The organism is Geminicoccus harenae, assembly GCF_019800005.1.
Classification (GTDB): Bacteria; Pseudomonadota; Alphaproteobacteria; order Geminicoccales; family Geminicoccaceae; genus Geminicoccus; species Geminicoccus harenae.
The window spans coordinates 1-54,847 of sequence record NZ_JABGCL010000023.1 but is presented as its reverse complement, the minus strand read 5'-3'; the positions used below and the strand labels follow the sequence as shown (position 1 = coordinate 54,847).

Here is a 54,847-nt window from a genome sequence, read left to right as displayed (position 1 = left end):
GAAACGCATGATGGTGGAACAGCGGCCGTACCGCTCAGTCTATGCCTATCCCTGGGATCTGGTCGATGACGGGGCAGGGACCTTCGGTGCCCGGATCGAGGCGGCCGGGGCCGGGGCGGTCAGCCTGGCCGCCGCCTACCATGCCGGCAAGTTCCTCCGGCCGCACGGCAGGAACGGCAAGGTCTATTTCCCCGAGGACGGCACCGTCTATTTCCGCCACGACCCGAAGCACTACCAGCGCGTCCAGCCCCTGCCGAACAGCATGCTGGCCGAGCACGACCCGTTCGCGATCCTGGCGGACGGCCTGCCGGGGCTGGACCGCTATGGCTGGGTGGTCTGCTTCCACAACACGCCGCTCGGCCGCCTCCACCCGGACCTGGTCGCACGCAACTGCTTCGACGACCCCTACTGGTACTCCCTGAACCCGGCCCATCCGGAAGCGCGCGAATATGTGGTGGCGCTGTGCCGCGACCTCGCCGGCAATTACGACCTGGCGGGGCTGCGCCTGGAAACGCCCGGCTGGCTGCCGTTCGACCATGGCTACCATCACGAGTTCGCGCTGGTCCGTATGGACGCCTGGACCAAGCTCCTGCTGGGCCTGGACTTCTCCGAGGCGACGGTGAGCGCTGCGGCGGTGGACGGGATCGACGTGCTCCATGTCCGCGCCCGGGTGAAGGCGGCGATCGAGGCCTTCCTGGCCGGCGAGATCGCCTTCACCGATGCGCAGGCGGCCGACTGGATCGCCTCCGACCTGCTGGCGGACCCCGACCTGGCGGCGTTCCTGCGCTGGCGCTGCAAGGTGGTGGCCGACGTGGTGCGCGAGATCCGCGACGTGGTGCCGGCATCGACGGAAGTCCGGGTGATCCCGTCCGTCCAGCGGCCTTCGGCGAAGGGCTGGATCGAGGGTTCCGACCTGCGCCTCCTGGCCCAGGCCTGCGACGGGCTGGAGGTCTGCGCGTACGAGCGCTCGGCAACCGACGTCCTGGCTGACATCCACCAGGTCCGCCGCCAGGCCGGCCCGGATGCCCGGATCTCGGCGATCATGCGCCCGAGCTTCCCCGACCTCGCCAGCGGTGCGGACACGGTCGCGGCCGCGCGCATCCTGGCCCGGCACGGGGTGGACGGGCTCGCCTACTACAATGACGGCCATATGCGCGAAAGCTACGTCTACCTGGCCCGCAGCGGGTTCCAGGCGTTCGACGAGGTGGCCGAGGACGTACGCGCGGAAGGTGCGCGGTGAGCCGGTTCGACGGCAGGACTGCCCTGGTGACCGGCGGCGGCCGGGGCATCGGCCGCGCCACCTGCCTGCGTCTGGCGAGCGAGGGCGCGGCGGTGGCCGTGGCCGACCGCGACCGGGAGCCCGCCGACAGCGTGGTGCGCGAGATCGAGGCGGTCGGGGGCAGGGCGGTGGCGCTGCAGGCCGACGTGACGCTGCCCGACCAGGTGCAGGCCATGGTCCGGGACGCGGAGCAGGCGCTGGGGCCGCTCGATGTCCTGGTCAACAACGCGGCCGCCACGTCGGCCACGACGGTCGAGGCGACCATGCCGGATGACTGGGACCTGGAGCTGGGCGTCACGCTGCGGGCCGCCTATCTCGCGATGAAGGCGGTCCTGCCGGGCATGGCCGAGCGGGGCAAGGGGGCGATCGTGGCGATCGGCTCGGTGAATGGCCGCGTCTATGTCGGCAATCCCGCCTACAGCGCGGCCAAGGCCGGGCTGGTCATGTGGGTCAAGGCGATGGCGGTGGAGTACGGCCCCCGCGGGATCCGCACCAACCTGGTGAGCCCGGGTTCGATTCGTACCGAGAACCGTTCCTGGACCGAGCGTCTGGCCCGCGACCCGGAGATCTTCGACAAGCTGGCGCGCTGGTATCCGGTGGGCCGGGTAGGGACGCCCGACGACATCGCCGCCGCGGTCGCCTACCTCGCCAGCGACGAGGCCGGCTTCGTCAACGGTGCGGAGCTGGTGGTCGACGGTGGCCTCACGGCCGGGATGGGGCCGTTCGTCAAGGAGATCAACGGCTAGAAGCGCCCGGCAGACCGCAGGAGTGACGCCCATGGTGGCATGCCGCGGCCGGAGCTGGCGGTTCCCGCCACCGGGTCTGGCATGGCGCTCCCGCCTGGGCGAAGGCCGGGCATGCAGTGCAGGGGCCGGATGCATGAGCGCACCGGCTGGTGCCGGAGCCACGGGGGAACCGCCGACGCCGGCATCGTCTGCCGCGGGTCCGACCGCCGGCGCGGCTTCCGGCCGATGGCGTTCCAACCCGCCAGGCAGCAGGCGAGATCAGCGTGAATCCGCATCGTATGCCCGTCGCGCCGCGCGAAAGGCGGGGGCATTGTCGATGACCCAGCTCCAAAGCGGCATCATGCTCGTCAGCAGCCCGCGCCCGAGATCGGTCAGGCTGTAGGTGACGCGAGGCGGCACTTCCTGGAAGTCGTGCCGCGCGATCAAGCCATCCCGCTCAAGATGACGTAGCGTCCGCGTCAGCATTCGCTGGCTCACGCCGTCCAGCCGCCGACCGAGATCGGCATGACGCAATGTTCCAGCCACGCCCAGCGCATGAACAACGCCCAAAGACCAGCGATTTCCAGCGTGGCCCAAGACCTCCCGCTTGAGACCATCGTCCGCCTCGCTCAGGGCGTCACATGCCTTCTGGGAAGCCTGGATGAGTTCGTCGAAGGCGAGACGATGATGCGGTAACACTGGTGTACCTTCTTTCGTTTCGATCATTCGGGGCTCATCTGGTCGGCTCAGAAGGAGTCGATAATGCCAGACACTGCCGATTTGAAGAGCCGCATCCTCGTTCTCGGCGCAGGCGAACTCGGCATGGAGGTCGTACGGGAGCTCGCGCAGCTTCGTGACCAGAACCTGGTTCCCGGCATCACCGTGCTGCTGCGTCCCATGGAGGACGATCCTGCCAACGGCCGGAGAGATCAGGCGGCGGCAGTCAGAGCCTTGGGCGCCGACATCGTGCATGCCGACCTCGCGACAGCGACGGTCGAAGCTCTCAGCGCGGTCTTCTCGCAGTTCACGCAGGTCGTCTGCTGCACCGGCTTCGTCGGTGGCCCGGGAACACAGCGCAAGATCACTGCCGCTGTCATCCGCGCCGGTGTCGAGCATTATGTGCCATGGCAGTTCGGCGTCGATTACGATGTCGTCGGCAGAGGTAGTGGCCAGGAGGTGTGGGACGAGCAGATTGACGTCCGGGAGATGCTGCGCGCGCAGGCCAAGGTCCGCTGGACCATCATCTCGACCGGCATGTTCACCAGCTTCATCTTTCTGCCCGCTTTCGGCCTGGTCGATCTCGACCGGAACAAGGTTCATGCGCTCGGGGACTGGAACTACCAGCTCACGGTAACCACGCCCGAGGACATCGGCCGCCTGACCGCACTGGCGGTGGCCTCGCGTCCGGCGTTCGACGATCGGATCGTCTACGTCGCGGGCGACACTTTCACCTACCGCGAACTGGCCGACACGGTGGACCGCGTTCTCGACGTGGAGGTCGAGCGCATCCTGCTGCCTCTCTCCAGGCTGAAGGAGGAGGCGCAAGAGCACCCGGATGACGCCATGAGGAAGTATCGCTTGGCGTTCGCCCGGCCGGATGGGGTCGCATGGCCCAAGGACCGAACGCTCAACGTCGCACTGGATATTGCCGTTGTCGACGTCGCGACCTGGCTGCGACGCTGGCGGGACCTCGGTGGCGCGCCGGGCTCCGAGTGGGCGACGCCATGCCTGTCGCAGGAGGTCGCGGCAAAGGCCGCCCTGCCGGAGCATGTGGTACGTTCCGCAGGAACGAGCAGCGATCAGCTCGAAGCTCTCGTCCGGCGGTATTACGGCTTTTGGAACGGCGGCAGCGATGCCTGGTTCGAGGAGACGGTTTCAGCCGCCTACTTCGACCACACCCTGCCGCCCGGGCGTGAGCAGGGCCCGCGAGGGCTGATGGCTGCGCAGCGCAGGTTCCGCCAAGCCTTCCCGAACGGCCGGGTGCACGTCCTCCAACTGATCGTCGCCCAGGATCGGGTCGTCGGTCACTTGCGCATCACCGGCCGCCGCCTGGGCGGCCAGGACGGCGAGGTGGGCAGGGGCGAGCGCATCGACTATCGCGCGACCGACATCATGCGGATCGCCGATGGCCAGATCGTGGAGAACTGGCATGTCGAGGACCACGAGACGTTACGCCTTCACCTTGTCGACACCGCCAAGAAGATCTCCATGTGCCGACATGGCCGACATGGCCGACATGGCCGACATGGCCGACATGGCCGACATGGCCGACAGGGGCTGGCCGCAGCCCAGGTCTGACCGTCCAGAACATCGGGATGTCACGCCGGTGATCCGCCGAATGGCCGGGAAGAGGAGCCGAGCGGCCGATCAGGCCGCCTTCTCGCCCAACCGCGCCCGGTCGCAGCGCCAGCTATGGACCCGCCAGCCCTGGTGCTGTGTCTGCCAGCGGGCGACTTCTGCCTGTCCGTACATGGTGCAGGCCGTGACCGACACCTCCTGGGAGTCGTAGCTCAGCCGGATCTCCTTGCAGCCGCCGCTGAGCAGGCAGGCGATGAGGACCAACTCGGTCATCAGACGACGTCCCCTGGTGCGATGGGCCACGGCCCGCCGGGGCGGGGCGGCCCCCCATAGGAAACCGGAAGCGCCACCGGGGCAAGCCCGCGACCCTGGTGCGTCTCCAGGCCGCAATAGCCGGGGCTGGCCGTGCCCCGAGGCGGGCAGGACGGCTTTCCGGCGCCCGACGGGCTGTCTGCGCCAGTTGCGCTGCCTGTCCAGGAGCACGTCCAGAAGATCCGGTTCATCACCATTTTGCTTCTGCGCCCGTGGACGATCGATATCTTGGACCGTTCGGTGCTGCGCCGTTTGTTGGTTCGTTCAAGCATCGGCACAGCCGGAGCCGGCACAGATCTGCCCCAGCGAGCATTGGCTACACTTTCATTCATTGCCGGCAAGTTGTGAAGCTTCAGAAAAGAGTGCCGGGTCTGAAAGAAGCGCGCCGCCTAAAGCCTGCGTAACAAGCATATTGACACTCGCTTGCCGCTAACGCACAGAATAGCACGCTCTTTATGTTTGCGGACCAAGCTGATAGTTGGAGAATGATTATGGGTGGAGTGGTTTCTGCCTGCAAGGCGGCTGCCTTGATGTTGTCTGCCGGTCTGATGACAGTTGCCGCCGGTGCGGCCCTGGCGGCATCCGACCACAACAAGCCGAAGAACGTCAGTTGCCCGGCGACCCATGCCGGCCTGCGTGCGGCCCTGATCAGTGCGGTCAAGACGCACAAGACACAGAACATGTGGGCGGTTGCCGTAAATCGTGGCGGAGTCGTCTGCGCCGTCGCCTATTCCGGCGGCAAGCTGAGCGACCAGTGGCTGCTCAGCCGCCAGATCGCCGCGGCCAAGGCGTTCACGGCCAACGGGTTGAGCAACAGCCCGGCCCAGAAGTTCACCACGGCCCAGCTCTATGACGCCGTCCAGCCGGGCGGGCCGCTCTATGGCCTGGCCGCCGGCAACCCGGTCGATCCAGACAAGGCCTATGACGGGCCGCAGAGCCGGTGGGGTACGGCCAGGGACCCGATGATCGGCGAGATCGTGGGCGGCACCATCACCTTCGGCGGCGGCACGCCGATCCAGAAGGGTGGCCAGATCGTGGGCGGCGTCGGCGTCTCCGGCGACTCGGCGGACGAAGATCAGCTGGTGTCGGACATGGTGGCCCGCACGCTGAAGTAGCCGTTCCCCCCGGCCAGCCGGCCGCCGGCTCAGGATCGGGCCGGCGGCTGGCAGCGCTCGCAGAAATAGGTCGCTCGGTTGCCCTGGACGGTGCGCCGGATCGGGCCGGTGCAGACCAGGCAGGGTTCGCCGGCGCGGTCATAGACCCGGAACATGCGCTGGAAGTTGCCGAGCTCGCCATCGGCCTGGACATAGTCGCGCAAGGACGATCCACCGGCCTCGATCGCCTCGGTAAGGACGGTGCGCACGTTCGCCGCGAGTGCCTCCAGACGCTCCGGGTCGACCGCCCCTGCCGGGGTGGCGGGATGGAGGCCGGTGCGGAACAGGGCTTCCGACGCGTAGATGTTGCCCACGCCCACCACGAGCTTCTGGTCCATCAGCGCCTGCTTGACCGCCACGATGCGGTGGCGGAACGCCTCGGCCAAAGCCGGGCCCGAGAACTCGTTGCCCAGCGGCTCCAGGCCCAGGCCGGCCAGGAGGCGGTGGCCCGCCAGCTCCTCCGTCGTGGTCAGGTCGAGCGCGCCGAAGCGGCGCGGGTCGACGAAGCGCAGCACCGTGCCGTCGTCGAAGCCGAAGGTCAGGTGCTCGTGCGGGCCCATGGGCTGGCCGTCGAACACGAGGCGGCCGGACATGCCGAGATGCAGCAGCATCACCTGGCCGTCGTCCAGGAAGACCTGGATGTACTTGGCGCGCCGGCCGAAGCCCTGGACGGTGCGGCCGCGCAGGCGGCCGGGCAGGTCGGCGGGCAGCGGCCAGCGCAGGTCCGGCCGGCGCTGGACGGTCTCGGTGAACCGCCTTCCGGTCAGGCGGATCGCCAGGGCGCGCTTGACGGTCTCGACTTCGGGCAGCTCGGGCAAGATATGTTCCGGATGTGGCGGGCCAGGCTCGGTTGAGCCGGCAGGTGCCATCACCTAGAACCGCCCGGCAAGGGGCTGCTGAGGAACTGGCAGGACATGAAGGACGCCGCGGACGAGCTGGCACGGTCGTTCGGCTACGAGAAGGTCGACCCGGCCGAGAAGGCGACCAAGGTCCGCCAGGTGTTCGACCGGGTGGCCGCCCGCTACGACCTGATGAACGATTTGATGAGCGGCGGCGTCCACCGCCTGTGGAAGGACGCGCTGGTCGACTGGCTGGCGCCGCGCAAGGGCCTCACCCATCTGGACGTGGCCGGCGGCACGGGCGACGTGGCGTTCCGGATCATGGACCGGGTGGGCGGCGAGGCGGAGATCGCCGTCTGCGACATCAACCACGCCATGCTGGCGGTCGGGCGCGATCGGGCGATCGATCGCGGCCTGGTCCACGGCCTGTCCTGGGTGACGGGCGACGCCATGGCCCTGCCGTTCAAGGACAAGTCGGTCGACAGCTACACGATCGCCTTCGGCATCCGCAACGTGACCCATATCGACCGGGCACTGGCCGAGGCCTACCGGGTGCTCAAGCCCGGCGGCCGCTTTCTCTGCCTGGAGTTCTCGCGCCTGATCATCCCGCAGCTCCGGCCGATCTACGACCAGTATTCGCTGCGGATGATCCCGGTCATGGGCAAGCTCGTCGCCAACGACGCCGAGAGCTATCGCTACCTGGTCGAGAGCATCCGCCGCTTCCCCGACCAGAAGACCTTTGCCGGGCTGATCGGCCGGGCCGGCTTCGGCCTGGTCAAGCTGCGCAACCTGTCCGGGGGCATTGCCGCAATCCATTCCGGCTGGCGTCTCTGACCTTGCTCAGACCGATCCGCCATCTGTTCCGCGGTGCCCGCGTCGTGCGGGTGCTGATGCGTCACCGGGCACTGTTCTTCGTCGACCTGCTGCCGCTCCCGCCCTTCGCCATGCGCCTGGCCGGGCCCTGGACCGGGCGCAAGGCGACCCGCCGGCCGGGCCAGCGCCTGGCGGACGCGCTGGTCGAGCTCGGCCCCAGCTTCGTCAAGCTCGGCCAGACCCTGGCGGTGCGCCCGGACATCATGGGCACTGCCGTGGCGCGCGACCTGGCCCGCCTGCAGGACCGGCTGGAGCCGTTCCCGGGCGAGCAGGCGATGGCGCTGATCGAGCGCGAGCTGGGTGCGCCCGTGGACTTCCTGTTCCGCGGCTTCGACCCGGTGCCGGTCGCCGCCGCCTCGATCGCCCAGGTCCATTTCGCCCTCCTGCCCGATGGGCGCGAGGTGGCGGTCAAGGTGCTGCGTCCGGGCGTGGAGGCGGCGATCGAGCGCGAGCTGGCCTTCTTCCTGTGGCTGGCCGAGACGGTCGAGTATCTGTTCCCGCATCTGCGCCGGCTGCGCCCGGTGGAGACCGTCCGGGTCCATGCCATGTGGACCAGGCGCGAGCTCGACCTGCGCCTGGAAGCGGCGGCGGCTACCGAGTTTGCCCGCAACTGCGCCGACGACGAGGGCTTCCGCGTTCCGTTCGTCGACTGGGAGCGGACGTCCCGGCGGGTGCTGACGCTGGAGCGGGTGAGCGGCACGCCGTCCGACCAGCGCGAGCGGCTGATCGAGCAGGGCCTGGACCCCGACCGGATCCTCGACCGGGCGGCGGTGGTGTTCTTCAACCAAGTGTTCCGCGACGGCTTCTTCCATGCCGACATGCATCCCGGGAACACGTTCATCGAGCCGGACGGCACGATCGTGCCGGTCGATTTCGGCATCATGGGCCGGCTCGACCTCGATACCCGCAAGTACCTGGCCGAGATCCTGATCGGCTTCCTCGATCGCGACTACCGGCGGGTAGCGGACGTGTTCGTGCGCGCGGGCTATGTGCCGGCCGACGAGGACCGCGACGCGTTCGCCCAGGCGGCCCGTGCCATCGGCGAGCCGATCCTGGGCAAGCCGCTCAACGACATCTCGATCGGCCGGCTGTTCGGCCAGATCCTGACCGTGGCCGAGCAGTTCAAGATGCAGCAGCAGCCGCATCTCCTGCTCCTGCAGAAGACCATGGTGGTGGCCGAGGGGGTGGGCCGGGCGCTGAACCCGTCGGTCAACATCTGGCAGACCGCGCAGCCCTTGGTCGCCGAGTGGATCGCGGTGCATCTGGGGCCGCAGGCCAAGGCGATGGAGCTGGCGCGCGAGGGTTACGACATGCTGCAGCGGGCACCGGTCGTGCTGCGCCGGCTGGAGCGGACGCTGATCCAGCTCGAGCACCACCATACCGTGCTGAAGGACCGGGCGCCGATCTGGCTGTTCCTGGTGCTGGCGGCCTTCCTGCTGGGCTGGACGATCCGCTGAGTTGCTGGCCCGCGCACGTTGATGCAGAAGATCAAGTGGCAGGCGAAAGATGATGCCTGACAGCATGTTAACGGGAGAACCGGGAGCGATGGTTCAGGACGGTGTCCCTGCTCTGCCGGGTGGGCGGGTGCTCCTGGTGATCGGTGGCGGGATCGCCGCCTACAAATGCCTGGAACTGATCCGCCGGCTCAAGGAGCGCGGGATCCAGGTGCGCTGCGTCCTGACCGAAGCCGCGCGGGAGTTCGTCACCCCGCTCTCGGTCGCAGCCCTGTCGGTGGAGAAGGTCTATGGCGACCTGTTCTCGCTGACCGACGAGGCGGAGATGGGGCATATCCGGCTCTCACGCGAGGCCGACCTCGTGGTGGTGGCGCCGGCTACCGCCAACCTCCTGGCGAAGATGGCGCATGGGCTGGCCGATGATCTGGCCAGCACGGTGCTGCTCGCCACGGACAAGCCGGTGCTGGTGGCGCCGGCCATGAACCAGATGATGTGGGGCCATCCGGCCACGCAGCGCAACCTGGCCCTGCTCCAGGCCGACGGCGTCGCCACGGTCGGGCCCAATGCCGGCGACATGGCCTGCGGCGAGACCGGCAGCGGCCGGATGGCCGAGCCCGCCGAGATCCTGGCCGCGATCCTGGCTCGGCTGGGCCGGCCGGGCGGCGCGCCGGCGGGTGGGCTGGCGGGGCTGCGGGCGCTGGTCACCAGTGGCCCCACCCGCGAGGCGATCGATCCGGTCCGCTTCATCATGAACCACAGCTCCGGCAAGCAAGGCCATGCGATTGCAGGGGAACTGGCGCGTCTGGGGGCCGAGGTGACCCTGGTCTCGGGGCCGGTCACGCTGCCGGACCCGCCAGGTGTGGCGGTGGTGCGGGTCGAAACGGCGCGCGAGATGCTGGCGGCCTGCCAGGCGGCATTGCCGGTCGATGTCGCGGTGTGCGCGGCGGCGGTGGCGGACTGGCGGCCGGAGGAGGCGCCTACCCAGAAGATCAAGAAGGAGGCGGGAGCGCCGCCGCCTTCGATCCGGCTGGTGGAGAACCCGGACATCCTGCGCACCCTGGCGGCAGACGGCCCGCAGCGGCCGCGCCTGGTGGTGGGGTTTGCCGCCGAGACCGAGCAGGTCGTGGCCCATGCCGCGGCCAAGCTGCGGCGCAAGAACTGCGACTGGATCCTCGCCAACGACGTGGCCCCCGGCAGCGGCACGTTCGGCGGCGACCGGAACGCGGTCACGCTGCTGCGCCGGGATGCCGAGCCGCAATCCTGGCCGGCCGGCAGCAAGGTGGAGGTGGCACGCCGGCTGGTGGGGCTGATCGCAGCGGAGTTCGGCCGTGGCTGAGGTGACGGTGGAGATCCGCCGGCTGCCGCACGGGGCGGGCCTGCCGCTGCCGGAGCGTGCCACCGCGGGCGCCGCCGCAGTCGATCTGCTGGCCGCCGTGGCGGCCGACGCGCCGCTCGTGCTGCAGCCCATGGCCCGTGCGGTGGTGCCGACGGGGATCGCCATAGCATTGCCGGTCGATCACGAAGCGCAGATCCGCCCGCGCTCCGGCCTTGCCGCAAAGCACGGCATCACCGTGCTCAACGCGCCGGGCACGATCGATGCCGATTACCGCGGGGAACTTGGTGTCATTCTGGTCAATTTTGGCGACGAGCCGTTCACCGTCGAGCGCGGCATGCGGATTGCCCAGATGGTGGTCGCACCGATTGTCCAGATATTATGGAAAGAGAATGGAGTCCTGTCGGAAACCCCACGCGGGGTTGGCGGTTTTGGCTCTACCGGAGTAGCCCGCGCAATCGGAGGGCGAGAATGAGCCGCTTGTCCGCCACCACCGGGAGGGTGGCCCCATGTTGAAACCGTCCAAGAAGCTGTCGCTGGCGCTGGAGGCCGTCACCGACATCGCCTTTCACGGCGGCAGCGACCCTGTCCAGAGCCAGGACATCGCCAGGCGCCTCAACCTGCCCAGGCGCTATCTCGAGCAGGTCATGCAGCAGCTGGTGCGTGCCGGGCTGCTCAAGGGCGTGCGCGGCCCGCGTGGCGGCTATCGCCTGGCCCGCGAGCGGCGCCGCATCAGCGTAGGCGAGATCGTCCGGGTGGTGCAGGGCGAGACCGACCTGAACGGCCCGATGTCCGGCAGCGGCGCCACCGCGGAAGAGCAGGTCGCCGGCTCGCCGCTGGGTGCCCAGGTGATCACCCCGTTCTTCGAGCGGACGGAGCGGGAGCTGATGCAACGGCTGGACGGCGTGTCCATCGAGGATCTGTGCCAGGAGGCCCGCCGTGCCGGCTTGGTCGGCGACCAGGCGCGGAGCGCCGATTTCGTGATCTAGCCGGGGTGCGGCGGGCCGGTTCGGAAGCACCCCGTATCGCCGATGGTTGCACATCGCGCGGTTGCGACTAGATTTCTGCACAGTCCCGGGTGGGTTTGCCGGAGTTGTGCAAATGGAAGATGTAAAATCGGGGGCGCGGGTGGACATGAACACACGAGGCCGGATCTATGACAGCATCGTCGACACCATCGGCGGCACGCCGCTGGTGCGCCTGCACCGGATCGCCGAGCAGCGCGGCGTGAAGGCGGAGATCCTGGCCAAGCTGGAGTTCTTCAACCCGCTGAGCTCGGTCAAGGACCGCATCGGCTACTCGATGATCGAGGCGGCCGAGCAGTCCGGCCAGATCGACAAGAACACGGTGCTGGTCGAGCCCACCTCGGGCAATACCGGGATCGCACTGGCCTTCGTCGCGGCGGCCAAGGGCTACCGGCTGATCCTCACCATGCCGGAGACCATGTCGCTGGAGCGGCGCAAGGTGCTCAAGCTGCTGGGTGCCGAGCTGGTGCTGACACCTGGCCCCAAGGGGATGCGCGGCGCCATTGAGGAGGCGCAGCGCATCGTCGCCGAGACGAAGAACGCGGTGATCCTCCAGCAGTTCGAGAACCCGGCCAACCCGGCGATCCACCGCATCACCACCGCGGAGGAGATCTGGGCCGATACGGGTGGTCGGCTGGACGCCTTCATCTCCGGCGTGGGCACGGGCGGCACCGTCACCGGGGTAGGCGAGGTGCTCAAGCCGCGCCTGCCGGACCTGAAGGTGATCGCGGTGGAGCCGGAGGACAGCCCGGTGATCTCAGGCGGCAAGCCCGGGCCGCACAAGATCCAGGGCATCGGGGCCGGCTTCATCCCGGAGAACCTCCATACCGACGTGCTGGACGAGACGATCCGAATCGGCAACCAGACCGCGTTCGAGACCGCCCGCGAGGTGGCGCGGGTCGAGGGCATCCCGATCGGCATCTCCAGCGGTGCCGCGGTCGCCGCGGCGCTGGAAGTGGGTGCCCGTCCGGACTATGCCGGCAAGCGGATCGTAGTGATCCTGGCGTCCTCGGCCGAGCGCTACCTGTCGACCGACCTGTTCGCCGAACTCGGCTGACGCGTCGTCCTAAATCGGTTTCAGACGCGAGACCCCGGGGCCGGAAGGCCCCGGGGTCTTTCTATTGGTGAAATCTTCCATCGCGAACGATGTTTTCATTTGGCGAATGCGGTAAACGATGCCTTAACCATTTCAGGCGCATCCTTCGGCATGCCGAACGGGCCCTGGAAACACAGGACTTGCCATAGGCGAGGGGACTGTTATCCTAGGACCAAGAGCCTAGAGAGGTTGCCGTGCATCGAGAACCCGTCACCATCCCGGCACGTCCGATGTTGCCGAGGCCGCAGATCCTGCAGATGGTGCTGCTCGGCACTGGGGAGCCGGTCGACCTGATCCATGTCCAGGAGGATGATCAGGGGCGGCGCTACTTCGTGGAGCGGCCCTGCGGCAGCCAGATCCTGATCAGGGAGGAGCAGCTCGGCTGCCGGGGCTTCCGCCTGAACTGAGTGGTTGTTGCCGAAGGCGGCTCAGGGCCGGTCACCGGCGGCGAGCCTGGCCTCGATCGCGTCGATCACCGGCAGGAGGTCCGCCACCGACCGAATCACGAAATGGGCGCCGGCGGCGCGCAGCCGGGCCTCGGCCCGGGCCAGACGGGCCTGCTGTTCTCCTGCCGGCAGGGCCTGCCATTCCTCTTCCGCAAGGCCGATCTCGTTGCCGGACAGGCTGATCCCGACTGTCCACATGCCGGCCGCCAGGCCTTCCTCGATGCCGGGCACGGTGTCGTCGACCTTGACGCAGGCGGTGACGGTGCTGGCGGCCAGTTGCGCGGCGTTCACCAGGCACATGGCGGGCCAGGGGCGGGCGCGCGGCACGTCGGAGGCGGCAACCGCACTGTCCAGCGTCACGCCCTGCCCGGCCATCGCTGCCTCCACCACCGCCATCATCGCGCGGTTGTAGCCGGTGTTGGCCCCGATCCGGATGCCGCGGCGGCGCAGCGCCGCGATCGTCGCGGCGGCCCCTGGGATCAGCGCGGAGAAGGCCGGCAGAGTCTCGAGCTGCAAGGGAATGAAGTCCTGGTAGATCCGGTCGATGTCGGCCTCGCCCGGGTCGCGACCGTGCCGGTCGGCAAAGCGCGCACGGACCGCCGGCATCGCCAGGAGTTCCGCCAGATGGGCGCGCTTCTCCGCACCCATGGGCCCGCGCGCCTCGGCCAGGCTGATCGTGACCCCGTGGCGGCGGAACACCTCGACGAACACGCCCGCCGGTGCCCGCGACCCGAAGTCGACGATGGTGCCGGCCATGTCGAAGATCACCGCCTCGACCGGCCCGCAATAGAAGCGCCGATAGCCGAACCCCATCACCATCATCCCCTTGCCATTGCTACGGTGCCGTCTCGCCGCGAGGGGCCAGGGCCGCGGCCGACCCGATCTTGCCTGTCCGGACGGTCTGCCCCGGTCGGCCCGGCCGCGAGTGGTTCACGCCGCCGCCGGCAGACACAGTCCCACCTCGTCCCGGACCGCAGCCACCGGCTCTGGACCGCGACGCGCATCCCGGCCGGATCCGGCGGTCGATGCAGCCGATCCGGAAGGGGGATGCCACGCCGGCTGCCGGACCGTTCGCCATCCCGATGGTGTCGCCTGGCATCCTAGGGCGCCAAGTCCCGGCCGTCCCGGCCCGGGCGGCCCAGCCCAGGCAACCTGGCCCAGACCGATCCCGCGGTAATCGGCAGACGTAGCCCCACTTCCCCCGGGGGCTCGGCCACCGCCTGAACTTGGCTCCCATGTCGGCTGGACCCGGCGCATCAATTCGGCCGATCCGGGAAAGAGCGTCCCCTTCGGCCCCATGGGTCATCGCGGCCCCGCTGGCGTGGGCCACATCGTGAGGGCACCGAGCCGCGGCCGGTCTGATCCTGCCTGCCCGTACGGTTCGGCCTGATCCGGCTGGTCCAATCCAGGCCGATCCTGCGGCAGTCCACAGGCGCAGCCTCAGTTCACCGAAGACCGTGGCCACCGTCTGCACCGTAGCTCCCATCTCGGTGGGGTCCCGCATACCGATTCGACCGGTTCGGACGGAAGGGGCCTCCGTCGGCTGGATGGGCCCTCCATTCCGATGGTGTCGGCTGTGACCCGGAGGGATCGAGTTGCAGCCGGCCCGGTCCTGCGGCAGCCGGCAGACGTAGCCCTGGTTCCACCAGCACGGCGGTCACCACGTGGACCGCCGCCCGCATCTCGGCCGGGCGTAGGACATCGATGCGGCCAATCCGGAAGGAGGACGCCACTGTCGGCCGGATTGCCTTCGCCATCCCAACCATGTTGTCCGCGACCCAAAGGGGCTGAGCCGCGGCCGACCCGATCCTGCCTGCCGATGCGGTTCAGCTCGATCCGGCTGGCCCAGTCCACGCCGCTCATGCCGCAGTCGACAGACGCAGCCCCAGCTCGTCCAGGGCATCGGCTACTGCCTGGACCGCTGCCCGCATCTCCGTCGGGCCCAGTGCGCCGATGCAGCCGATCCGGAAGGAGGGGGCTGCGGTCAGCTTGCCGGGATAGATCGCAAAGCCGCGCCGGCGCAGGGCGTCGTAAAAGCGGCCGAAGTCGAAGGCGGGGTCGGCCGGCAGGCGGAAGGTCACGATGATCGGTGCTTGCAGCGCGTCGGGCAGCAGGGTCTGGAAGCCCAATGCCCGCATGCCGTCCACCAGGATCCGGCAGTTCTCGCGGTAGCGGCGCAGCCGGCCGGGCTGGCCGCCCTCGGCCTCGTGGTCGAGCAGCGCCTGGTGCAGGGCGGCGATGACATGGGTGGGCGGCGTGAACCGCCACTGCCCCGTCTGTTCCATGGCGAGATGCTGGGCCGGCAGGTCCAGGCACAGGGCCGGGGCGTGACCGGTGCAGGCGGCAAGCGCCTCCCTGCGGGCGATCACGAAGCCCAGGCCGGGCACGCCTTCCAGGCATTTGTTGGCCGAGGCCGCCACCGCGGTGAACGGGACGGTCCCGGCATCCAGCGGCAGTGCCCCGAACGCGCTCATCGCATCGACCAGCAGGCTGCGGCGGTGGCGGGCCGCGGTCGCGGCCACGTCCGGCAGCGGGTTCAGGATGCCCGAGGTGGTTTCGCAGTGGACGACCGCGACGTGGCTGATCGCCGGGTCGGTCTCCAGCATCCGGTCGAGGGCTGCCACGTCGGTCGGCTGGTCCTCGGGCTGCACCAGCACGGCCACCTGCCGCCCGTGCCGGCGCGCCATCTCGGCCATGCGCTGGCCATAGGCGCCATTGACGCAGACCAGGAGCCGGCCGGACGGGGGCACGAAGCTGCCGAGCATCGCCTCCACCGCGAAGGAGCCGCTGCCCTGCATCGGCACCGTGACCATGCCGCTGCCGCCGACCAGCGCCGTCAGGCGGTCCAGCACCTCGCGGTTCAGCCGGACGAAGGCCTCGTCACGCGAGCCCCAGTCGCGCAGCATCCGCTCCTTCACCCGCCGCGCGGTGGTGAGCGGCCCCGGCGTCAGCAGCAGGGGCTCGTCGGCGCAAGGCATCTCGGTCCTCCGGCAGGCAGCGAGCCTTTCGTTGCGCGCCGCGGTGCGATAAGTCAAATCGATCGGGATGATGACCGCATAAGGTGCGTTGATGAACTTGGCGGCGCTGCGGGCCCTGGATGCGGTGCTTGCCACCGGCGGCTTCGCCCGTGCGGCGGAACGGCTGAACCTGAGCCAGCCGGCGGTGAGCGCGCAGATCCTGGGGCTGGAGCGGCTATACGACGTCTCGCTGTTCCGCCGCGGCCCCGAGGGTGCTGCGCCCACGCAGCTCGGCGAGGCGCTGGCGCCGCATGTGCGCCGGGTGCTGGGCCTCCTGCGCGACCTGGAACATCTCCTGCGCCAGGCCCGCAATCTGGAGCAGGGGCAGCTGACCCTGGCGGCCGACAGCCCGTTCGCGGCCATGCCGCTGCTGCGCCGGCTGCAGGATGCCCATTCCGGGATCGCGGCCAGCCTGGTGACCGGCAACACGGCGACGACCCTGAAGGCATTGCGTGACGGCACGGCGGATGCCGCGGTGGCGACCCTGCTGGAGCCGGCGCCCGACTTGGCCAGGCTGTGCCTCGGCACCGACCGGGTAGTCCTCCTCCTGCCCAGGGACCATGAGCTGGCCGGCAGTGCCGAGGTCGACCTCCAGGCGCTGGATAGTGTGGCCATGGTCGCGCGCGAGGAAGGCAGCGCCACCTTTCGGCTGTTCGCCGCGGCCTGTGCTGCCAGGGATGTGCGGCCGCGCCTGACCCTGCGGCTGGGCTCGCGCGAGGCGCTGCGCGAGGCGGTGGCCAACGGCTTTGGCCTGGGTGCTGTGTTCGAGCAGGAGGCGGGCAACGACCCGCGCCTCGTCCGGCGCACCCTCTTGGGGCCGGGCTTGCAGGCCGACACCTGCCTGCTGGCGCTGGCCGAGCGCGCGCAGCTCGGCGTGGTCAGGGCGCTGTTCACTCTGGCGGCGGGGCCTGCTCATGCCGAAGCGGCGAGGAACCGGCCGGGGTAGAGCGGTTCCGGGTGGTGCATGACGGAACGGTGGGCGAAGGCCATCGCCGCGCTCACGCTTGCCATCCGCGCTGATTGCCTGCCGGCGCAGCCTCGCGGTCTGGCCGGCCTGCGCTCACCAACCCGCACCCCCTTGTCCCGGCCTGATCAGGCCGGGGCTCGGGCAGCCGGCATCACGCCATCGAGCGCGCCTCCTGGCGGGTCAACTGGACGCCGGGCTCGGGCAGGCTCGGGAAGGCGATGCTCACCCGCAGCCCGGGCTTGGCGTCGTCGAGCTCGAGCCTCGCCTCGTGCAGGCGGGCGACCGCCGCCACCAGGGACAGGCCCAGCCCGTTGCCGGGCGTGGAGCGCTCGGGGTCCAGGCGCACGAACCGCTCCAGGGCCCGCTCGCGCATCTCCGCCGGGATGCCCGGCCCGTCATCGGTCACCACCAGCATCGGCACGGGCCGGGTGCGCACCTCCACCAGCACATGGCCACCCTCCGCCCCGTACTTGATCGCGTTGTCGACCAGGTTGGCCAGGGCCTGGGCCACCAGGTGGCGGTTGCCGATCACCACCGCGTCGGACTGGGCGCGGAGGTGGACGGCGATGCTGCGCTCCTCGCCCAGGGGCTCGTAGAGCTCGGTGACGTCCTGGGCCATCTCGCGCAGGCTGAACGGCTCGAACTCGGCCTGCTGCTCGCCGCTTTCCGCCCGCGCGATCGACAGGATCGCGTTGAAGGTCTGGATCAGCGAATCGGCGTCGCGGACGGTGGCTTCCAGCAACTCGCGCGACTCGTCGGACTGCTCGTCCATGAGCGCCACCTCGATGCGCGAGCGCAGCCGGTTGAGCGGCGTGCGCAGATCGTGCGCCACGTTGTCGGTGACTTGGCGCATCCCGGCCAGCAGCCGCTCGATCCGGTCCAGCATCCGGTTCAGGTTGCGCGCCAGTTCATCGAACTCGTCGCCGCTGCCCTTCTCGACGAAGCGCTGGGTGAGGTCGCCCATCATGATCCGGGTGGTGGCGCGGTTCACGTCGTCGAGCCGGCCCAGCATCCAGCGGCTCATGACGAGGCCGCCGGCCACGCCCAGGACGATCATGATCCCGCCGCCGATCAGCAGCGAATTGAGCAGCGTCGCCTGGCTGGCCAGGCGCTCCTCGATGTCGCGGCCGACCAGGAGGCGTGCATTGTTCTGCAGGAGGAAGCCGCGCGCGATCGCCCGGTGGAAGGTCGGCTCGCCGTCGCTGTCCTCGCCGGTCTCGATCAGGAAATGGAAATAGTTCTCGTCCTTGTCCTGCCCTTCCGGCCAGCGGTCGATATTGCCGGCCATGATCCGGTCGGTCCGGTCGACCAGCAGGTAGATCGAGGCGCGATCGGGCTTGGCCGCCGCGCGCGCGGCGATCGTGTTGCGCAGGCCGCCCAGCCCGCGCAGGCGGTACTGGTCGAGGATGCCGTTGATCTCCGCGGTGATCGTCTCCTCGGTCTGCCGCTCCATGTTGGCGGTCGAGGCGACGTAGACGAAGCCGAACAGGACGCCGGCGGAGATGCAGAACAGCGCCAGATAGGCCAGCGTCAGCCGGAAGGTGGAAGCTTTAAGAAGCTTTGTCGGCAACACGGAGAGAATATCCTGCGCCACGGACCGTGTGGATCATCGGATAGGAGAAGCCACGGTCGATCTTATGCCGCAGGCGGCTGATATGCACGTCGATGACGTTGGTCTGCGGGTCGAAGCGATAGTCCCAGACCTTCTCCAGCAGCATGGTCCGGGTCATCACCTGGCCTGCATGGCGCATCAGCGTCTCGAGCAGCCGGAACTCGCGCGGCTGCAGGTCGATCTCCTTGCCGGCCCGCTCCACCCGGCGGCCCAGCAGGTCCATCATCAGGTCGCCATAGCGCAGCACGGTTTCGGGCGTGTCGCTGGCGGTGGAGCCGCGCCTGGCCAGGGTCTCGACCCGGGCCAGCAGCTCGGAGAAGGCGTACGGCTTGACCAGATAGTCGTCGCCCCCGGCGCGCAGGCCCTTCACCCGGTCGGTCACCTCGCCCAGCGCCGACAGGAACAGGACCGGGGTATGGTTGCCGGTCGCCCGCAGCGTCTTGACGAGGGAGAGGCCGTCCAGGCCCGGCAGCATCCGGTCCACGATCAGGACATCGTAGCCGTTGGCCGCCGCCATCAGGAGCCCATCCTTGCCGGTATGGGCGACGTCCGCCCCATGGCCACTCTCCACGAGCCCCTTGGCCATGTACTGGGCGGCGTCCTTGTCGTCTTCGATTACCAGAATGCGCATCGCAGCATTTCGCCCTACCATGACAGGTTTCACCTGCCGCTTTGGGCGAAACTAGCGGAACAAGACGCAGTGCGCGAGATCATCGCGCACTGCGTCATTGCCGGGAGGGAACCCGTCGAGATTCCGGGCCGGATCAGGAGGCGGCGAAGGGCACGGCCACCCAGCGCTGCGCATCGCCGCGTGCCACCAGGAGGCGGACCGAGCTTGCGCCGTCCTCGGCCGCACCGCGCACCGCGTCGATCACCTTCTGGGGCCCGTCGACCTGCTCGCTGCCGACCGAAACAATGACGTCGCCCTGCGCGATGCCCTTCTCCTCCGCCGGGCTGCCGCCCATCACGTCCCGGACCAGCGCGCCCTCGACATTGGCGGGCACGCCCAGTTCCTGGCGGGCCTCGTCGGTGAGCGGTGCGAGGGCCAAGCCCAGGCGCGGCTGCTCCGCAGGTGCCGCGGTCTCCGCCTGGGCGACCTGCTGGTCGACCGGCATCTGGCCCACCTCCAGCGACACGGTCTGCTCCTTGCCGTCGCGCCAGATCTTCACGTCCGCTGCATCGCCGGGATCGGTGTCCGCGACCGCGCGGGTGAGCTGGGTCAGCCGCTCGATCGGGTGGCCGTCGAAGCTCAGGATCACGTCGCCGGCGCGCAGCCCCGCCTTGGCCGCCGGCCCGTCCGGCGTGACCTGGCTCACCAGCGCACCGCTGCGATCCTCCAGGCCGAACGAGCTCTTGAGGTCCTCGTCCATCTGCTGGATGCCGACCCCGATCCAGCCGCGCTCGACCGAGCCGTTCTCGATCAGCTCCGCGGTGACCGACTTGGCGAGGTTGGAGGAGATGGCGAAGCCGATACCGACGCTGCCGCCGGACGGCGAGAAGATCATGCTGTTCACGCCGATCACGTTGCCGTCGAGGTCGAAGGTCGGGCCGCCGGAATTGCCGCGGTTGATCGGCGCGTCGACCTGGATGAAGTCGTCATAGGGCCCGCTGCCGATCTCGCGGCCGGTGGCCGACACGATCCCGGCGGTCACGGTGCTGCCCAGGCCGAACGGGTTGCCGACTGCGACCACCTTGTCGCCGACCCGGACCTTGTCGCTGTCGGACCATGCCAGCGCGGTGAGCTTCTCCTTGCTCTCCACCTTGATCACGGCGAGGTCGGTCTTGGGGTCGATGCCGACCAGTTCGGCCGGCAGCCGGTCGCCATCCTGGAACACGACCTCGATCTTGTCGGCCCCGCCCACCACATGGGCGTTGGTGACGATGTAGCCGGAAGGATCGATCACGAAGCCCGAGCCCAGGCCCTCCATCTTGCCTTGCGGCCGCTGCTCGGGCTGCGGGAAGGGCTGGCCGAAGAAGCGCTCGAAGAAGCGGCGCTGCTGCTCGTCCATCTGGCCGGACGCCGGGACAGCGCCCTTTGCGCTGCCTTCCACCTGGACGGAAACCACCGAGGGCATGACCCTGGCGACCAGGTCGGCATAGCCGCGGTCATAGTTCTCGGCATGGGCCACGCTGGGTGCGAAGGCCGGCAGGGCCGGCACCGAGCCGGTCGCCAGGGCGGCCGCTGCAACCGTGCACAGCGCCAGGTTGCGGACCAGGGAGAAACGGCGGGTGACGGTAGGCTGCATCATCGATACTCCAACAATCTCCTGCGCATCCGATAGTGCTTCGGGGCCGGTGTAAGTCCATGTAGTGGATCGATCGAGGTTTGCATCCACAAACAAGGTGGCTCACGCAGCTGTTGTTGTCAGTAACGATCTGGTCACAGCGGCGTGAACAGTGATTGTTTCAAAGGATGTCTGATGCGTATCGTAGCAGTTTCACTAGGTGAATGCTGGAAGGACATCGGAGACTTCATCGTAACATCAGGCGCCGGTCTGGCAATATTCCCGTCTGGCTGGTCTGCAGACCGCGCCGACCTCGAGCCGGAACTATCTGACGGCAGCCTCGCCAGGCGGCTGATGGAGCTGGCCGGGCGGACCAGCACGGCCCTCCTGGCCCCATATGCCGAGCGGGAGGACGAGCGGACGTTCGCGAGCCTGCTGCTGGTCGACGGCACCGGGCACGGCCTGTGCAGCTATCGCAAGACCCATCTGAGTGCCGGGGACCAGGCCCGGCGGCTGGCGCGCGGCAACTGGATGACGATCGTCCCGCTGCTGGGCCGGCGCATCGGCCTGGCGCTGGACGACGACCTGCTCCACCCGGAGATGACCCGGTGCCTGGCGCTGGAGGGTGCTACGCTCCTGCTGGGCGTGGCCGGCTTCCCCCGCCCGGTGCTGCGCGCCCTGGCTCTCGTCCGGGCCCTGGAGAACGGGGTGCCCTGCGTGCTGGTCAGCGGCGAGGGGATGGTCGCCGCCGGCCCGGACGGACAGGTCTGGCATGACGGTGCGGCCAGGTCCGGGCTCGAGCTGCCGGATCCGGGCGAGGACAGCCAGGACGACTTCGCCGCCAGGCGACGCGTCGAGCTCTACCGGGCGCTGATGGAGCCGCTGCCGCGGAGCTGATGCCGGGCGAGCGCCGCCGTCACCAGGGCCAGGTAGCGCTCGCGGAAGCGCTCCTCGGAAAAGCGGGCGGCGTTGCGCAGGAGGGCATCCTGCGTGAACCGGTCCTCCTCCTGGAGGAACCGCCGCACTGCTTGGCAGATCGCCCCCTCGCTCTGCTCGGTGAAGAACAGGCCGGTGGCGTCGGGGTGCGGGGCGGGACGTACCGAATCCAGGGCACCACCGCGACCAAAGGCAATCACCGGCGTGCCCGCCGCTTGGGCCTCGACCAGCGTGATGCCGAAATCCTCCTCCGCCGCGAACACCAGGGCCCGGGCCTCCGCCAGCAGGCGGGCGACCTCGGCGCGCGGCAGAGTCCCCAGCAGCTCGACATTGGGCGCCGGTCGCACTCGGGCCTGGCCGGCACCCTCGCCGATCACCTTCAGCTTCAGGTCGGGCATCGCCGCGAAGGCGGCACAGATGAGCTCGGTGCGCTTGTAGGGGGCAAAGCGCGAGATCGCGATGAAATGATCGCCCTTGCTGGGTGCCGGCGCGAAATCCTGGAGCCGGACCGGCGGATGGATCACCGTGGCGTCGCGCCGGTAGATCCTCTGGATGCGCTGGCGGATGAACTCCGAATTGGCGATCAGCCGGTCCGGCCCGGCGCCGGTGCGGAAATCCCAGTTGCGCAGCCGGTGGAGCTGCCAGCGGAGCAGCCAGGAGCGCAGGCCCCGGTCCAGCCCGGCCTCGGCCAGGTACTGGTGCTGGTATTCCCAGGCATAGCGCATCGGCGCGTGGACATAGGCCAGGTGAACCTGATGGGGGCCGGTGAGCACGCCCTTGGCGAAGGCATGGCTGGAGGACAGCACGAGGTCGAAGCGGCCGAGGTCGAACTGCTCGATCGCCAGCGGCATGAGCGGCAGGTAGTGGCGAAAATGGCGGCGCGCGAACGGCAGGTTCTGGATGAACGAGGTGCGGACCGTCACTTCCTCCAGGAGGCCACGGACACCCTTGGGCATCACGTCCACCAGGGTGAACAGCTCCGCCTGGGGAAAGCAGGCCAGGATCTGCTCGACCACCCGCTCCGAGCCATAGAGGCTCTGCAGCCAGTCATGGACGATCGCGACCTTCAGCCCGGCCAGGTCGGGGACGGGCAGGGTTGGCCTGGACAAGCCTTTGGCACTCCGGGGAGGTTGTTCTTGTGCCGAACCGCCAGAGGGTTTCACACTCACGGAGCCGGATGCGGGTCCGGCTGAACTGCCCTAAGATGGCGGCGCAGACAACCATGACAAGGAAGCCCTCCGCATGAAGACCATCCTGGTGAACTTGGAGGTGAGCGCCGCGCTCGACGCGACGCTGGCCTGCAGCATCGGTGTGGCGAAGGAGTTCGGCTCCTATCTGGAGGGCCTGCATGTCCGCCCGGTACAGCCGGACGTGATCGCCGCGGGTGCGGACGGCTTCATCGCCGCGGCACCGGACCTGGTGGCGGGCTTCGAGCAGGATGCGCGCGAGCGGGCCGAGAAGCTGCGCGATGCCTTCGAGAACGCGGTGCGCTCGGCCGGCATGCCGCGTTTCCTGGAGCCCGGCGTGTCCGGCCCGGCGGCGGACTGGCACCTGGGTGCCGGGGCCGCGGCCAACGTGCTCGGCAGCTATGGCCGGATCTTCGACCTGATCGTGGTCGGCCGGCCGGTCGCGGACAGCCTGACGCCCTCGACCGCCGCCCTGGAAGGGGCCCTGTTCGAGGCCGGGCGCCTCCTGATGATCGCACCGCCCAGCGCCACCCGGATCGGCTTCGACCGGGTCCTGATCTCCTGGAACGGCAGCACCGAGACCTCGCGCACCATCGCCCTCGCCATGCCGTTCCTGGACCGGGCGAAGTCGGTGATCGTGCATACGGTGGAAAAGGGCACGGTGCCGGGCCCGTCCGGCGAATCGCTGGCCCGGATGCTGGAGCGGCGCGGCCTCCATGTGGAGGTGGTGAACCATGCCGGCGACGACCGGCCGGTCGGCAAGGTGACGCTGGACGAGGCGCAGCGCATGGGCGCGGACCTGATCGTCAAGGGCGCCTACACCCAGTCGCGGCTGCGGCAGATGATTTTCGGCGGCGCCACCAGCTATATCCTGGCCAATGTCGAGGTGCCGGTGCTGATGTCGCATTGAGCGGCGGTAGCAGCCTGCTGCTGCATGCCCTGCTGGGCCTGGCCTGCCTGCTCCTGCTGGCAGCGCAGTTCCGCCACGGGAGCGCGGCGCCCTGGCGCCTGGGCCTGGTTTCCGCAGCGCTGGCGGGCGTGATGGCCAGCGGGCTGGTCATGCTCCACAGTGCGGGCGGCCTGGCCAATGCCCGGTTCTTCGGCCACGTCATGCACTGGCTGGGCTGGCTCGCCGTGCTGACCTGGCTGCATGTCCTGGTGCGCGCCCGCGCGGCCGGTGTCCCGCCCAGGGGCGGAGTGCCCTTGTTCCTGACCGGTGCGGCCGGGCTGGCCGGGCTGCTGGCGCTGCTGCAGGACCGGGTCTGAACGGCCGCGAGGTATGGACGGAACCGGGGGAACGGGGCCATCCTGGCCCTGCCGGCCCACGGGTCGGGTCGTGGTCGAGAGCGCCGTCGGGGATCGGAACATCAAGCGCATGCGCAGATTGCTGAAGCCGGTCCGGCCGGCCCTGATCGGCGTGGCGGTGCTGCTGGTTCCGGCCACGGCATCCGCCGGGTCGCCGGCGGCGCCCGCTCCGGCGCCGGCCATGCCAGCAGCGGTGCCCGACCAAAGCGCCAGGGAGCTGGAAGCGATCATGGACGCCGTCCGCACCCGCGTGGACGGCGCCCAGCCGGCGGCGGGCGATACGCGCCAGGAGGAGCGGCTGGCGCTCGCCCAGGAGCGGGTGCGGCTGCTCGACCAGGAGGTGGCGGGGCTGCGCCAGGAGGTGGCGAGGCTGCGCCAGCAGCTCACCGATGCCGACATCGCCAACCGCAGCGTCACGGCGCGCCATGACGAGCTGGCCCGGCGGCTGCGCAATGCCGAGCATGCCAGCGAGCGGCTGGCCCTGGCGCTGGAACGCCGGGAAAAGGCGCTGCGCGATGCGCTGACCGAGCGCGACCGGGTGCTGGCCACCACGGGCGACGAGGTGCGGCTGGTGGAAGCCTCGGCCGTCGAGGCGCGCCGCGCGGCTGCCGAGGACGCGGCCAGTGCCCTGGCCCGCGTCGCCGAGGTGGAGGCCCGGCTGGAGGCCACCCAGCAGGATTTCGGGCGGCTGAACCTGGTCCTGGCCGAGCGGGACCGCCAGCTCGCGGAGCTGCAGGGCGGCAAGGGCAAGGAGCGGGAGTTGGCCGAGCGCGCCCAGGCCGAGCTGCGGCAGCAGCTCGATCAGCTCACCGCCGAACGGGACAAGATCCGAGTCGAGGGGGCCGCCCAGATCGCGGTGGTCGAGGCGAAGCTGGCCGATGCCGGCCGCCAGCTCGACGCGATGAGTGAGGAGGTCCGGCAGGCTTGGGCCGACCGGGCCGTGGCCGAGCAGCGCCTCCAGGAACAGGCCAGCCAGGCCGAGAGCCGGCTGGCCAAGGCCGAGCAGGCGCTGGCCGCGGAGCGGACGGGCCGGACCCGGGAGGTCGAGCGGCTGCAGGACGACCTGGCCCGTGCGCGCACCCGTGCCGCCGCCATGGACGGCGTGTCCCAGGAGGTCGGGCGCCATGCGGCGGAGCTGGCCAGGGAACTCGCGGACATGCGCGGGGTCGCCAGCGCCTCGGTGGCCGAGGCCGCCGAGCTCGGCCAGCAACTGGTGGAGACCCTGGCCGAGCTCGACGCGCTGCGCCAGCTCGTGGCGCGGCTGGAGCTGGCCCGCTCCGGGCAGGGCGAGCCGCCGGCGGATACCGAGGCTGCCGAGGTCTGGCCGATCGTGGCCACCAAGCTTGGCGACGAGCTGGAATATGGCGGGGACGCGCCCGGGCTCGACGAGGAACCGGCGGCAGCGCCACGCCTGTCCCTGCCGGTGCTGGGCCGGCTCAGCGGGCTGAAGCTGGAAGAAACGGCGGACGGCTGGATCCGGACCGTGCCCACCGGCATCGAGTTCGAGCTGGGCGGGCGACTGATCGATGCCGGCTCGGCACGCGGGCTGGAGCGGGTGGCGACCCTTATCCAGCTATCCCCCGGTGCCAGGGTGCGCGTGGTCGGCCACACCGATTCCGAAGGTGACCGCTACCGCAACCTGACCTTGTCGGTGGAGCGGGCCCGGGCGCTGCGCGACGCGCTGGCCGAGCAATTCGAGATCGACCCGGCGCGCATCGAGGTGGACGGCATGGGGCCGGACGAGCCGATCGCCAGCAACAAGACCGCCGAGGGGCGCAGCGCCAACCGGCGCGTCGAGGTGTTCGTCGCGCGCTAGCCGTGCTCGGCCAGCACGCTGCCGGCCAGATGCAGGGAGCCGCACACCAGCACCAGCGCCGCGCTGTCGGGTGCTGCCCCGACGATCTCTGCGACCGCGGCGACATGGCCCGGTGCCGTCCTGGCCGGATGGCCCAGCCGCGCCGCGGTCGCCGCGAGTTCGTCGGGTGCACGTGCCAGGGGCTCGTCCGGGATCGGCACCATCGTGCAGGAGGCAGCACGTGGCAGCAGTGGCGCCAGGAAGGCGTCGGCATCCTTGGTGTTCAGCATGCCCACCACCAGATGCACCGGTCGGCCGGGCGGCAGCGCGTCCAGCATGGCCGCGAGCGCGGCGGCGGCCGCCGGGTTGTGCCCGCCGTCCAGGCGCAGCTCCCAGCCGTCCGGCAGCAGTTCCGCCATCGGCCCCGACGTCAGGCGCTGCCAGCGGCCGGGCCAGCGGACCGAGGCCAGGCCCCGGGCGATGTGGGACGTGGCGGGACGGAGCGGTTCCGGCAGCCGGCGCAGGGCCAGTGCTGCCACTGCCGCGTTCACGTACTGGTGCGGCCCTTCCAGGGCCGGGCGCGGCAGCTCGATCCGGGCCTCCCCATCATGGACGCATAGCTGACCATCGCGCAGCTCGTAGCGCCAGTCCCGATCATGGATCACGAGTGGCGTGCCGGTCGCTGCCGCCACCCGTTCGATCGCGGTCAAGCCCTCCGCGCTCTGAGGTGCCAGCACGCAGGGCACGCCGGGCTTCAGGATCCCGGCCTTCTCGGTAGCGATCTGGCCGACCGTGTCGCCCAAGTAGGATTCGTGGTCGAGCGAGACCGGGGTGATCACCGACACGGCGGGCCGGTCGATCACGTTGGTCGCGTCCAGCCGGCCGCCCATGCCGACCTCCAGCACCAGGAGGTCGGCCGGGGTGCGCGCGAAGGCCAGGAACGCCATCGCGGTGGTGATCTCGAAGAAGGTGATCGGCCGGCCGGCATTGACCCGCTCGACCTCCTCCAGGAGGTCGGTCAGCAGTGCCTCATCGATCGGCTCCCCTGAGAGCAGGATCCGCTCGCTGAACCGGACCAGGTGCGGGGAGACGTAGCGGTGGACGCGCCGGCCGGACGCGGCGAGGGCTGCGGCGACATAGGCCCCGGTCGAGCCCTTGCCGTTGGTGCCGGCCAGATGGACGACCGGCGGCAGTGCGCGCTCCGGATGGCCCAGCTCCGCCAGGATCCGCTCCATCCGGGCCAGGGACAGGTCGATCTTCTTGGGATGAAGGTCGAGCAGCCTGGCCAGGACGACGTCACTCGCCCGGCTGCGGCTCACTCGTCCGGACCAGTTCCAGGGTGGGCGCCTCGGCGGGGGGCTCGACCGCCGGCTCCGCCGCCGCCGGCGCCTCCGGCAGGTCGCGCCGCTTGCGCAGGAGCAGGTCCAGGATCCGCACCAGCGTGGCGCGCAGGTCGAAGCGATGCACGACCATGTCGACGATGCCGTGGTCGCGCAGATACTCGGCGCGCTGAAAACCCTCGGGCAGCTTCTCGCGGATGGTCTGCTCGATTACGCGGGCACCGGCAAAGCCGATCATGGCGCCGGGCTCGGCCAGCTGGATGTCGCCCAGCATGGCGAAGCTGGCAGTGACCCCGCCCGTGGTGGGATCAGTCAGCACCACGATGTAGGGCAGGCCCTTGTCCTTCACCATCTCCACCGCGACGGTGGTGCGCGCCATCTGCATGAGGGACAGCGCACCCTCCTGCATCCGCGCCCCGCCGGAGCTGGTGAACACGATCAGTGCGGCTTCCTGCAGGACGGCGAGCTTGGCCGCCGCCAGGAAGGCCTCGCCCACCGCCGTGCCCATCGAGCCGCCCATGAAGGCGAAGTTCATGACCGCGATCACCGCGGGCATGCCGTCGATCTTGCCGTGGGCGGCCTCCAGCGCGTCCTGGCGGCCGGTCTTGGCCTGGGCCTCCTTCAGCCGGTCGGCATAGCGCTTCTGGTCGCGGAACTTGAGCGGGTCGGCCGGCACCTTGGGCAGCTCGATCTGCTGCCAGCTTCCGGCGTCGAACAGGGTCTCGAAGCGGAACTTCGGGTCGACCCGCATGTGGTGGCCGCAATGCGGGCAGACCCGCTGCGCCTGCTCGAAGTCGCGGTGGAAGATCATCCGTTCGCAGGACGTGCACTGCCGCCACAGATCGTCGGGCAGGGCGGTCTCGCGGCTGACCAATGCCCGGATCTTCGGCCGGACATAGTCGGTGAGCCAGTTGCTCATGCGCGGGCTCCGCGCACGCCGGCGGCCAGCTCGCGCACCAGCCCGTGCACCGCCTCGACCAGACCGGGCCTGGCCTTGCCGTCTTGGTCCAGGTTGGTGGCCACCAGGTCGACCAGGGCCGAGCCCACCACCGCGGCATCGGCGTTGCGGGCGATCGCCGCCGCCTGCTCGGGCGTACGGATGCCGAAGCCCACCGCGACCGGCAGCGTCGTGGCCGACTTGATCCGGCGCACGGCTTGGCCGACCAGATCGGCGACCGGGGCCGCCGAGCCGGTGATACCGGTGATCGACACGTAGTAGATGAAGCCGGACGCGTTCTGGAGCACCACCGGCAGTCGCTTGTCGTCGGTGGTGGGCGTGGCCAGGCGGATGAAGTCCAGGCCAGCCTCCTTGGCCGGCAGGCAGAACTCCTCGTCCTCCTCGGGCGGCAGGTCGACCATGATCAGCCCGTCCACCCCGGCCTCGACGGCGGCGGCGATGAACCGCTCCTTCCCCATCCGGTGGACCGGGTTGTAGTAGCCCATCAGCACGACCGGCGTCGTCTGGTCGTCGGAGCGGAACCGGCGCACCAGCTCCAGCACGCCGTTCAGCGTCATGCCGCCCGCGATGGCGCGCAGATTGCCGGCCTGGATCGCCGGGCCGTCGGCCATCGGGTCGGAGAACGGCATGCCGATCTCGATGAGGTCGACGCCGGCGCCGGGCAGGCCCCGGATCAGCGCCAGCGAGGTTTCCGCATCGGGGTCGCCCGCGCAGAGATAGGTGACGAGGCCCGCCCGGCCCTCGGCGGCGAGCGCAGCGAAGCGCTTCTGGATCCGCTCGCTCACAGCTTCACTCCAAGATGCTCCGCGACCGCGAAAATGTCCTTGTCGCCCCGGCCGGACAGGTTGAGGAGGATGATCTGGTCCCGGTCCATGCCGGGCGCGATCTTGGCGACATGCGCCAGGGCATGGGCGCATTCCAGCGCCGGCAGGATGCCCTCCAGCTTGCCGCAGAGCTGGAAGGCCTCCAGCGTCTCCGCATCCGTGATGGGAGCGATCTCCAGGCGGCCCTGGTCCTTCAGCCAGGAATGCTCAGGGCCCACGCCCGGATAGTCGAGACCGGCCGAGATCGAGTGCGGCTCGATCACCTGGCCGTCCTGGTCCTGGAGCAGGTAGGAGCGCGAGCCGTGCAGCACGCCGGGGGTGCCGGCGGCCATCGCCGCGGCATGGCGGCCGGTCTCGATCCCGTCGCCCGCGGCTTCCACCGCGATCAGCCGGACCTCGTCGTCCAGGAAGGGGTGGAACAGGCCCATGGCATTGGAGCCGCCGCCCACGGCTGCCACCAGCACGTCCGGCAGGCGGCCTTCCTTTTCCAGGATCTGCTGCTTCGCCTCGCGGCCGATCACCGACTGGAAGTCGCGCACCATCGCCGGATAGGGATGGGGGCCTGCCACCGAGCCGATCACGTAGAACGTGTCGTGGACGTTGGTCACCCAGTCGCGCAGCGCCTCGTTCATCGCGTCTTTGAGCGTATGCGAGCCGGAGGTGACGGGGCGCACCTCGGCACCCAGCAGGCGCATGCGGAACACGTTGGGCTGCTGCCGCTCGATGTCCTTGGCACCCATGTAGACGATGCAGGGCAGGCCGAGGCGCGAGGCCACGGTGGCGGTGGCGACGCCGTGCTGGCCGGCCCCGGTCTCGGCGATGATCCGGGTCTTGCCCATGCGCTTGGCGAGCAGGACCTGGGCCACCGTGTTGTTGATCTTGTGGGAGCCGGTGTGGTTCAGCTCCTCACGCTTGAAGTAGATCTTCGCCCCGCCGAAATGCTCGGTCAGGCGCTCAGCGTAGTAGAGCGGCGAGGGGCGGCCGACATAGTCCTTGAACCAGCCGTCGAGTTCCTTCCAGAAGCCCTCGTCCTTCTTCACCTCCTCGTAGGCGCGCTCCAGGTCGAGGATCAGCGGCATCAGGGTCTCGGCGACGAACCGTCCGCCGAAGATGCCGTAATGGCCGTTCTCGTCCGGCATGGTGCGCAGGGAGTTGCGCTGGCTCATCGGTCGTTCCTTCCAAATCCCTTGGCCTTGGCGATGAAGTCGGCGAGCCGTGCCGGATCCTTCACGCCGGGCGAAATCTCCACCCCGGAGCTGACATCGACACCGGTGGCACCGGTCATCGCCAGGGCAGCCTCGACATTGTCGGGGCTCAGGCCCCCCGCGAGCAGCCAGGGCTTCCCGACCTCCAGGCCCTGGAGCAGCCGCCAGTCGAACGCCAAGCCGTTGCCGCCGGGCTGGGCAGCACCTGGCAGGGGCTTGGTGTCGAACAGCAGCATGTCGGCGGCGTCCCGGTAGGCCGGCAGCACCGCCAGGTCCTCCGGTGTCGCCACCGGCAGCGCCTTCAGCGTCTCCACGCCGAAGCGCAGCCCGATCTCGGCGACCCGCTCGGGCTTCTCCTCGCCGTGGAGCTGGATCACGTCGAGCGCCACCGACATCAGCGCGGTCTCGAGCAGATGGTCGTCCGGATTGACGAACAGGCCGACCGTCCTTGTCTCGCCGGTGACGTGCCGGGCGAGCTCGCCCGCCTCATGGGGCGTGACGTTGCGCCGCGACGGCGGGAAGAACACGAAGCCCACGAAGTCCGCGCCGGCCCCGCAGGCCTGGACGATGCGCGCCGGCTCCTTCAGCCCGCAGATCTTGACCAGCGTCATCGGCCGGATCCGCCTCCGAGCAGGCCGCGCGCCGCGGCGACCGGATCGGCCGCACCCGTGATCGGCCGCCCCACCACCAGCACGTCGGCACCGGCGGCCAGTGCCTCCTGCGGTGTCATCACCCGCTTCTGGTCGTCACCGGCAGGCCCGGCCGGGCGGATGCCCGGGACCACCAGCTTCACGCCAGCCGGCAGGATCCGGCGCAGGCGGGCAATCTCGTGCGGCGAGCAGACCAGGCCGTCGACGCCGGCCTCGACCGCGAGCCGTGCCAGCCGCTCGACCTGCGCCCCGGTGCCGCCGGCCACGCCCGCTGCTGCCAAGTCGGCATCGTCCAGGCTGGTCAGCACCGTCACCGCCAGGAGCCAGGTGGAGGCGCCGGCCTGCCGCTTGGCCTCGACCGCCGCCCGCAGCATCGCCGCACCACCCGACGCATGCAGGGTCAGCATGGCGGGCTCGAGCGCCAGGGCGGAGCGGACTGCCCCTGCCACCGTGTTCGGGATGTCGTGCAGCTTCAGGTCCAGGAAGATCGGCAGGCCAGCCTCCTGGACGGTGCGCACGCCGTCTGGGCCGCTGGCGCAGAAGAACTCCAGGCCGAGCTTCACGCCGCCGACCACGCCGTTCAGCGACCGGGCCAGCGTCAGGGCGCCGGCCGGGTCGGGGCGGTCGATGGCGCACAAGATCGGGGAGCTGGACAAGGTCGGTTCCGGACGATGGCAGGACCGCTGCGCTGCTTGGCAGAGCCAGACAGGTGCGTCAACGCGATGGGCGGGATGTCTCTACATGTGTGGGAAGCGGCGCCGGATTCAATCGCCCTGGCCGGATGCGGCGACGACCGCCTCGGCGGCCACCAGGTCCTCCAGGGCGGCACCCACCGACTTGAACAGGGTGACCTCGTCGGCGCTGCGCCGGCCCGGCACGGTGCCGGTCACCAGCTCGCGCAGCTCGCCCCGGATCGAACCGGCCGAGAAGGCGCCGGAGTCGATCGCCTGGAGCAGGTCGCCCGCCTCGGCCAGCGCACCCTCGCGGGTGTCGACGAACACGGAGGCAGCAGCCACCAGCGCGTCGTCGCTCTCGCGCATCGCATGGGTATAGGCGCCGACCAGGTCGACATGGGTGCCGGGGCGGACATCGGCGCCGCGCACCAGCGGCTCGGTGGAGTTGGTGGCGGCCGAGATCAGGTCGGCCTGGCTGACCGCGGCGGCCAGATCGGTGACCGCCTCCGCCGCGATGCCCTGCGCGGCGAGCCGGGCCGCGGCCGCTTCGGCCTTGTCCGGGTTGCGGTTCCAGATCAGTGCCCGCTCCAGGGAGGGCCGCACCGCCCGGTGCGCATGGACGAAGTTCGGGCAGAGCGCGCCCGCACCCACGACCAAGTGGGTGCGGATGTCGTCGCGGGCGAGATAGGAAGCGGCCAGGGCCGAGGCGCCGGCCGTGCGGCGCAGGGTCAGGGCAGCACCATCCAGGATCGCCCTGGGCGTGCCGGTCGGCCCGTCGAACAGGAGGTAGAGCCCCTGGATCGAGGGGATGCCGCACGCCTCGTGGCCGGGCGCCACATGCACGATCTTGATGCCGGTGACACTGCCCGGCCGCCAGGCCGGCATGATCAGGAGGTCGGCCGGCCGGTCCATGCCCGGGCGCGGAACCGGGTGGTGGTGCCGGACCGGGGCCTCGGCACCCGCCTGGAAGCCGATGCGCAGGGCATCCACCATGCGCGGCCAGGGCAGGGCGGCCTCGATCGCTTGCGGGCCGAAGAAGGGCACCTGCTCCATCGGCTCAGCGCGCCGTGGCCAGTGCGCGGGTCGGCGTCACGTTCTTGGCGGCGAGCGCTGCGGCCGAGGCTTCCTCGTCGCGGCGGCGGCGCAGCTCCTGTTCCTGCAGGATGGCCAGCTTGCGCCGGGTGCGCGACGCCTCGACCCGCTTGTCGTGGCCGCCCAGCCAGGACGCGATGCCGCCCAGGATCACGCCGATGATCATCGCCACCAGGAACACGCCGTAGAGCGGCAGGTCGACCATGAACGGGGTCGGCCAGAGCGAGATCTCGACGGGCTGGCGGTTGCCGATCGCGAACAGGACGATCACCAGGAGCCCGACCAGGGCGAGGATCGTGCGGAGAAACTTTACCATGGGCGCCTCACGAAGCTTGGGCCCGCTCATATCAGAGGAGGCCCGGCTGCGACAGGCGCTGCCGCCTCACTCCGTGCCGACGTTCAGCCGCTCTCTCAGCTCCTTGCCGGTCTTGAAATAGGGCACCCGCTTGTCCGGGACATCCACCTCCTCGCCGGTGCGCGGATTGCGGCCGGTCCGCGCCGAGCGGCCGCGGATGGAGAAGGCGCCGAAGCCGCGCAGCTCGACCCGGTCGCCGCGCTCCAGCGCCTTGGTCAGCTCCTCGAACACGGTGGCGACGATCTTCTCGACATCGCGCAGGTAGAGGTGCGGGTTCGCCTCGGCGATGCGGCGGATGAGGTCGGAGCGGGTCATGCCGGCGGTCGCTTTCCCTGGACGAACGATCCAACGCCCGCCTTTTCGCGCGACGGTGGTGCCGCGTCAAGCGACAGGAAGACGCAACCCATTGAACTGCAACGAAAAAGCCTCCGCTCGGGTTCGTTTCGCAAAATCACTGCCAGCACTGGCGCATTGCAAGCCCGCGGACGACGCGGCAGGGACGCCACAGTATAGCAGCTTCCATCATCCGTACGCTTGCCGAACTTGCCGCGATGCGAGAAAAGCGCCGGCTCGCCCGAACCTCGCCGATGCGGTGGGCGGCCCGGCCTTTTCCCCGCGCGACCCCTCGAGCCTGCCCTTCGACCGGGCAGGCCGGACCGGGCGCGCCCAGACTGTTCCAAGACGGCTCGACCATGAACGCGACCATGCTTCGTCACGCGGTGATCCTCGGCCTCCTGATCGCGGTGGGTCCGTTCGCGATCGACGCCTATCTGCCGGCCTTCGGCTCGATCGCCGCCGAGTTCGCCACCGACCATGGCGTGGTGCAGCTCACCGTGCTCTGCTTCGTGATCACCATGGCGGCGGGTCAGGTGATCTACGGGCCGCTCTCGGACGCGATCGGGCGCAAGCCGCCGGTCTATGCGGGCTTATGCCTGTTCGTCCTGGGCTCGATCGGCTGTGCCCTGGCCGGCGACGTCGATTCGCTGCTGCTCTGGCGCCTGCTCCAGGGGCTGGGCGCCTCGGCCGGCATGGTGCTGGCGATCGCGATCATCCGCGACATGCATACCGGCGTGGAGGCGGCGCGCCTTCTGTCCACCGCGATCCTGGCGCTCAGCGTCTCGCCGATCCTGGCCCCGCTGGCAGGCGGCTTGCTGATCCAGGTGGCGTCCTGGCGGATGATCTTCTGGGCGCTGGCCCTGGTCGCGATCGGCGTGGGCGTGCTGATCTGGACCTCCATGCCGGAAACCCACCTGCCCGAGCGGCGCATCAGGCAGAACGGGCTCACGGTCCTGCGCAGCTATGCCGCCTTATGCCGCGACCGCACCTTCATGAGTGCCGTCGCCACGGCGGGCTTCGCCCAGGCGGCGCTGCTGGCCTATGTCGCCGGCTCGTCCTTCGTGTTCATCACGCTCTATGGGGTCACGCCGCTCACCTACAGCCTGATCTTCGCCGGCAACGCCGCGACCATCATCGGCCTGGCCCAGCTCAACGCCACGATCATCCGCCGGATCGGTGCGCCGCGCCTGATCACGCTGGCGGTCGGCTGGTTCGTGGTGATGGCGGTGCTGATGGGCCTGGTCATGCTGACGGGGCAGGCCAGCCTGCCGGTCGCGGCGCTCATGATCTTCCTGAGCCTGGGGGCGCTGGGCATGATCATGCCGAATGCCACCATGCTGGCGCTGGAGCCGATGGGGGCGATGGCCGGCACCGCCTCGGCGCTGGGCGGGTTCCTCCAAGGCCTGCTGGGCGCGCTGGCGACGCTGCTGGTGAGCGCTGCCTTCGACGGCACGGCGCGGCCGATGGTGGTGGTGATGGCGGGGAGCTCGCTGTGCTGTGCGGCGGCGTGGTGGCTGCACCTGCGGGCTACGTCATGCCGGGTGTCCGCAGTGGCCGGCTAATGTCTCTTCGGAACGGCACTGGGGAGGATCTCTCGTCAGCTATCCTTGTCCCTACGGGCGCTTTCTCGGCTTGACCACTGGATGGCCGGGTCAGGCCCGGCCATGACGAATCGGAACGTGCAAATCAGCTCGTCATGGCCGGCCTCGAGCCGGCCATCCAGAGGAACGGCCGGCTTGAGGCCGATCGGCCAACTGGCAACGACAGCGTCTCGTCCGGGTTCATCGTGCTCCGCACGTGCCGACTGCGCCGGTGGAGCGCAGCGGTCCGCCTCTCACGCCACCGCGTCCCAGACCGGCGAGAACGCGAAGTCGCAGATCCGGTAGTTGGTGGAGCGCAATGCGGAGATCTGCGCCATCTCGTCAGGCGTGAGCTCGAACTCCAGCACCTTCAGGTTGCTCTTCGCGTTCTTCTCCGAGCTGGTGCGCGGGATGGCGGCGACACCTTCCTGCTGGATCAGCCAGCGCAGCGTCACCTGGATCGGGTTCGTGCCGTGGGCGTCGGCGATCTTCTTGATCACCGGATCGTCCATGACCTTGCCGCGCGCGGTCGGGCAGTGGGCGGTGGTGGCGATGCCGAGCTTCCTGTGGAAGGGCAGCAGGGCGTCCTGGGACAAATAGGGGTGGTACTCGATCTGGTTGTTCACCAGCGGGATCGGGGAATGCTCGGTGGCGAGGCGCAGGAGCGGGATGGTGAAGTTGCTGACGCCGATGAAGCGGGTCAGGCCCTTTCGCTGCGCCTCGACCAGGGCGGCGATCGTCTCGTCGAGCGGGACCGTCTTGGAGGGCCAGTGCAGGAGCAGGAGGTCCGGGGTCGTACCCAGGTTCTTCACCGACTGCTCGGCGCTGCGCAGGAAGTCGTCATGCGCGAAGTCGTCGGGCCAGATCTTGGTGGTGAGGAAGATCTCCTCGCGCGGGATGCCCGAGGTCGCGATGCCGCGGCCGACCTCGGCCTCGTTGCCGTACATGCGCGCGGTGTCGATGTGCCGGTAGCCGAGGTTGAGCGCGGTGGCGACCATGTCGGTGCCGAGGCTGCCGGTGAGCTGGTAGGTGCCGAAGCCCAGTGCCGGGATCTTCGCGCCGTTCGCCTCGATCGTGATCATCCGCCTGTCCTGTGCTCATGCTTCGGGGTGGAACGGCCGCGCCAGGGAGGCCGGCGTGTGCAGGCGGATACGGGTGGCGTCGCGCGAGATCAAGACGAGCACGATGATCGTGGCCAGATAGGGGGTCATCGCCACGAGGTTGCTGTTGATCGCGATGCCGGCCGCCTGGATCTGCAGGCCGAGGATGGTGACGCCGCCGAAGACATAGGCGCCGAGGAGCACCCGCCAGGGCCGCCAAGTGGCGAACACCACCAGCGCCAGGGCAATCCAGCCGCGCCCGGCGGTCATGTTCTCGGCCCATTGCGGCGTGTAGATCAGGGACAGGTAGCCGCCGCCGATCCCGGCCATGGCGCCGCCGAACAGGGTGGCCAGCCAGCGGATGCGCAGCACCGGGTAGCCCAGCGCGTGGGCGCTTTCCTGGTTCTCGCCGACCGCGCGCAGGATCAGGCCGCCGCGGGTGCGGTGGAGGAAGAAAGCGACGCCGGCCACGGTCAGGAGCGACAGGTAGACCAGCCAGTCATGGCCGAACAGGATGGGCCCCGCCACCGGGATGGAGCGCAGCGTCTCCGGGAAGGGCAGGGCCATGCCCGGCAGGGGGATGCCGACCCAGGACTGGCCGAGGAAGGCTGCGAGGCCAGCGCCGAAGATCGCCAGGGCCAGGCCGGTCGCGACCTGGTTGGTCATCAGGTTCAGCGCCAGGGCGCCGTAGATCGCGGCGGCACCCATGCCGGCCAGGGCCGCGGCGACGAAGCCCAGCGGGGTCAGGCCGGTCGAGGCCGCAACCATGAAGCCGACCACCGCACCGACCAGCATCATGCCCTCGATGCCGAGGTTGAGCACGCCCGCCCGCTCGGCCACCAGCTCGCCGATCGCGGCGAAGACCAAGGGCGTGCCGGCGCGGAGCGTGGCGGCGATCACGGCGATCGCGGTGGAAAGCTCGTCGCCCATCAGCGCGTCCCCCCGAGCACCAGGCGCCAGCGCACGAACGTGTCGGCGCCCAAGAGAAAGAACAGGAGCAGCCCCTGGAACACGCCGGTGATCGCGATGGGGAGCTGCAGCTCCATCTGGGCGATCTCGCCGCCCAGGTAGAACAGGCCCATGAGCAGGGCCGCGGCGATGATCCCGATCGGGTGGAGGCGGCCCAGGAAGGCCACGATGATCGCGGCGAAGCCGTAGCCGGGCGAGACCGCGGGCTGGAGCTGGCCGATCGGGCCCAGCACCTCGGCGGCCCCGGCCAGACCCGCGAGGCCACCGCTGATGAGGAAGCTGCCCCAGATGACCTTGGCCCGGCTGAACCCGGCATAGGCGGCAGCGGCGGGTGCCTCGCCGGACAGGCGGAACACGAAGCCCTGGTAGGAGCGCGCCACGAACAGCCAGGCGACCAGTGCTGCCAGCAGCGCCAGGGCGAACCCTAAGTGGAGGCGGGTGGTGTCCAGGAGGATCGGCAGGCGGGCGGGGTCGGGGAACATCGGCGACTGCGGGAAGCCGAAGCTCATCGGGTCGCGCATCGGCCCGCGCACCACGTACTGGAGGAGGAAGCCGCCGACATAGACCAGCATCAGGCTGACCAGGATTTCGTTGGCGTTGGCTTTCGTGCGCAGGAGTGCCGGGATCGCCCCCCAGACCATCCCGCCCAGGGCACCGGCCAGGAGCGGCAGGAGCCAGCCGGGCAGGCCGAAGCCGCCTTCGCCGGTGGCGAGCGCCACCCAGCTCGCGGCAATGGCCCCGACGACGATCTGGCCTTCGGCACCGATGTTCCAGACCGAGGCGCGAAAGCCGATCGCCAAGCCTACCGCACACAGGATCAGGGGCGCCACCTTCACGCCCAGTTCGCTCCACCCGTAGAGATCCTGCACCGGGCGCCAGAACATCGCGGCGAAGGCATCGGCCGGGTTCTTGCCCAGGGCCACGAACAGGATCGCCGCCACCACCAGGGTCAGGGCCACCGCGACCAGCGGGGCCAGGATCTCCAGGCTGCGCGACGGGTTGGTGCGCCTAGTGAGCCTGAGCAAGGCCGACCCCTCCCTCGAAGCCGGCCCCGCCCATCAGCAGCCCGACGCTTTCCGGCGTGAGCTGGCGGACGGGGGCGGGCGGGGAGAGCATGCCGTGGAACATCACCGCGATCCGGTCGGACAGGAGGAACAGTTCGTCCAGCTCCTCGCTGAACAGGAGCACGGAGCCGCCGCGGTCGCGCAGGGCCAGCATCTCCTCGCGGATCAGCGTGGCGGCACCCACGTCCACGCCCCAGGTGGGGTGGGCGGCGATCAGGAGCTTCGGGCCGTCATAGAGCTCACGGCCGACGATGAATTTCTGCAGGTTGCCGCCCGACAGGCTGCCGGCCTCGGCCTGGATGCCGGGCGTGCGCACGTCGAAGCGGCGCACGATCTCGGTAGCGCGGCGCTCGACGGCACCCTGGCGGATCAGCCCGGCCCGGGTCAGGCTCTGGCGCTTGCCGGTGAGCAGCGCGTTCAGCGTCAGGCTGAGCTTGGGCGCCGCACCCCGGCCCAGGCGCTCCTCGGGCACGAAGGCCAAGCCCAGTGCCCGCCGCCGCTTGGGGTCCAGGTTGCCCGCCGGCTGGCCCGCCAGCGTGATCGCCCCGGCCGGTGCGCGCGCGTCCTCGCCGGACAGGGCGCGCAAAAGCTCGCGCTGGCCATTGCCCGCCACCCCGGCCACGCCCAGGATCTCGCCGGCGCGCAGGCTGAAGCTGACCCGTTTGAGCGCCGTACCGTGCGGGTCGACCGATGGCAGCGACAGGTCCGCCACGGAGAGCACCACCGGCCCGTCGCTCTCGGCGGGCCGATGCTCGATCTCCGGCGGCGCCTTGCCGATCATCAAGGCGGCCAGGCTGCGCGCGGTCTCGCGGGTGGGATCGCAGCGCGCGACCACCTTGCCGGCACGCAGCACGGTGGCGGCATGGCAGAGCGCCTGGATCTCCTCGAGCTTGTGGCTGATGTAGAGGACCGCGCAGCCCTCCGCGGCCAGCCGGCGCAGCGTGGCGAACAGGCCGTCCGCCTCCTGCGGGGTGAGCACCGAGGTCGGCTCGTCCATGATCAGGAGGCGCGGCGACTGGAGCAGGCAACGCACGATCTCGACCCGCTGCCGCTCGCCCACCGACAGGGACCAAACCGGCGCCTGCGGGGCCACGGCCAGGCCGTAATGGCGGGACAGTTCGCGGATCCGGCCCTCCAGGTCGCTTCCGGCATTCCCTGGCTCCAGGCCCAGCGCGATGTTCTCGGCGACCGTCAGCGTCTCGAACAGGGTGAAGTGCTGGAACACCATGCCGATGCCGCGCTTGCGGGCCAGCACCGGCGAGTTCTCGACCACAAGCTCGCCCTGCCAGCGGATCTCGCCCTCGTCCGGGCGGGCCAGGCCGTAGACGATCTTCATGAGCGTCGACTTGCCGGCCCCGTTCTCGCCGAGCAGGGCCTGGATCTCGCCCGGCTGGACGGCCAGCGAGACGTCCTGGTTGGCGACGATGCCCGGATAGCGCTTGGTGATGCCCACCAGCTCCAGGAGTGGCGGCATCAGTAGGCCACCTTGTCGGCCTTCGCGATCCAGCGGTCGAAGCCCTCCTTCGCCTCGTCGGGAAGCGTGCAGGTGAAGCGCACCCGCCGCTGGTCCATCGGCACGGCCAGCTCGCGATAGAGGAACTCGTCGTCGAAGCCGATCGCACCGGCGGCCTTGTGGTCGTTGCCGTAATGGGCCGCGTCCAGCCGCGCCCAGTAGATCGCGGCAAAGCACATCGGGCAGGGCTCGCAGGACGTGTAGATCGTGGCACCCTCGAGGGAGTGGCTGCCGAGCTTGCGGCAGGCTGCGCGGATCGCCTCCATCTCGGCATGGGCGGTGGGGTCGTTCGTGGAGGTGACCCGGTTCCAGCCCTCGGCGATGATCTCGCCGTCCTTCACGATCACCGCGCCGAACGGGCCGCCTTCGCCCGCCTCCATCTTCTCGATGGACAGGCGGATGGCGCGGCGCATGGCAGTCTCGTGGTTCACGCGGGCGGCTCCTCGGGCAGGGACAGGAGCTCGGCGGCGACCGAAATGGCGATCGCGGCCGGATGCTTGTCCCGGATGGTCGGCAGGCCCATGGGGCATATCAGGCGGTCGAGCGCGGATGAAGGGTGCCCGCGCGCGATCAGGCGCCGCTCGAAGGTCCGCCGCTTGGTGGCCGAACCGATCAGGCCCAGCCAGCGCGCATCACCCCGGCGCAGGACCAGGTCGACCACGTCCAGGTCCAGGTCGTGCGAATGGGTGGTGACCACGTAGCAGGCGCCGGGCGGTGCCGCCGCCACGGTTGGGCCGGGCTCCAGATCATTGCGGACCACCAGATGCGGCCCAGGCGCCGGCAGCCAGTCCGGCCGCGGGTCGAACACCGTGATCTGCCAGGGCAGGGACGTGAGGATCCGGAGCAGGGCTTGGCCGACATGGCCGGCACCCAGCAGGACGAGCTGGCGCGCATCGGCCGGCAGAGGGTCGACGAAGGGCTCCTCAGTCGCCTCGAAGCGGAGCAGGACCCGGCCGCCGCAGCACTGGCGCAGGCTCGGGCCCAGGCTGAACTCCTGCTCGGCCGAGGCAATGCCCTCGTCCAGCATGTCGCGCGCTGCCTTGACTGCCTGCCATTCGAGCTGGCCGCCGCCGATGGTGCCCTCGATCCGCGCGCGGGTGACCTGCATCACGGCTCCTGCCGCGCGCGGCGTCGAACCCTCCGCGCGCACGATGCTGACCCGGATCGCCCGTGTCATTCAGCCGCCCGCGCCAGGTCCAGCGCCGCCGTTCGCCCGCGCAGCTCGTTCACCGCGAACAGCACCCGCTCCGGGGTGGCCGGCGCGTCCAGCCGCGGCGAGCCCCTGCCGGGCACGGCCTGGGCGATCGCGTCCTTGATCGCCTGGAAGGCTGCGATTGCCAGCATCAAGGGTGGCTCGCCCACCGCCTTGGAGCGGTGGACGCTGCGCTCCTGGTTGCGGCCGCGCTCCCAGATCGCCACGCGGAAGTCGCGCGGCAGGTCGGACGCGCAGGGGATCTTGTAGGTGGAGGGCGCGTGGCTCGCGAGCGCCCCTTCCTTCGTCCACCACAATTCCTCGGTGGTGAGCCAGCCCAGGCCCTGGACGAAGCCGCCCTCGATCTGGCCCCGGTCGATCGCCGGGTTGAGCGAGCGGCCGACATCGTGGAGCAGGTCGGCGCGCAGGATCCGGTTCTCGCCGGTCAGCGTGTCGATCACCGCCTCGCAGCAGGCAGCGCCATAGGCGAAATAGTAGAACGGCCGGCCGTGGGCCTGGTCGCGGTCGTAGTGGATCTTGGGCGTGGCGTAGTAGCCGGTGGCGGAAAGCTGGACCCGGGCCATCCAGGCTTCTTTCGCCAGCTCGCGCAGGCTCATGCGGTGCTCGCCCAGCAGGATCGCACCGTCCTGGAACACGACCTTGTGGGCCGGCACGCCGTATTTCTCCGCGGCGAACGTGGTCAGCCGCTCCTTCAGCGTCCGCGCCGCCGCCAGGGCGGCCATGCCGTTCATGTCGGTGCCGGACGAGGCGGCGGTGGGCGAGGTGTTGGGCACCTTGCTGGTGTCGGCCGCGGTGATCCGGATCAGGCCCGTCGGGATCTGCAGCTCCTCGGCGACGATCTGCTGGACCTTCACGTAGAGGCCCTGGCCCATCTCGGTGCCGCCATGGTTCAGCAGCACCGAGCCGTCGGTATAGAGCTGGATCAGGGCGCCGGCCTGGTTCAGGTGGCTGGTGGTGAAGCTGATCCCGAACTTGACCGGGGTAAGGGCGATGCCGCGCTTGAGGACCGGGCTGGTCCGGTTCCAGGCCTCGATGGCGGCGCGGCGCTCCCGATAGCCGGAGCTCTGCTCCAGCTCGTCCATGATCTCCGGCAGGACGAAGTCCTCGACCTCCATGTGGTAGGGCGTGAGGTTGCGCGGCGCGGGCCCGTAGAGATTGGCCCGGCGCACGTCCAGCGGGTCGCGGCCCAGATGCCGGGCGATCTCGTCGATTACCTCCTCGATGCCCAGCATGCCCTGCGGGCCGCCGAAGCCGCGGAACGCGGTGTTGCTGACCGTGTGGGTCTTCAGCCGCCGCGAGCGGATCCGGACGTGCGGGAAGAAATAGGCATTGTCGGCATGGAACATCGCCCGGTCGGCGATGGCCCCGGTGAGGTCTGCGGAGCAGCCGCCGCGGGCGGCCTGGCCGAAGGTGATCGCCTCGATCCGGCCGTCCTCGTCGAAGCCCACCCGGTAGTCGATGCGGAAATCGTGGCGCTTGCCGGTGAGCGTCATGTCGACGTCGCGGTCCAGGCGGAACTTCACCGGCCTGCCGGTCTTGCGTGCCAGCACCGCGGCAATGGCCGCGATCTGGTTGGCCTGGGTCTCCTTGCCGCCGAACCCGCCGCCCATGCGCCGGCACTCGACCCGGACCTTGGCGTCGATCTCGCCAAGGCAGCGCGCCACCACGTGCTGGACCTCGGTCGGGTGCTGGGTCGAGGCGTGGACGTCCATGCCGCCGTCCTCGCCAGGCGCGGCGAGCGCGATCTGGCCTTCCAGGTAGAAATGGTCCTGGCCGCCCAGGCGGAAGCTGCCTTCCAGAAAGTGCGCGGAACGTGCCATCGCCGCGTCCGGATCGCCGCGGCGCATCTCGTAGGGCAGCAGGAGGTCCAGGTTCTCAGCCAGCGCGTCCTCCAGATGGATCGCCGCCGGTAGGTCCTCGTAGTCGATCTCGGCGAGTGTGACTGCGCGGCGGGCCAGCTCGTAGCTGGTGGCGGCCACGGCGAAGACGGCCTGGCCATGGTAGTCGACGCTGTGCTGGGCGAGGGCAGGCTCGTCGAGCAGGACCGGCCCGATCTGGTTCAGGCCGGGAAAGTCGGCCCCCGTCAGCACCGCGACCACACCAGGCGCCGCGGCCACCCGGCTCAAATCCATCCGCACGATCCGGGCATGTGCGCGAGCCGACTGGCCGACCGCGGCATGGAGGCAGCCCTGCGGCTCGGGCAGGTCGTCGACATAGCGGGCCCGGCCGGTGACGTGCAGCTCGGCGGAATCGTGGGGCAGCGGGGCAGCTACTGCCTGGAGCCTGGTCATGCGGCGATCTCCAGGTCGAGGATGCGGGGGGCGTCCGCCGGTCTGGTCAGCTCCAGGAACAGCCGGCGCAGCAGGTTCTGACCGGCCTCCAGCCGGTAGGCGGCGGTGGCGCGGACGTCGTCGATCGGCTGGAAGTCCTGGCGGAAAGCGGCGCAGGCGGCCTCGATCGCGGCCTCGTCCAGCCGATGGCCGACCAGTGCCGCCTCGGCGGACGGGCTGCGCCTGGGGATGGCCGCGAGGCCGCCGAAGGCCAGGCGGGCGTCGGTGACCACGCCGTCCGCCAGGGTCAGCCGGAACGCGCCCATGACCGCCGAGATGTCCTGGTCGAAGCGCTTGCTGAGCTTGATGGCCTTGAAGACCTGGCCGTCCGCCGGCCAGGGCAGGAGGAGTGCTTCGGCGAACTCGACGGGCTCCAGCGCGGTCTTGCGGTAGGCCAGGAAGAACGTGTCGAGCGGCACGGTCCGGCGCCGGTCGCCCTTGCGCAGGACGAGGCTGGCGCCAAGCGCCAGGAAGGCCGGCGAGCCGTCGCCGATCGGCGAGGCGTTCAGCACGTTGCCGAGCACGGTGCCGGCCTGGCGGATCTGCACGCAGGCGAAGCGGCGCAGGAGTTCGCCGAGCTCGGGCCAGTGTTCGGCCAGGATCGGGTAGGCGTCGTGGAGCCGCACGGCAGCACCGATCCGGAGGCCATCGGACGTGGCATCGATCCGCTGCAGGTCAGCACAGGCGCCCAGCCAGACCAGATCGTCCAGCGCGCGCAGCGCCTTGGTGACCCAGAGGCCGATGTCGGTGCCTCCGGCGAGCAGGGTCGCGTCCGGAGTCTCCCTGAGGCAGGCAGCCAGCTCGTCGCCCGAGCGCGGCATCCGGAAGCGGCCGCCGGCGGCCCGGTAATCCGGCATCGCCTCGTCGGACAGGGCGGGTGGCGGGGCCGGCTCCAGACCGCCGGGCTCGGCAGCGGCCGCGGCGTCCAGGATCGGGCGGTAGCCGGTGCAGCGGCAGAGATTGCCGGCGATGACGTCCTCGGTCGCGAGATGTACGCCGTTCTCCGGGTCCAGCCGGTGCGCCACCAGGGCCATGACGAAGCCCGGCGTGCAGAAGCCGCACTGGGCGGCATGGTGGTCGACGAAGGCCCGCTGGACCGGATGGAGCGGCTGGCTCTCCGCCGACAGGCCCTCCACCGTGAGCACTGCCTTGCCGTGCAGGGTGGGCAGGAACAGGATGCAGGCATTGACCGCGCGCCAGCGCAGCCGCCCGTCCAGCCATTCGCCGACCGTGACCGTGCAGGCCCCGCAATCGCCCTCGGCGCAGCCTTCCTTGGTGCCGGTCAGGCGGCGGTGGATGCGCAGATACTGGAGCAAGGTCGTGGTCGGGTGGAGGTCGGTCACCTCCACTGGTGCGCCGTTCACGGTGAAGCGGATCGGAGCCATGGTCTCAGCTCCCCCGATAGGTCGAATAGGACCAGGGCGAGACCAGCAGCGGCACATGATAGTGGCCGTTCTCGGCGATGCCGAAGCGCAGCGGCACCTCTTGGAGGAACGGCGGCTCGGCCAGCGGCGTGCCGAGCCCGGCGAAGTAGCGGCCGACCTGGAACAGGAGCTCGTAGCTGCCGGTCATGAAGGCCGCCCCGTCGAGCAAAGGCTGGTCGCAGCGGCCATCCGCGTTGGTTCGCCGCTCGGTCACCAGCTCGCGGGACCCGTCCGGGCCCAGCCGGTAGAGCGAGAGCGCCATGCTGGCGGCCGGGCGGCCGTGCGCAGTATCGAGAACATGGGTGGTCAGCCGGCCCATCGTGTCTTCCCTTGCCACGCGTGAAGGGTCCTGCAAGCTCCCGGCCGTGGTCAAGCGATACCGGAGGAACGGATGCCGACAATGGCCGAGGTCGACGCCATGGACCAAGACGCGTTCGTCCGGACCTTCGGGTCGATCTACGAGCACAGCCCCTGGGTGGCCGAGGCGGCGTTCGCGCAGCGGCCGTTCCGCACCGCGGCAGCGCTGCAGGAGGCGATGGCGGCGGCGGTCCGGGCAGCGCCGGCCGGGCGCCAACTCGCCCTGATCCGGGCACATCCGGACTTGGCGGGCCGGGCGGCCCTGGCCGGCGAGGTGACTGCGGATTCGGCCAAGGAGCAGGCGTCGGCCGGGCTGGACCGGCTGACGGAAGAGGAACATGCGCGCTTCCACGCGCTCAACGACGCCTACCGGGCGAAGTTCGGCTTCCCGTTCATCATGGCGGTCAAGAGGGCAGGCAAGGCGCAGATCCTGGCCGGCTTCGAGGCGCGGCTGCCGAACGACGTGGCGACCGAGACGGTGACCGCGCTCGCGCAGATCGACCGGATCGCGGCTTTCCGGCTGGCTGAACTGATAAAGGGCTGAAGCCCTGCCGGCACTGCCGCCGCGGCGGGCAGTTAAGCATCGCATGGTGCCAAAGCAGCAGGCAGGAGTGGCGATGCCGCGCTTGTCAGCACTCGGTGGCACCGTGTTTGCTGCAACGGCCAACGGGCGCCAGGGGACCGCGAGGATGCAGGCACAAGTCCAGATTTCCGGCTCGAGCCAGTCCCAGCCTGGCTGGAGCGGCACGTTCCGCGGCTACGATCCTGGTCCGTTCTATTGCGAGATGCTGCGCTCGGCCGAGCGCTCGGCCGCGATTGCCCAGGTGGCCGGCCGGCTGGACGCCCTGCCGCTGGCGACACTGCGCGCCCGGGCCGGCGACGCCGAGACCGAGCTCTACAATCTGGGGATCACCTTCACCGTCTACAGCGACAAGGACGCGATCGACCGGATCCTGCCCTTCGACCTGATCCCCAGGATCCTGACCCGTGGCGACTGGGCGACGATCGAGCAGGGCGTGATCCAGCGCGTGCAGACGCTGAACCTGTTCCTGCACGACATCTACCACGACCAGAAATGCATCAAGGACGGGATCATCCCGGCCGACCTGGTGCTGGGCAACGCCAACTATCGCAAGGAGATGCAGGGGCTGGACCTGCCGTTCGGCACCTATGTCCATGTCAACGGCACCGACCTGGTGCGCGGCCGCGACGGCACCATGATGGTGCTGGAGGACAATGCCCGCTCGCCGTCCGGCGTCTCCTACGTGGTCGAGAACCGCCATCTGATGCTGCGCGCGTTCGCCGACCTGATGGAGAACGTGCCGATCATGAAGGTGTCCGACTACGGCCAGCGCCTGCACGAACGGCTCTCCGAGGTGGCTTCGCCGGCGATCGACGAGCCGCAGGTGGTGCTGCTCTCGCCCGGCGTGTTCAACTCCGCCTATTTCGAGCACGTCTTTCTGGCCCGCGAGATGGGCGTGCCGCTGGTGGAGGGGCGCGACCTGTTCGTCGACGACGACCGGGTGTTCATGAAGACCATCGCCGGGCCGATGCCGGTGGACGTGATCTACCGGCGGATCAACGACGACTTCATCGACCCCGAGGCGTTCAATCCGGATTCGATGCTGGGCGTGCGGGGGCTGATGCGTGCCTATGCCAAGGGCAACGTCCAGCTCGCCAATGCGCCGGGCACCGGGGTTGCCGACGACAAGGCGATCTACGCCTATGTGCCGCGGCTGGTGCGCTACTACCTGGACCAGGACGCGATCCTGCCCAATGTCGAGACGCTGATCTGTCGGGAAAAGCCGGCGCTGCAGCAGGTGGTGGACCGGCTGGGCGAGATGGTGGTGAAGCCGGTGGGCGAATCGGGTGGCTACGGCATCACCATCGGGCCCAAGGCGTCCAAGGCCGAGCTGGACGACCAGCGCGCCAAGCTGCTGGCCGATCCCGCCAACTTCATCGCCCAGCCGATGATCGACCTGTCGGTCTCGCCGACGCTCACCGAGGACGGCATCGAGCCGCGCCATGTCGACCTGCGCCCGTTCGCGGTCACCGGCAAGTCGACCTGGGTGCTGCCGGGGGGCTTGAGCCGGGTGGCGCTGCGCAAGGGTTCGCTCGTGGTCAACAGCTCCCAGGGCGGCGGCTCCAAGGATACCTGGGTGCTGCGGGAGGACATGGCATGACCCGCCTGCTCGCCCGCTATGCCGAGTGCATCTTCTGGATGGGGCGCTATGTGGAGCGCGCCGAGAACCTGGCGCGGATCCTGGACGTCCAGGAGACGTTCGCCCGCGACAGCCGGGGCGCCCATGACTGGGGCGTGGTGCTGGACATCAACGGGGACCGCCAGCGCTTCGAGGCGAAGCACGGCCAGCCGTCTGCCCAGTCGGTGCTGCGCTTCTACGTGCTGGATCGGGAGAACCCGAACTCGCTGGTGAGCGACATCTGGGGGGCGCGGGAGAATGCGCGCACGCTCCGGCCGCTGATCACCACCGAGATGTGGGTGCAGCTCAACGTCTTCTACAACCGGGTGCTCACCCTCGGCATCGACGACCTGGCCGAGGAGCGGCTCTCCAGGCTGTGCGCACAGATCAAGGACGGCTGCGACGCCCATTACGGCATCACTGCCGGCACGCTCTACCGGGACGAGGCCTGGACCTTCTACGAGCTCGGCCGGGCCATCGAGTGCGCCGACCAGACCACGCGGCTGCTGGACGCCAAGCTGTTCGCCGCCGCCCTGCGCGAGGGCGATGACGCGGCCGGCGACCTCAGCTACTGGACGGCGCTGCTGCGCTCGGCCGCCGGCTACCAGGCCTTCCGGCGCCGCCATCCGCGCGAGATCAACCAGGAGAAGGTCACGCTGTTCATGCTGTGCGACCCGTCGTTCCCGCGGTCGGTCGCCTATCACCTGGCCGCCATCGAGGAACATCTGCACCGTCTGCGCCGCCGCTACGGGCTGCGAGCGGCCAGCCGGGCGATCGAGCATCTGGACGGTCTGCGTGACGACCTGGAGCCGATCAAGGTGACCAGGGTGATCGCCGCCGGCTCGGTGCATGCGCTCGACGACTTCATCCAGCAGCGCCTGACCGAACTCACCGGCATCCTCGGCCGCGCCTTCTTCGGCTGGCTGCCGGAAGATCGCCCGGAGGGGCCGGCCAGAGCGGCATGAGTATCCGTATCGATGCAACCAAGCACAGGCGCGCCCGCATGCGCGCCTTGACCCCCGACCTGGTGAGCCGGGTTTATCGCGAGGTGCCCGATCCCGGCCACCCTGCCGACCTGGCGCTCCTGAGCGACGAGCAGTACCGGCAGATGACCGAACGGCTGCTCCGCGAGCTCCGGCCGGGCGAGCCCTTGTGGGTCTTCGCCTACGGCTCGCTCCTGTGGAACCCGACCTTCCGCCATGCCGAGGCGCGGGTCGGCACCGTGCATGGCTGGCACCGAGCCTACTGCCTGCATCTGACCCGCTGGCGCGGCACGCCGGAGGAGCCCGGCCTGATGCTGGCGCTGGACCGCGGCGGCTCCTGCAAGGGCGTGCTGTTCCGCCTGCCGGAGGCAGACCTGGGCAAGGACGTGGAGCTCCTGCTGCGCCGGGAGCTGGTCTACACCGATTCCGGCAACCGGCCGCACTGGTTCGACGTGCGCACGGCTAGCGGCACTGTCCGCGCCCTGGGTTTCGTATCCAACCGGACCTGCTCCTATTACCGGCCGGAGCCGGACCCGGACGAAACGGTCACGATGCTGGCGAGAGCCTGCGGCCATGGCGGGTCCTGCGCCGAATATCTCTACAAGACCGTGGCATCGCTCGAGCAGTACGGTATCCATGACCGGCATCTCTGGCGATTGCAGGAACAGGTGGCGCAGCGCATCCAGGGGGAAACCGGTGCCGGGATCTGAAGCGGGTTCGGCCAGCCTGAAATCGCACTAAAGAAATGCTGACGTTGCCGATCCGCCGCGATCGCGGCTAGATGTCCAGCCTCGACCGCGCAACCCTGGCTGGTGGCAGGGGAACGGAGCCGGCCCGACCGGCGTTCGGCAGCGAGACGACCGGCTGGCACCGGTCGTCGGAGGCGACGGAATGACGATGGCAGCCGCGACCAAGCACAAGCACCTGACCCTGGTCTCGCCCGAGGCGCAGGGCGACGTGTCGGGCACTCTTTGGCGACGGCTGCGCTGGGAAGCGGAGGAAGCCTGCGCCAAGTCGCCGATGCTGGCCCCGCTGTTCCTCGATTCGATCATCAACCAGCCGAGCTTCGAAGCGGCGATGTTCCACCGGATCGCCGCCCGGCTGAAGAACGACGTGATCTCCCAGCCCCTGATCCTGCAGGCCTTCCACCGGGCGTCGAGCCACGAGCCGGCGATCGCCCAGGGCCTGCAGGCCGACATCACCGCCGTCTATGACCGTGACCCGGCCTGTGAGCGGCTGATCGAGCCGTTCCTCTACTTCAAGGGCTTCCACGCCATCCAGGCGCACCGGCTGACCCACTGGCTGTGGGGGAACGGCGAGCGCGACTTCGCCCTCTATCTGCAGAGCCGGTCGTCCGAGGTGTTCCAAACCGACATCCATCCGGCCGCCAGGATCGGCAAGGGCATCCTCCTGGACCATGCTACTGGCCTCGTGGTCGGCGAGACCGCGGTGATCGAGGACGATGTCTCGCTGCTCCAGGGTGTCACGCTGGGCGGCACCGGCAAGGAGGCCGGCGACCGGCATCCCAAGGTGCGCAAGGGCGTGATGATCGGGGCGGGCGCCAAGATCCTGGGCAATATCGAGATCGGTGAGTGCGCCCGGATCGCGGCCGGCTCGGTGGTGCTCAACCCCGTGCCGCCGCGCACCACGGTCGCCGGCGTGCCGGCCAAGGCGGTGAAGGTGGCGCCCTCCTGCGACACCTCGCGCAGCGCCGACGAGATCCTGAGCGAAATGTCCTACGCAGCGTTCGACTACACGATCTGATCTTCAGCCGCGCCAGGCCAGGAGCAGGGTGCCGGCGGCGATCAGGCCGACGCCCAGCCAGCCCGCGGCAGAAAGCCGTTCGCCCAGGAACAGCACGCCCATCAGGGCGACCAGTACCACGCTGAGCTTGTCGACCGGCGCCACCTTGGCGACCTCGCCCAACTGCAGCGCCCGGAAGTAGCAGACCCAGGACGCGCCGGTGGCGAGGCCGGAGAGGACCAGGAACACCCAGCTTCGCGCCGGAACCGGCCCGTCCAGCCGCCACTTGCCGGTTGCGGCCAGGATCAGGCCCAGCGCCAGGATCACCACCGCCGTGCGCAGGAAGGTGGCGAGGTCCGGGTCGATGCCGCTCACGCCGAGCTTGGCGAACAGCGCGGTGAGCGCTGCGGCGAAGGCGGCAAGCACCGCCCAGAACTGCCAGCTCGCGGCCAGTGCCGCCATCCGTTCAGCCCGGCAGCCGGTACCATTCCCTGGCGTTGTCCCGGAAGATCCGCTGCCGCTCCTCGCGCGACAGATGCGCGGTGGCGCGATCCACGATCTCCACCCAGTCCGCATAGGGCAGGGCCAGGATCGAGACCGGCCAGTCGCCGCCGAACATCACCCGCTCGCTGCCGAACACATCCAGCGCCCTGTCCATGTAGGGCCGGATCTCCGCCTCGCGCCAGCCGGCATGGTCGGCCTCGGTGGCGACGCCGCTGAGCTTGCAGATCACGTTGGGGAAGGCGGCCAGCGCCTTGATGAAGGTCCACCAGGGCTCGACGATCCCGGCCTTGATCCCGGGCTTGCCGATATGGTCCAGGACGAACCGCACCTCGGGATGGCGCGCCACCAGTTCCAGCACTGCCGGGAACTGCCGGTGGAAGATGCACAGCTCGAAATGGAAGCCGTACTTCGGCAGGAGCGCCAGCCCCGCCTGGAAGTCCGGCCGGAGGCAGAAGGCGTCGTCCGCCTCGTTCTGCAGGAGCCGGCGCACGCCCTTGACCAGGCTGAGGCCAGCCAGCGCCTCCAAATGCGGCGCCACCTTCGCTCCGTCCTCCAGGGGCGCATGGGCGACGATCCCCGCAAGGCGCGGGTCGGTCTCGGCCATGGCGGCGATGCGCCTGGCCTCGTCCAGGCTGCGCCCCGACACGACGTCGCATTCCACGAACACCATCTGCTCGAGCTGCACGGCGCCGCGCGCCTCGTCCAGCTCGGCCAGGCCGAACGGGCGGCTCAGCGCGGGCGCGCCGGCGCACCAGTCCATCGGGATCTCGGCCGGGTCCCAGAGATGGACATGGGTGTCGATGATGGCGAAGTCGGGCACGGGTGCCTCCCCCTCTTCTTTGGTCTGCTGGCGGTTCTGCTGGAGCGTGCTCGTGGCCCAGGGCGGGTTCAGCCGTCCCAGGGCTCGATCAGGCGGTGATGGCGGTGGGTCGGGATCAGCCGGCGCGCGTCCTGGACCCGGGCGGGGTCGAGCCTTGCGGTGACCCAGCCCGGCCCCTCGCTCGCCTGCGCCACCACGGTGCCCCACGGGTCCACTACCATGGAATGGCCCCAGGACTGCCGGCCGCTGGACGGATGCCGCCCGGTCTGCGCCGCGGCCAGCACATAGGCGCCGTGCTCGATGGCACGGGCGCGCAGCAGCACTTCCCAGTGGTCCTTGCCGGTCTGCAGGGTGAACACCGACGGCACCAGGAACGCGTCGGCACCCTGGCGGGCCAGGAGCTGGAACAGTTCGGCAAAGCGCAGGTCGTAGCAGATCGTGCAGCCGAAGCGGAACCCGCCGGCCTCGAAGGCCGCCAGCTCCGTACCAGGCGCGAACCGCTCGCTCTCGCGAAAGCTCTGCCCGTCCGGCGCGGTGACGTCGAACAGGTGGATCTTGCGGTAGGTCGCGAGGATGGCACCGTCCGGCCCCACCACGACCGAGCTGTTGAAGGCGCGCCCGTCCGGGCCGGCCTCGATGAAGCTGCCGCCATGGATGGTGATGCGGTGGCGCCGCGCGAGTTCCTGCAGGAGCGTGGTGGTGGGCCCGTCCGGGATCGTCTCGGTCGCAGCGGCGCGGGCTTCCCGGCCGCCGCCGATCAGGGTGAATGCCTCGGGCAGGGTAACCAGGTCCGGGCGGTCCGCCTCGACCGCCCGCTCGATCCAGGCGGCGGCTTCCCGGCGGTTGGCGTCGGGGTCGATGTCGGCGGTGAGCTGGATCAAGGAGACGCGCATGCGTCCTCCGGTTCGGGCTCGACAAGCGGCAGGGCCGGGCGCTACGGCCGGCCGTCTTGGCGCCACCCTGGCACATCCCCGCCGGGCCGTCCAAGGGCCGGACCCGGACTGATGCCCACCACGGTGTTCCTCGTCGTCATCCTAGCGGCAGGGCTCCATGCGAGCTGGAACGCGCTGGTCAAGACCGGCGGCGATCCGGAGCTGCGCCTGGCGCTGGTCGGGCTGGTGATCTCGGCGATGATGCTGCCGCTCTGCCTGCTGGTGCCGCCGCCCCCGGCGGCCGCCTGGCCGTGGCTGCTGGGCTCGCTCGCCTCGCACCTGCTCTATTACGAGCTGCTGGCGCGCGCCTACCGGCTGGGCGACCTGTCCCAGGTCTACCCGGTGACCCGCGGCCTGGCCCCGCCGGTAGCCGCCCTGCTCGCCTGGCTGATCCTGGGCGAAGGGCTGGAGCCGGCGGGTATTGCCGCGGTCGTGGTGATCGGCCTCGGCATCGTGGCGCTGGCCGCGGCGGGCCCGGGCGGCAGCATGGCCGGCCGGCGGGCACTGGTGCCGGCGGTCATGAACGCCTGCGTGATCGGCGGCTACACGATCTGCGACGGGATGGGGGCCCGAACCGCCGGCGACGTCTGGAGCTACGTGGTCTGGCTGTTCGTGCTGGACGGGCTGCCGTTCGCGACGCTGGTGCTGGTGCGGCGCCAGGGGGCGCTCCTGCGGGCGGTGCTGCTGCTCTGGCGGCCGGCCCTGGTCGCCGGGGCCATGTCGCTGTCCGCCTACGCCCTGGTGATCTGGGCGATGACCCGGGCACCGATCGCCTATGTCTCCGCCCTGCGCGAGACCTCGGTGGTGCTGGCGGCCTGGATGGGCACGCGCCTGCTCCACGAGCCGTTCGGCCGGCGCCGCATCGCCTGCGCAGCATTGGTGGCCCTGGGTGTCGCCGCCCTGCAGCTGAGCCGGGTGCGCTAGCCGGGCATGGCCTCGCGTGCGGCCAGTGGCTGGCGCCGGCACTGGCGGGGTTTCGCCTGCGTGCGCCGGGGGGTAGGACTGGCCGCATGAACGTCCTGCCAGTCAGCCAGAAGCCGCGCGGGGTTTCCTTGAGCCGCAACCTCGCGGTCCTGGCGCTGTGCCAGGCGCTGTTCTTCGTCGCCAACACCGTCACCATCAGCACCTCGCCGCTGGTGGGCCTCGCCCTGGCGCCGAGCCCGGTGCTGGCCACCGTGCCGCTCGGCGTCCAGTTCATGGGCACCATGGCGGCGACTCTGCCGGCTTCGCTGCTGATGGGCAGATATGGCCGGCGGCCCGGGCTGATGCTGGGCTGCCTGATGGGCGTCCTGTCCGGCCTGTGCGGCTACCTGGCGATCATGCGTGCCGACTTCCTGCTGTTCTGCCTGGCGGGTGTGCTCTACGGCGTGTTCTCGGCGTTCTGCCAGTATTTCCGCTTCGCGGCGGCCGATGCGGCCGACGCGTCCTGCTGCGGCGGCGGCAGTCATGCCGGGCGCGACCCGGGGCCGCTGCGTGCCCGGGCGATCGGCTGGGTGCTGGCCGGCGGCACGCTCGCGGCGGTGGCGGGGCCGGAGCTGGCCAAGGCGACCCGCGACCTGTTCGCCCCCATCATGTTCGCCGGCAGCCAGCTCGCCGTGCTCGCGGTGGCCGGGCTCGCCTGCCTGATCCTCCTGGCGCTCGACGTCCCGGTGCTGCAGCCGCGCCAGTCAGGCAATCCCGGGCGCTCCCTGCCCGAACTCGCCGCCGATCCGGCGATCCGTCGCGCCTTCGCCATCGCGCTGGTCGCCTATGTCTCCATGAACCTGCTCATGACCGCCACCCCGCTCACCATGCTGGACTGCGGCTTCGGCTTCGATGCCAGCGCAAGCGTCATCCAGTGGCACGTGGTCGGCATGTTCGCGCCGAGCTTCGTCTCGGGCGGTCTGGTAGCGCGGTTCGGTGCCGGGCGCGTGGTGCTGGCTGGTGCGGCCACCATGCTGGCCTGCATCGGCGTGACCCTGCTCGGCCAGGAGTTCGGCAATTTCGCCGCCGGCCTCCTGCTGCTCGGGGCCGGCTGGAACCTGATGTTCGTCGGCGCCACCACCATGCTGACCGGCGCTTACGCGCCCGCGGAGAAGGCGCGGGTGCAGGGGCTGCACGACCTCCTCCTGTTCACCTGCGTGGCTGCGTCTGCCAGCCTGTCCGGTGCCCTGCAGGCGACGATCGGCTGGCAGGCGATGAACCTGGCGATGCTGCCGGGCCTGCTCCTGGTGGCATTCCTGACCATCGGCCCGGCACGCGCCGCCCGCACCACCTGACAGCCTGGCGCCGCCCGTGCCGACCGGTGGCTTACGGTCGGCGGCGCCATGCAACGGCGCCGTTCGTTCGCAAGTCTTGCCGCCGGTCAGATGGGCAGGGGAACGGCCACCATGGTGGGCGCAGCGGAGCCGGGTTCCGCCGGGTCACCTCCGTATCCCGCGCCCCGATGCCGGATGCAGGATCAGCCTGCCGCCCATGTCCCAGAAAGCGGCCCCGCGATTGGGGGGTGCTGCGTGGTTTTTAGCGCCCGGCTCGGCACCGGCGGCCGGGAAGGTGGCTGCGGATCGGCGATGAGGACAGCGTTCCCGGGGGCTGCCACCAGCCGTCCAGAGATTGGACCAGCCGAGCGCCAGCGGGCTGCAACGCACCCATGCTCACGGCATCCCGTTCAGCAACAGGCCTTCATTGACTGTCGGCAAAGTCGCTGACCGGTCACGCGATGCGCCGCAGCATGATCCGACTCATGGCGGCATGGATCATCGCCACGCCGGTTTCGGGCAGCCGCTCATAGTCCCGGGCAAGGCGACGTGAGCGGGAGGGCCA

General features: G+C 70.0%; 54 protein-coding genes. 24 read left to right on the top strand and 30 right to left on the bottom strand.

What is annotated here, in order from left to right; all coding sequences use genetic code 11:
* Positions 1 to 7: 7 nt before the first annotated feature.
* Together HLA95_RS19620 and HLA95_RS19615 are read left to right on the top strand one after the other, a co-directional pair.
* Positions 8 to 1,240, top strand: coding sequence for a hypothetical protein (locus HLA95_RS19620; protein ID WP_191058627.1), 1,233 nt, complete (start codon positions 8 to 10; stop codon positions 1,238 to 1,240).
* Positions 1,237 to 2,025 (top strand): SDR family NAD(P)-dependent oxidoreductase, encoded by a 789-nt coding sequence (locus HLA95_RS19615; protein ID WP_222184253.1) that lies wholly within the window; start codon positions 1,237 to 1,239, stop codon positions 2,023 to 2,025. The genes HLA95_RS19620 and HLA95_RS19615 overlap by 4 nt, the downstream gene beginning before the upstream one ends.
* A gap of 258 nt (positions 2,026 to 2,283) precedes the next feature.
* On the opposite strand, the gene HLA95_RS19610 is transcribed toward HLA95_RS19615, so the two are convergent.
* Positions 2,284 to 2,730 (bottom strand): winged helix-turn-helix transcriptional regulator, encoded by a 447-nt coding sequence (locus tag HLA95_RS19610; protein ID WP_191060780.1) that lies wholly within the window; start codon positions 2,728 to 2,730, stop codon positions 2,284 to 2,286.
* A gap of 36 nt (positions 2,731 to 2,766) precedes the next feature.
* Between HLA95_RS19610 and HLA95_RS19605 the strand changes: the two genes are divergently transcribed.
* On the top strand, positions 2,767 to 4,302 hold the full coding sequence (locus tag HLA95_RS19605) for an ester cyclase (protein ID WP_191060781.1): 1,536 nt from the start codon (positions 2,767 to 2,769) through the stop codon (positions 4,300 to 4,302).
* Between the two features lie 69 nt (positions 4,303 to 4,371).
* Here HLA95_RS19605 and HLA95_RS19600 read toward each other — a convergent pair whose 3' ends face one another.
* Positions 4,372 to 4,575: a hypothetical protein gene (locus tag HLA95_RS19600; RefSeq protein WP_191060782.1), complete on the bottom strand. Its 204-nt coding sequence runs from the start codon at positions 4,573 to 4,575 to the stop codon at positions 4,372 to 4,374.
* 569 nt (positions 4,576 to 5,144) lie between these two features.
* On the opposite strand from HLA95_RS19600, the gene HLA95_RS19595 reads away from it, so the two are divergent.
* Positions 5,145 to 5,729, top strand: coding sequence for a heme-binding protein (locus HLA95_RS19595; RefSeq protein ID WP_222184251.1), 585 nt, complete (start codon positions 5,145 to 5,147; stop codon positions 5,727 to 5,729).
* Between the two features lie 29 nt (positions 5,730 to 5,758).
* Here the strand turns inward: HLA95_RS19595 and mutM are convergent, their stop codons facing one another.
* On the bottom strand, positions 5,759 to 6,586 hold the full coding sequence (mutM, locus tag HLA95_RS19590; protein WP_222184249.1) for a bifunctional DNA-formamidopyrimidine glycosylase/DNA-(apurinic or apyrimidinic site) lyase: 828 nt from the start codon (positions 6,584 to 6,586) through the stop codon (positions 5,759 to 5,761).
* 96 nt (positions 6,587 to 6,682) lie between these two features.
* Here mutM and ubiE point away from each other — a divergent pair, with 96 nt between their 5' ends.
* The 7 genes from ubiE to HLA95_RS19555 all read left to right on the top strand — a co-directional run bounded on the left by ubiE (position 6,683) and on the right by HLA95_RS19555 (position 12,795).
* Positions 6,683 to 7,441 (top strand): bifunctional demethylmenaquinone methyltransferase/2-methoxy-6-polyprenyl-1,4-benzoquinol methylase UbiE, encoded by a 759-nt coding sequence (gene ubiE, locus HLA95_RS19585; protein ID WP_191062545.1) that lies wholly within the window; start codon positions 6,683 to 6,685, stop codon positions 7,439 to 7,441.
* Positions 7,442 to 7,443: 2 nt separating this feature from the next.
* Positions 7,444 to 8,937 (top strand): 2-polyprenylphenol 6-hydroxylase, encoded by a 1,494-nt coding sequence (gene ubiB, locus HLA95_RS19580; RefSeq protein ID WP_222184247.1) that lies wholly within the window; start codon positions 7,444 to 7,446, stop codon positions 8,935 to 8,937.
* An 88-nt stretch (positions 8,938 to 9,025) separates the two neighbouring features.
* Complete coding sequence (gene coaBC / locus HLA95_RS19575; RefSeq protein ID WP_222184245.1) at positions 9,026 to 10,270, top strand: bifunctional phosphopantothenoylcysteine decarboxylase/phosphopantothenate--cysteine ligase CoaBC; 1,245 nt, start codon at positions 9,026 to 9,028, stop codon at positions 10,268 to 10,270.
* Positions 10,263 to 10,742, top strand: coding sequence for a dUTP diphosphatase (dut, locus tag HLA95_RS19570; protein ID WP_222184243.1), 480 nt, complete (start codon positions 10,263 to 10,265; stop codon positions 10,740 to 10,742). Before coaBC ends, dut begins: the two co-directional genes overlap by 8 nt.
* 34 nt (positions 10,743 to 10,776) lie before the next feature.
* The gene (locus HLA95_RS19565) at positions 10,777 to 11,256 is read left to right on the top strand and encodes an RrF2 family transcriptional regulator (RefSeq protein WP_191062068.1); all 480 of its coding nucleotides are present in this window, start codon (positions 10,777 to 10,779) and stop codon (positions 11,254 to 11,256) included.
* 145 nt (positions 11,257 to 11,401) lie between these two features.
* On the top strand, positions 11,402 to 12,349 hold the full coding sequence (gene cysK / locus HLA95_RS19560; protein ID WP_191062067.1) for a cysteine synthase A: 948 nt from the start codon (positions 11,402 to 11,404) through the stop codon (positions 12,347 to 12,349).
* Between the two features lie 269 nt (positions 12,350 to 12,618).
* A complete protein-coding gene (locus HLA95_RS19555; RefSeq protein ID WP_191060960.1) occupies positions 12,619 to 12,795 on the top strand; it encodes a hypothetical protein in 177 nt (58 codons plus the stop codon).
* 21 nt (positions 12,796 to 12,816) lie between these two features.
* Here HLA95_RS19555 and phnX read toward each other — a convergent pair whose 3' ends face one another.
* Together phnX and HLA95_RS19545 are read right to left on the bottom strand one after the other, a co-directional pair.
* A complete protein-coding gene (gene phnX, locus HLA95_RS19550) occupies positions 12,817 to 13,647 on the bottom strand; it encodes a phosphonoacetaldehyde hydrolase (protein WP_191060959.1) in 831 nt (276 codons plus the stop codon).
* Positions 13,648 to 14,693: 1,046 nt separating this feature from the next.
* Complete coding sequence (locus tag HLA95_RS19545) at positions 14,694 to 15,812, bottom strand: 2-aminoethylphosphonate--pyruvate transaminase (protein ID WP_191060958.1); 1,119 nt, start codon at positions 15,810 to 15,812, stop codon at positions 14,694 to 14,696.
* A 91-nt stretch (positions 15,813 to 15,903) separates the two neighbouring features.
* Here HLA95_RS19545 and HLA95_RS19540 point away from each other — a divergent pair, with 91 nt between their 5' ends.
* Positions 15,904 to 16,797, top strand: a complete 894-nt coding sequence (locus HLA95_RS19540; RefSeq protein ID WP_191060957.1) for a LysR family transcriptional regulator — start codon at positions 15,904 to 15,906, stop codon at positions 16,795 to 16,797.
* Between the two features lie 172 nt (positions 16,798 to 16,969).
* Here HLA95_RS19540 and HLA95_RS19535 read toward each other — a convergent pair whose 3' ends face one another.
* The 3 genes from HLA95_RS19535 to HLA95_RS19525 form a co-directional block, all read right to left on the bottom strand.
* Positions 16,970 to 18,391 carry a sensor histidine kinase gene (locus HLA95_RS19535; RefSeq protein WP_191059840.1) on the bottom strand — a complete coding sequence of 474 codons (1,422 nt, stop codon included), beginning with the start codon at positions 18,389 to 18,391 and terminating at the stop codon, positions 16,970 to 16,972.
* Complete coding sequence (locus tag HLA95_RS19530) at positions 18,369 to 19,061, bottom strand: winged helix-turn-helix domain-containing protein (RefSeq protein ID WP_159710307.1); 693 nt, start codon at positions 19,059 to 19,061, stop codon at positions 18,369 to 18,371. Before HLA95_RS19530 ends, HLA95_RS19535 begins: the two co-directional genes overlap by 23 nt.
* A gap of 133 nt (positions 19,062 to 19,194) precedes the next feature.
* Positions 19,195 to 20,679, bottom strand: coding sequence for a DegQ family serine endoprotease (locus tag HLA95_RS19525; protein WP_191059839.1), 1,485 nt, complete (start codon positions 20,677 to 20,679; stop codon positions 19,195 to 19,197).
* Positions 20,680 to 20,850: 171 nt separating this feature from the next.
* Between HLA95_RS19525 and HLA95_RS19520 the strand changes: the two genes are divergently transcribed.
* Positions 20,851 to 21,552: a carbon-nitrogen hydrolase family protein gene (locus tag HLA95_RS19520; protein ID WP_191059838.1), complete on the top strand. Its 702-nt coding sequence runs from the start codon at positions 20,851 to 20,853 to the stop codon at positions 21,550 to 21,552.
* Here HLA95_RS19520 and HLA95_RS19515 read toward each other — a convergent pair.
* Positions 21,516 to 22,661: a glycosyltransferase gene (locus HLA95_RS19515; RefSeq protein ID WP_191059841.1), complete on the bottom strand. Its 1,146-nt coding sequence runs from the start codon at positions 22,659 to 22,661 to the stop codon at positions 21,516 to 21,518. The two genes, HLA95_RS19520 and HLA95_RS19515, sit on opposite strands and share 37 nt — an antisense overlap.
* Before the next feature lie 172 nt (positions 22,662 to 22,833).
* On the opposite strand from HLA95_RS19515, the gene HLA95_RS19510 reads away from it, so the two are divergent.
* The 3 genes from HLA95_RS19510 (at position 22,834) to HLA95_RS19500 (ending at position 25,899) form a co-directional block, all read left to right on the top strand.
* Positions 22,834 to 23,688 (top strand): universal stress protein, encoded by an 855-nt coding sequence (locus HLA95_RS19510; protein WP_191059837.1) that lies wholly within the window; start codon positions 22,834 to 22,836, stop codon positions 23,686 to 23,688.
* Positions 23,685 to 24,044, top strand: coding sequence for a hypothetical protein (locus tag HLA95_RS19505; protein ID WP_191059836.1), 360 nt, complete (start codon positions 23,685 to 23,687; stop codon positions 24,042 to 24,044). The genes HLA95_RS19510 and HLA95_RS19505 overlap by 4 nt, the downstream gene beginning before the upstream one ends.
* Positions 24,045 to 24,153: 109 nt before the next feature.
* Complete coding sequence (locus HLA95_RS19500; protein ID WP_222184239.1) at positions 24,154 to 25,899, top strand: OmpA family protein; 1,746 nt, start codon at positions 24,154 to 24,156, stop codon at positions 25,897 to 25,899.
* Here the strand turns inward: HLA95_RS19500 and HLA95_RS19495 are convergent.
* The 9 genes from HLA95_RS19495 to HLA95_RS19455 all read right to left on the bottom strand — a co-directional run bounded on the left by HLA95_RS19495 (position 25,896) and on the right by HLA95_RS19455 (position 33,291).
* Positions 25,896 to 27,197: a bifunctional folylpolyglutamate synthase/dihydrofolate synthase gene (locus HLA95_RS19495; protein ID WP_322100152.1), complete on the bottom strand. Its 1,302-nt coding sequence runs from the start codon at positions 27,195 to 27,197 to the stop codon at positions 25,896 to 25,898. The two genes, HLA95_RS19500 and HLA95_RS19495, sit on opposite strands and share 4 nt — an antisense overlap.
* Positions 27,175 to 28,137, bottom strand: coding sequence for an acetyl-CoA carboxylase, carboxyltransferase subunit beta (gene accD, locus HLA95_RS19490; protein ID WP_191060824.1), 963 nt, complete (start codon positions 28,135 to 28,137; stop codon positions 27,175 to 27,177). The genes HLA95_RS19495 and accD overlap by 23 nt, the downstream gene beginning before the upstream one ends.
* Positions 28,134 to 28,961 (bottom strand): tryptophan synthase subunit alpha, encoded by an 828-nt coding sequence (trpA, locus tag HLA95_RS19485; RefSeq protein ID WP_222184237.1) that lies wholly within the window; start codon positions 28,959 to 28,961, stop codon positions 28,134 to 28,136. The genes accD and trpA overlap by 4 nt, the downstream gene beginning before the upstream one ends.
* Complete coding sequence (trpB, locus tag HLA95_RS19480) at positions 28,958 to 30,166, bottom strand: tryptophan synthase subunit beta (RefSeq protein WP_222184235.1); 1,209 nt, start codon at positions 30,164 to 30,166, stop codon at positions 28,958 to 28,960. The genes trpA and trpB overlap by 4 nt, the downstream gene beginning before the upstream one ends.
* Positions 30,163 to 30,816: a phosphoribosylanthranilate isomerase gene (locus HLA95_RS19475; RefSeq protein WP_191060826.1), complete on the bottom strand. Its 654-nt coding sequence runs from the start codon at positions 30,814 to 30,816 to the stop codon at positions 30,163 to 30,165. Before HLA95_RS19475 ends, trpB begins: the two co-directional genes overlap by 4 nt.
* Positions 30,813 to 31,511, bottom strand: coding sequence for an orotidine-5'-phosphate decarboxylase (gene pyrF / locus HLA95_RS19470; protein ID WP_222184233.1), 699 nt, complete (start codon positions 31,509 to 31,511; stop codon positions 30,813 to 30,815). Before pyrF ends, HLA95_RS19475 begins: the two co-directional genes overlap by 4 nt.
* Positions 31,512 to 31,619: 108 nt before the next feature.
* Positions 31,620 to 32,582 carry a bifunctional Delta(1)-pyrroline-2-carboxylate/Delta(1)-piperideine-2-carboxylate reductase gene (gene lhpI, locus HLA95_RS19465; RefSeq protein WP_191062205.1) on the bottom strand — a complete coding sequence of 321 codons (963 nt, stop codon included), beginning with the start codon at positions 32,580 to 32,582 and terminating at the stop codon, positions 31,620 to 31,622.
* Between the two features lie 4 nt (positions 32,583 to 32,586).
* Positions 32,587 to 32,937, bottom strand: coding sequence for a LapA family protein (locus HLA95_RS19460; protein ID WP_222184231.1), 351 nt, complete (start codon positions 32,935 to 32,937; stop codon positions 32,587 to 32,589).
* 66 nt (positions 32,938 to 33,003) lie between these two features.
* On the bottom strand, positions 33,004 to 33,291 hold the full coding sequence (locus tag HLA95_RS19455; RefSeq protein ID WP_159710277.1) for an integration host factor subunit beta: 288 nt from the start codon (positions 33,289 to 33,291) through the stop codon (positions 33,004 to 33,006).
* A 389-nt stretch (positions 33,292 to 33,680) separates the two neighbouring features.
* Between HLA95_RS19455 and HLA95_RS19450 the strand changes: the two genes are divergently transcribed.
* A complete protein-coding gene (locus HLA95_RS19450) occupies positions 33,681 to 34,874 on the top strand; it encodes a multidrug effflux MFS transporter (RefSeq protein WP_191060515.1) in 1,194 nt (397 codons plus the stop codon).
* Positions 34,875 to 35,146: 272 nt separating this feature from the next.
* On the opposite strand, the gene HLA95_RS19445 is transcribed toward HLA95_RS19450, so the two are convergent.
* From HLA95_RS19445 to uraH, 9 genes are read right to left on the bottom strand one after another with little or no spacing between them, the layout of a single operon-like run.
* Positions 35,147 to 35,974: an aldo/keto reductase gene (locus tag HLA95_RS19445; protein WP_191060516.1), complete on the bottom strand. Its 828-nt coding sequence runs from the start codon at positions 35,972 to 35,974 to the stop codon at positions 35,147 to 35,149.
* A gap of 15 nt (positions 35,975 to 35,989) precedes the next feature.
* Positions 35,990 to 36,922 (bottom strand): ABC transporter permease, encoded by a 933-nt coding sequence (locus HLA95_RS19440; protein ID WP_191060517.1) that lies wholly within the window; start codon positions 36,920 to 36,922, stop codon positions 35,990 to 35,992.
* Positions 36,922 to 37,986 (bottom strand): ABC transporter permease, encoded by a 1,065-nt coding sequence (locus tag HLA95_RS19435; protein ID WP_191060518.1) that lies wholly within the window; start codon positions 37,984 to 37,986, stop codon positions 36,922 to 36,924. The genes HLA95_RS19440 and HLA95_RS19435 overlap by 1 nt, the downstream gene beginning before the upstream one ends.
* Positions 37,970 to 39,499: an ABC transporter ATP-binding protein gene (locus HLA95_RS19430; RefSeq protein ID WP_222184229.1), complete on the bottom strand. Its 1,530-nt coding sequence runs from the start codon at positions 39,497 to 39,499 to the stop codon at positions 37,970 to 37,972. Before HLA95_RS19430 ends, HLA95_RS19435 begins: the two co-directional genes overlap by 17 nt.
* Positions 39,499 to 39,969, bottom strand: coding sequence for a nucleoside deaminase (locus tag HLA95_RS19425; protein ID WP_223861756.1), 471 nt, complete (start codon positions 39,967 to 39,969; stop codon positions 39,499 to 39,501). The genes HLA95_RS19430 and HLA95_RS19425 overlap by 1 nt, the downstream gene beginning before the upstream one ends.
* Positions 39,966 to 40,715 carry a xanthine dehydrogenase accessory protein XdhC gene (gene xdhC / locus HLA95_RS19420; RefSeq protein ID WP_191061951.1) on the bottom strand — a complete coding sequence of 250 codons (750 nt, stop codon included), beginning with the start codon at positions 40,713 to 40,715 and terminating at the stop codon, positions 39,966 to 39,968. Before xdhC ends, HLA95_RS19425 begins: the two co-directional genes overlap by 4 nt.
* Positions 40,712 to 43,042, bottom strand: a complete 2,331-nt coding sequence (gene xdhB / locus HLA95_RS19415; protein WP_191061403.1) for a xanthine dehydrogenase molybdopterin binding subunit — start codon at positions 43,040 to 43,042, stop codon at positions 40,712 to 40,714. Before xdhB ends, xdhC begins: the two co-directional genes overlap by 4 nt.
* Positions 43,039 to 44,466 (bottom strand): xanthine dehydrogenase small subunit, encoded by a 1,428-nt coding sequence (gene xdhA, locus HLA95_RS19410; protein WP_222184227.1) that lies wholly within the window; start codon positions 44,464 to 44,466, stop codon positions 43,039 to 43,041. The genes xdhB and xdhA overlap by 4 nt, the downstream gene beginning before the upstream one ends.
* A gap of 4 nt (positions 44,467 to 44,470) precedes the next feature.
* Positions 44,471 to 44,824 carry a hydroxyisourate hydrolase gene (uraH, locus tag HLA95_RS19405; protein ID WP_191062604.1) on the bottom strand — a complete coding sequence of 118 codons (354 nt, stop codon included), beginning with the start codon at positions 44,822 to 44,824 and terminating at the stop codon, positions 44,471 to 44,473.
* Between the two features lie 81 nt (positions 44,825 to 44,905).
* Between uraH and uraD the strand changes: the two genes are divergently transcribed.
* The 5 genes from uraD to cysE all read left to right on the top strand — a co-directional run bounded on the left by uraD (position 44,906) and on the right by cysE (position 49,810).
* The gene (gene uraD, locus HLA95_RS19400) at positions 44,906 to 45,406 is read left to right on the top strand and encodes a 2-oxo-4-hydroxy-4-carboxy-5-ureidoimidazoline decarboxylase (RefSeq protein ID WP_255592092.1); all 501 of its coding nucleotides are present in this window, start codon (positions 44,906 to 44,908) and stop codon (positions 45,404 to 45,406) included.
* A 145-nt stretch (positions 45,407 to 45,551) separates the two neighbouring features.
* Positions 45,552 to 47,045 carry a circularly permuted type 2 ATP-grasp protein gene (locus HLA95_RS19395; RefSeq protein ID WP_191059948.1) on the top strand — a complete coding sequence of 498 codons (1,494 nt, stop codon included), beginning with the start codon at positions 45,552 to 45,554 and terminating at the stop codon, positions 47,043 to 47,045.
* Positions 47,042 to 48,028: an alpha-E domain-containing protein gene (locus HLA95_RS19390; protein WP_191059949.1), complete on the top strand. Its 987-nt coding sequence runs from the start codon at positions 47,042 to 47,044 to the stop codon at positions 48,026 to 48,028. The genes HLA95_RS19395 and HLA95_RS19390 overlap by 4 nt, the downstream gene beginning before the upstream one ends.
* Positions 48,029 to 48,066: 38 nt before the next feature.
* A complete protein-coding gene (locus tag HLA95_RS19385) occupies positions 48,067 to 48,756 on the top strand; it encodes a gamma-glutamylcyclotransferase (RefSeq protein ID WP_191059950.1) in 690 nt (229 codons plus the stop codon).
* 187 nt (positions 48,757 to 48,943) lie between these two features.
* The gene (cysE, locus tag HLA95_RS19380; protein ID WP_191059954.1) at positions 48,944 to 49,810 is read left to right on the top strand and encodes a serine O-acetyltransferase; all 867 of its coding nucleotides are present in this window, start codon (positions 48,944 to 48,946) and stop codon (positions 49,808 to 49,810) included.
* 3 nt (positions 49,811 to 49,813) lie between these two features.
* Here the strand turns inward: cysE and HLA95_RS19375 are convergent, their stop codons facing one another.
* The 3 genes from HLA95_RS19375 to HLA95_RS19365 form a co-directional block, all read right to left on the bottom strand.
* Positions 49,814 to 50,251, bottom strand: a complete 438-nt coding sequence (locus HLA95_RS19375; RefSeq protein WP_191059951.1) for an EamA family transporter — start codon at positions 50,249 to 50,251, stop codon at positions 49,814 to 49,816.
* Between the two features lie 4 nt (positions 50,252 to 50,255).
* Positions 50,256 to 51,113, bottom strand: coding sequence for an amidohydrolase family protein (locus tag HLA95_RS19370; protein WP_191059952.1), 858 nt, complete (start codon positions 51,111 to 51,113; stop codon positions 50,256 to 50,258).
* A gap of 68 nt (positions 51,114 to 51,181) precedes the next feature.
* Entirely contained in the window at positions 51,182 to 52,006 is an 825-nt protein-coding gene (locus HLA95_RS19365; RefSeq protein ID WP_191059953.1) for a carbon-nitrogen hydrolase family protein, read from the bottom strand.
* A gap of 111 nt (positions 52,007 to 52,117) precedes the next feature.
* Between HLA95_RS19365 and HLA95_RS19360 the strand changes: the two genes are divergently transcribed.
* Positions 52,118 to 52,969 carry an EamA family transporter gene (locus HLA95_RS19360; RefSeq protein ID WP_222184223.1) on the top strand — a complete coding sequence of 284 codons (852 nt, stop codon included), beginning with the start codon at positions 52,118 to 52,120 and terminating at the stop codon, positions 52,967 to 52,969.
* A gap of 86 nt (positions 52,970 to 53,055) precedes the next feature.
* Positions 53,056 to 54,303 (top strand): MFS transporter, encoded by a 1,248-nt coding sequence (locus HLA95_RS19355; protein ID WP_222184221.1) that lies wholly within the window; start codon positions 53,056 to 53,058, stop codon positions 54,301 to 54,303.
* The last annotated feature ends 544 nt before the right edge of the window (positions 54,304 to 54,847 follow it).

Bases quoted from the DNA above. Each gene is read 5' to 3' on its own strand.
- HLA95_RS19620 (WP_191058627.1), top strand. From the start codon at position 8: ATGATGGTGGAACAGCGGCCGTACCGCTCAGTCTATGCCTATCCCTGG.
- HLA95_RS19610 (WP_191060780.1), bottom strand. From the start codon at position 2,730: ATGATCGAAACGAAAGAAGGTACACCAGTGTTACCGCATCATCGTCTC.
- HLA95_RS19605 (WP_191060781.1), top strand. From the start codon at position 2,767: ATGCCAGACACTGCCGATTTGAAGAGCCGCATCCTCGTTCTCGGCGCA.
- HLA95_RS19600 (WP_191060782.1), bottom strand. From the start codon at position 4,575: ATGACCGAGTTGGTCCTCATCGCCTGCCTGCTCAGCGGCGGCTGCAAG.
- HLA95_RS19595 (WP_222184251.1), top strand. From the start codon at position 5,145: ATGTTGTCTGCCGGTCTGATGACAGTTGCCGCCGGTGCGGCCCTGGCG.
- ubiE (WP_191062545.1), top strand. From the start codon at position 6,683: ATGAAGGACGCCGCGGACGAGCTGGCACGGTCGTTCGGCTACGAGAAG.
- coaBC (WP_222184245.1), top strand. From the start codon at position 9,026: ATGGTTCAGGACGGTGTCCCTGCTCTGCCGGGTGGGCGGGTGCTCCTG.
- HLA95_RS19565 (WP_191062068.1), top strand. From the start codon at position 10,777: ATGTTGAAACCGTCCAAGAAGCTGTCGCTGGCGCTGGAGGCCGTCACC.
- cysK (WP_191062067.1), top strand. From the start codon at position 11,402: ATGAACACACGAGGCCGGATCTATGACAGCATCGTCGACACCATCGGC.
- HLA95_RS19555 (WP_191060960.1), top strand. From the start codon at position 12,619: ATGTTGCCGAGGCCGCAGATCCTGCAGATGGTGCTGCTCGGCACTGGG.
- phnX (WP_191060959.1), bottom strand. From the start codon at position 13,647: ATGGGGTTCGGCTATCGGCGCTTCTATTGCGGGCCGGTCGAGGCGGTG.
- HLA95_RS19545 (WP_191060958.1), bottom strand. From the start codon at position 15,812: ATGCCTTGCGCCGACGAGCCCCTGCTGCTGACGCCGGGGCCGCTCACC.
- HLA95_RS19540 (WP_191060957.1), top strand. From the start codon at position 15,904: ATGAACTTGGCGGCGCTGCGGGCCCTGGATGCGGTGCTTGCCACCGGC.
- HLA95_RS19530 (WP_159710307.1), bottom strand. From the start codon at position 19,061: ATGCGCATTCTGGTAATCGAAGACGACAAGGACGCCGCCCAGTACATG.
- HLA95_RS19525 (WP_191059839.1), bottom strand. From the start codon at position 20,679: ATGATGCAGCCTACCGTCACCCGCCGTTTCTCCCTGGTCCGCAACCTG.
- HLA95_RS19520 (WP_191059838.1), top strand. From the start codon at position 20,851: ATGCGTATCGTAGCAGTTTCACTAGGTGAATGCTGGAAGGACATCGGA.
- HLA95_RS19510 (WP_191059837.1), top strand. From the start codon at position 22,834: ATGAAGACCATCCTGGTGAACTTGGAGGTGAGCGCCGCGCTCGACGCG.
- HLA95_RS19500 (WP_222184239.1), top strand. From the start codon at position 24,154: ATGCGCAGATTGCTGAAGCCGGTCCGGCCGGCCCTGATCGGCGTGGCG.
- accD (WP_191060824.1), bottom strand. From the start codon at position 28,137: ATGAGCAACTGGCTCACCGACTATGTCCGGCCGAAGATCCGGGCATTG.
- trpB (WP_222184235.1), bottom strand. From the start codon at position 30,166: ATGAGCCAGCGCAACTCCCTGCGCACCATGCCGGACGAGAACGGCCAT.
- HLA95_RS19475 (WP_191060826.1), bottom strand. From the start codon at position 30,816: ATGACGCTGGTCAAGATCTGCGGGCTGAAGGAGCCGGCGCGCATCGTC.
- lhpI (WP_191062205.1), bottom strand. From the start codon at position 32,582: ATGGAGCAGGTGCCCTTCTTCGGCCCGCAAGCGATCGAGGCCGCCCTG.
- HLA95_RS19460 (WP_222184231.1), bottom strand. From the start codon at position 32,937: ATGGTAAAGTTTCTCCGCACGATCCTCGCCCTGGTCGGGCTCCTGGTG.
- HLA95_RS19455 (WP_159710277.1), bottom strand. From the start codon at position 33,291: ATGACCCGCTCCGACCTCATCCGCCGCATCGCCGAGGCGAACCCGCAC.
- HLA95_RS19450 (WP_191060515.1), top strand. From the start codon at position 33,681: ATGCTTCGTCACGCGGTGATCCTCGGCCTCCTGATCGCGGTGGGTCCG.
- HLA95_RS19445 (WP_191060516.1), bottom strand. From the start codon at position 35,974: ATGATCACGATCGAGGCGAACGGCGCGAAGATCCCGGCACTGGGCTTC.
- HLA95_RS19440 (WP_191060517.1), bottom strand. From the start codon at position 36,922: ATGGGCGACGAGCTTTCCACCGCGATCGCCGTGATCGCCGCCACGCTC.
- HLA95_RS19430 (WP_222184229.1), bottom strand. From the start codon at position 39,499: ATGCCGCCACTCCTGGAGCTGGTGGGCATCACCAAGCGCTATCCGGGC.
- xdhC (WP_191061951.1), bottom strand. From the start codon at position 40,715: ATGACACGGGCGATCCGGGTCAGCATCGTGCGCGCGGAGGGTTCGACG.
- xdhB (WP_191061403.1), bottom strand. From the start codon at position 43,042: ATGACCAGGCTCCAGGCAGTAGCTGCCCCGCTGCCCCACGATTCCGCC.
- xdhA (WP_222184227.1), bottom strand. From the start codon at position 44,466: ATGGCTCCGATCCGCTTCACCGTGAACGGCGCACCAGTGGAGGTGACC.
- uraH (WP_191062604.1), bottom strand. From the start codon at position 44,824: ATGGGCCGGCTGACCACCCATGTTCTCGATACTGCGCACGGCCGCCCG.
- uraD (WP_255592092.1), top strand. From the start codon at position 44,906: ATGGCCGAGGTCGACGCCATGGACCAAGACGCGTTCGTCCGGACCTTC.
- HLA95_RS19395 (WP_191059948.1), top strand. From the start codon at position 45,552: ATGCAGGCACAAGTCCAGATTTCCGGCTCGAGCCAGTCCCAGCCTGGC.
- HLA95_RS19390 (WP_191059949.1), top strand. From the start codon at position 47,042: ATGACCCGCCTGCTCGCCCGCTATGCCGAGTGCATCTTCTGGATGGGG.
- HLA95_RS19385 (WP_191059950.1), top strand. From the start codon at position 48,067: ATGCGCGCCTTGACCCCCGACCTGGTGAGCCGGGTTTATCGCGAGGTG.
- cysE (WP_191059954.1), top strand. From the start codon at position 48,944: ATGGCAGCCGCGACCAAGCACAAGCACCTGACCCTGGTCTCGCCCGAG.
- HLA95_RS19375 (WP_191059951.1), bottom strand. From the start codon at position 50,251: ATGGCGGCACTGGCCGCGAGCTGGCAGTTCTGGGCGGTGCTTGCCGCC.
- HLA95_RS19365 (WP_191059953.1), bottom strand. From the start codon at position 52,006: ATGCGCGTCTCCTTGATCCAGCTCACCGCCGACATCGACCCCGACGCC.
- HLA95_RS19360 (WP_222184223.1), top strand. From the start codon at position 52,118: ATGCCCACCACGGTGTTCCTCGTCGTCATCCTAGCGGCAGGGCTCCAT.
- HLA95_RS19355 (WP_222184221.1), top strand. From the start codon at position 53,056: ATGAACGTCCTGCCAGTCAGCCAGAAGCCGCGCGGGGTTTCCTTGAGC.